Here is a 57,671-nt window from a genome sequence, read left to right as displayed (position 1 = left end):
CGGGTCTGTGCATCGTCCTGATAATCATTCTGAACATTGGCAATTTCCTGTAAAACCAATAATGCTTTAGTCGGATTACTGGTCTGGTAATAACTTTCACCCAATTCGTACTTAGCCTGGTAAAGACCTTCACCTGTCGGGTTCTGAGTTAAATATTTTTCGTAATAAGAGATTGCATTTTTGTAATCTTTTTTATTGAAATACTGCTTACCGGTTGACAAATTGATTTCGTCAATTTCAGAAGCATCAATATTAACTCCGATATTTCTTGCAAAATCGGAATATCCGGATACATCACCGTTTTTAGTAAATATCGGTTTTGCAGCCTGAACGATTTTCTGTGCGTAAGCTGTATTTCTATATTGCTCTCCTAGAGCTTTCAATTCAGAAAGTGCTTTTTCATTTTGGTTCAGATCGATATAATTCTGTGCTCTGTAAATTGCTGCGTTAGCAACAAGATCTCTATCAGAAGAGGATTTAATTACTTTTCCAAAGAAATCATTCGAGCTGGCAAAATCAGACTGAGCTGCATAAGCTACCCCAATTTCATACTGGGCATCATCAATATATTCGGATCCCGGATATTTTGAAATCAATGATTTTAAGTTGGTGATTTTCGCTGCATTATCGTTTTTAAATCCTAATGCCAGTGATTTTTGATACAACGTATAATCCGTAGCATCTTCGTTTTTATCATAAATCGCAATTGCCTGATCGAGATCATTATTAGCATAGTTGATATCTGCCAGACGGAGTTCTGCGTCATTTTTAAATTCAGGCTTCGGGTTTTTTAAATATTCGGTAAAATACTGTTCTGCCTGATCGAATTTTTTAGATTTAAAATAAGCATATCCCAAATCATAAGGCAACTGCTGTTTTTCAGGGAACGTTTCGTTCTGAAGTTTTTCATAACGGGCAATCGCAGACGGATAATTTCCTTTCTGATAATAGACCTGCCCAAGCCAATAAAGAGCCTGGCTGTTAAATTCTTTATTGATATTAAACTCTAAACTTCTCAAGAAATATCTTTCTGCCTCATCAAAATTCCCTTTATTGAATTCTTCAGTTCCCAATAAGTAAGAAACTTCCTGATCTACTTTATCGGTTTCGGGAGTGGAATTCGGTAATTTATCAATTGCATTCAAAGTCTCTTTAAAGTTACCGGAATACAGGTATGACTTTACCAAAAGAGATCTCATCTCTGTATTTTTCGAACCGTTAGGATTCGATGTAATATAATTCTGAATCACAGTAGTCGGGCTCTCAAACGGATTCCCTATATCGTAGCCTAATTTTGCATACTGCTCGTGCGCCAGTTTTTTGACTTCAGCATCGTAATCCATCTGATAGGACGAACGGAATGCCGACAGGGCTTCCTGCTTTTTATCAACTGCCAGATAAGCATTCCCCAACTGATAGTAAGCGTTCTGAGCCAAAGCCGAATTACTGTTGATCAGCTGATTGTAGTAAGAAACGGCTTCGTCATATTTTTTAAGCTGTGCTGCTACAAATCCCATTTCGTAAAGGTCATTTTCAGACGGGTTTTGCTGAACACTCAAATAATCTTTTAAATGAGGATAGGCCGACTCATAATCCTTCTTCATGAAATAACTTTCACCGATGATTTTATGAACCTCAGCTTTATAAGATTCTGATATATCTTCATTCAGTAAAGCATTTCCTTCAGAAATTGCCTTATCATAATCTTTATCATTGTAATACATCTGTACATAATACGGACGTACCAGTTTTGAGAATTTAGGCTGATCTTTAACAGAATCAAAGTATTCAAATGCTTTGTCATTCTGTTTGTCTGAATAATACAGATGGCCCAACATGTAAGCCACATCACCTTTTTCAGATTCGTCCACTGTTTTGTAGGCCTCTTCCAGTGCGTCAATTGCCCCTTTGGAATCTCCCATCATAAATTTAGCATATCCCAGTTTCAGAATATACTGCGTATTTTCTTCACGGGTCAGCTGATACTGATTGACCTTTTTTAAGGTTTCGAGAGCTTTAGGAAAATCTTTTTTAGCCAGATAGTAATCTGCCAAAGGAAGATTGGCCTGTGCAAAATATGCAGAGTTTGGATATTCCTTCATAAAAGCAGTCAGTCCTTCTTCCGCATGATTTTTCTGCAGGATCACTCCAATGACATTATCAAAAAACTGGGCAGCTTCCTTTTTAGAATGTGCCAGGTTCTGATTGTAGAAATACTGACGGGCATATTCGTATTGGGAAGCGTTGTATATTTTGGTCTGATAAAGATTCTGGGCTAAGTTAAACCTGTAGTTTTCCTTTTGGGTAAAGTACTGTGACTGTTGCGCTTCGGAAACACCGAAATAGAAAACAGCAGCCGCTAAAAGTATTTTTTTTGACTTCATTAATATCAAATTTTAAAATGGGAAGATCTTCAAATTTAAGACCATTTATTTTAAATTCCGGATAAGTTTTTATCCACAAATTATCAACGAAAATATCGAAAAGATATTGCATAAACAAGTCTTTTCACACAATGTTAGTTTGTGGATTAATATTTAATACTAATTAACTTTTCAGTAAGAAGTATTAAGAAAATCTTAATTATTTAACAGAAATAATTACATTTGTTTTTTTCAACTTTATATAATTATTGAATGAATCAACTTTTCAGAAGGAAAAACTATTCAGCAACAGATACTTCCACCAATCTTCTTCGGGTTTTAGGAACCTGGGACATCGTTTTTTTCGGAATCGCAGCTATTATCGGAGCAGGAAGTTTCAGCAGTCTCGGTGAGGCTGTCTTCAGAGGAGGACCAGGCGTTATCCTACTCTACCTCATCTGCGGTTTTGCATGTGGTTTTACCGCATTGTGTTATGCAGAATTTGCCAGCAGAATTCCTACAGCCGGATCAGCGTATACCTATGCTTATGCCAGTTTCGGTGAACTTATAGCCTGGATCATCGGCTGGGCACTAATCATGGAGTATTCTTTCGGAAATATCTACGTTGCCTTTTCATGGTCAGATTACTTCACCAGCTTTCTGGGAAGACTGAATATGCATATTCCGGAATATCTTACCTGCAGTTATACGGAAGCAAAAAAAGCTTTTCTGAACGGTTCTGAAAACAAAGAACTCATCAGCGCATGGACCAGCGCTCCTCTGCTGGGAAGTTTAAAATTTATTGTTGATATCCCCGCACTGGTGATTAACGGATTGATTACCTGGCTGTGTTACCGTGGAGTGAAAGAGAGTAAGAATTTCAATAACTCGTTGGTTATCCTGAAGCTTGCCGTTATCGTTCTTGTCATTTTAGTAGGTTATTCATACATCAATACCGACAACTGGACTCCCGTAAGTTTAGAAACCGGAACCCAGTCTTTTATGCCGAACGGTTTTGCAGGCGTAATGAGTGCCGTTTCAGGAGTTTTCTTTGCCTACATAGGTTTTGATGCCCTGAGTGTACTTTCAGAGGAAACAAAAGACCCGCAGAAAACATTACCAAAAGGAATGATTATCTCCCTGGCTCTCTGTACGGTAATCTATATCTGTCTGACTCTGGTTTTAACCGGAATGGTGGACTATAGAAAATTCGATGGCGTCGGAGACCCGTTATCTTTTATATTTGAAAAAACAAATGCCAATGTAGCCTGGATGGAACTTACCGTTTCGTTTGTAGCCATTGTAGCAATAACTACTGTATTGCTCGTATTCCAGATGGGACAGCCAAGAATCTGGTATGCCATGAGCCGTGACGGGCTGATGCCTCAGAAATTTCAGACCGTACACCCTAAATACAAAACACCTTCGTTTGCGACCATTATTACCGGTCTCGTTGTGGGAATTCCTATCATCTTCACTGATAAGAGTTTCATCCTTGATTTTACGAGTATCGGAACTATTTTCGCCTTCGTACTGGTTTGTGCAGGAGTATTGCTTCTTCCGGCAAAAGAAAAGATCAAGGGCAGATTTCACCTTCCTTATATTAACGGTAAAATTATTTTTCCTGTGATTTTCATCGGAGCTCTAATAGGTTTCTATTATTTTCAGCCTGCTTTTTTTGAAAACTTAATGGACTGGAAAGATCCCAAAGAAGGAGAATTCAGAGCTTCTATTTTCTTTTTTATTATTGTCAATCTGATTCTTTGCCTTGTAGCTTTCATTAAAAACCTGTCTCTGATTCCTTTAATCGGACTGAGTTCATGTTTATATCTTCTTACGGGAATGAGTCATGAGAACTGGTTCTGGTTTGGTTTATGGCTGGTGCTGGGACTGATCATCTATTTCTGTTATGGTCACAGACACAGTAAATTAAGAAACACCTGAGATACAGATAATTAAAAATAAAAAAAGGCAAAACTGTAGAATTACAATTTTGCCTTTTTTTATGCTGTCAGATAATTGGCGAAATTATTGATGCGGTTTGGATGAGAACTTTAAATTAGTAATGCCATGTCTGAAAGAATCAAAACATACAGAGAGTTCTATGAGTTTTATCTTGACGAACATCAAAAGACAGGAACACGTATTTTCCATTTTCTGGGGATCCTGTTTGTTTTTGCAGTGATTGCCTTTGTTATTTATTCCGGGAAGGAGAGATTCCTCTGGTATATTCCGATATTCGGATACGGTTTTGCCTGGCTGAGCCATGCATTTATTGAGCGGAATAAACCTGCGACCTTCAGGTATCCATTGTGGTCGCTGATCTCTGATTTTAAACTATTTTTTGAGCTGTTAACCGGAAAGCAGAAATTCAGAATCAAAAAGGAAAAATAAGAATAGCAAACGGATTACTGATCTTTTTTTACTAAATCGAAAAAGGTGTTATTCTCTAAGATTCAAATTCCTGAAAAACGGAGCTATTTCAATTCCTTTAATTTAGAAAAGCACTAATTCGTATATGATCTAATGCTGAAATAAAAGGAAAATTGTCTCAATGTCTCAGCAAACAAATAATTTTATATAATCAAATATCATCAAAAATCTTTTTATGAAAAATATAATAAAACTTATTTTATCTGTGTCTATGCTGTCTGTTTTAGGCCAATGCAAGCCTAAGGCAAATTCGGTCTCAACAACTGCAAATGTGAAAACATTCATCGTTGCTTCACAGACTGTAGACTGCACCGGAGTAGCTCCAATGAAATGTCTGCAGGTGAAAGAAAAACAATCTGACCGCTGGGGAAATTTCTACAGCAATATTGAAGGTTTTACCTATGAACCCGGATTTGAATATATTTTAAAAGTTAAAACAGAAAAAATCACCAACACACCGGCAGATGCTTCTTCCATTAAATATATCTTGCTAAAGCAGGTCTCCAAAATAAAAAAATAAAAAAATCCCTTTCAAAGTTTAATTGAAAGGGATTGGTATTTAAGCTAAAAGCTTTTAATATTCATTGTTCCTGTCCTTTGGAGGATTAGGCTGTTGCTGAGCTTTGGTAAACTCATCCATTTTCTGAGTAGCCGCCATAGAGACAACAAGATCATTCAGCATCGAACTCGCTGCAGTAGGTGAATTTGGAAGTAACACCAGGTTGCTTCTATTGTTTGCTCCAATAGAGTTCAGGGTATCATAATGCTGGGTAACGACTATTAATGCAGAAGCTTCCTGTGCATTGATATTGGCTGCATTCAGCATTTTTACCGATTCTTCAAGACCTTTTGCAATCTCTCTTCTCTGATCGGCAATCCCCTGTCCCTGAAGTTTTTTAGATTCCGCTTCAGCTTTTGCGACTGCAACAATTCTGATCCTCTGTGCCTCAGATTCATATTCTGCAGCTGTTTTTTCACGTTCTGCTGCATTGATCCTGTTCATGGCGTGCTTTACCTGCTCATCCGGGTCAATATCTGTCACCAAAGCTTTGATGATATCATATCCATAGCTTTGCATCGCCTCCTGCAATTCGCTTTTGACAGCAATCGCTATATCATCTTTCCTTACAAAAACATCATCTAATTTCGTTTTCGGGACCTCAGCACGTACAACATCAAATACATAAGAGGTTATTTGGTTTTCAGGATTTTCCAATCGGTAGTAGGCATCTTTTACATTTTCTCTGATCACCTGATACTGTACTGAAACCTTCATTTTAATAAAAACATTATCAAGCGTTTTGGTATCAATAATAACATCCAGCTGCTGAATTCTCAGATTCAGACGCTTTGAAATCTGATCCAGAAAAGGAATTTTCAGATGAAGACCGGCATGGCTTACCTTCAAAAATTTACCTAATCTCTCTACAACCGCAGCAGATTCCTGCTTGACCGTAAAAAAGGAAGCGAATAATGTGATCAGTCCGAAAAAGACCAGAATACCTAAATAAATCATATTGTATAAGTTTATGAGTGAGTGGATAAGATACAATTTTAAAAGTGAAAAATCAAATCTGATTTCTATATTTAACCACAAAGGATCAAAAATAAGGATTTATTAAAATTTACAAAATGTAATCTTAATATTGGTTCACTCATGCAATTAAAAAAAAAGCTAAAATCTTTACACCCTTCAGAGATAAAACAGGATTCACTTAAAAAAACAATACATTACATCGTCATTCCTATGTCGATACCCTTAATTTTCCGGTATAGATCTGTCGCATAATTATCTGTCATCCCAGAAACAAAATCGATCACACCCAGCGTTTTCTGATAATCACTCCCCTCTTCATAGACAAACTGTTTCGGAAGCAGTTTCAGTGCCATTTTATCATATGATTTTCTTTCATCTTTATGCTTCAGGACTGAAGGAATAAAATGATCAAGTAATTCGTACATAACGTTATACCCGGCATTTTCAATTTCTACAACCGCTTTATGGTTGTAAATTTTTTCAATAGAAAAGCTTTCGATATCCTTTAAAGCTTTGTTATCATCCCTGTAAATATCAAGCAGAGCTTTATCTAAATTCCCCGACAGAATCTTATCAAAATTCAGCTTATAAATTTCCAGGGATTTATTGATCAGGGCATTAATTACTTTAGCGCGCAGGTAGGAGATTCTTTCGTTGTCATTGGCAATCGCAGAAAGCTTATCTTTCACTCTTTTGATATCGTCAGTTTCAGATTTGACCAGTTCAAAAAATAGGTTTTCGCATTCAGCGGTGGAGACGATTCCCAATCGGTGAGCATCTTCCATATCAATAATATTGTAACAGATATCATCCGCAGCCTCTACCAGCCATACAAAAGGGTGTCTTTTAAAAATATGCGGTTCTTCACTTTCTGAAATAAGGCTTGTGGCTTTGGCAATTTCCAGGAAAGTTTCTTTTTCATTCTGAAAAAAGCCGAATTTCTTACGATGTAAAATTCCTTTTTTTCTGGCAATGGCTTCACAGGGATATTTGGCAATACTCGCTAAGGTGGCAAAAGTAAGCTGGGCACCACCGAGATCCTTTCCCTGCTGCTGATGCGCCAAAACTCTTATGGCATTGGCATTTCCTTCAAAGTTAACGAGGTCAGCCCATTCTTTTTCTGTATATTTTAATTTAAGATCTTTTTCGTTTTTATCAAAATAACTCGCAATTGCGTCTTCTCCTGAATGTCCGAATGCGGGATTACCCACATCATGGCACAGACAGGCGGCGGCAATGACATTTCCCAAATTAAGCTGATAAAAATTTTCAGAATCTTCTGTAAGATCGTTCTGATGGTTTTCAACAATATATTCACCGATAATACTTCCCAAACTTCTTCCTACCGACGATACCTCAAGAGAATGGGTCAAACGGTTATGTACAAATACACTTCCCGGAAGCGGAAAAACCTGTGTTTTATTCTGCAGTCTCCTGAAAGCCGAGGAAAATATAATTCTGTCAAAATCTCTCTGGAAATCGGTACGTGAAGCTATGGTCTGTGGGTTGTTTCCCGTTCGCTGATTCGTAAAAATCCGGTTTAAATTCATCATTTTCCAAAATTAATTCAAATTTTACTTTTAAAGGAATAATATTTGGATTTTTGTTGAAAACAATACGATGCCGGAAGGACCTACTATTATTCTCATGAAAGAAGATCTTCTAAAGTTTGAAGGTCATAAAGTATTGGAAACTGACGGGAGTTCAGTGCCCGATTCCCCTGATCTCACAGGACAAATTCTTCGTGAAGTCAAAACTTTCGGAAAGCAGACGTACCTTATTTTTGACAAGGTGATTTTTAAGATCCATTTGCTTATGTTTGGTGCTTATAGTCTGTATAAAAGAAAAGATATTGATACGCTTCGGCTGGGATTGACGTTCAAAGACGGAGGAATGTATTTTTATACCTGTTCTGTTAAAATCATTGATGAAAGTTTTCTGCAGAAAATCGATTGGGAAGCAGACATTATGAGCGATAGGTGGAATCCTGAAAAAACAGAAAAGACTTTAAAAGCAGCCCCTAAAATGATGATCTGTGACGCGCTGATGAACCAGGATATATTTTCCGGTGTCGGTAACATTATAAAAAATGAAGCATTGTTCAGAGTCGGGATTCATCCTGAAAGCCTGATTGGAAATATTCCTCCTAAAAAATTGAAAGAAATCATTTCCGAAGCCAGAAATTATGGTTTTGATTTTAAAAAATGGAAGAGAGCGAATGTCCTCAGCAAACATTTCCAGATTTACCATCAGAAAAACTGTCCGATCTGCGGCGCAGAAGTCATTAAAAAAGATACCGGCAAAACTAAGCGAACGAGTTTTTTCTGCGAAAATGATCAGGAACTGTATTAAAATTTAGTGAGATAAATTCTCACACACATTCACAACTTATCACTGCAAATTATTTATTTTTAGCTTACCGATAAGTCTAACATAACTCCCATTTAGATCAGAAATGGGAGTTATTATTTATCACTATGCATCACATTGCAACATATTTGAATTGTCAATTATTAATTTCAAATTACACAATTGTTAACATAATGATAATATTTTACGATTTAAACAATCAATTTAATTAATTTCACGTTAAAATAAAGCAGTTTTAATTTTAATAAATCGTTAAAAATAAGCGCTAAACTACTGATATACATCATAATTAATTCATTTGGAGTTTCATTTTAAAGACGTAATATTGCATTATAAAATTCGCAATAAATATTAATATAATTAAAAATTCAAAAATTATGATCGCAATTATCGGTTTCGCAACATGTGCAGTATTAGTTTCTTCTTACATCGCAACAGTAAAAAGAGAAAATAACTAATTATCTTCTAAAATTAGCAGCCTGTTAAATCATTTTATCAGTTGTTATTTTTATGTTTGCAGTTGATTAACTGCCCGCTCTTTTACTCAGCCGGAGTAAAAGAGCGCAAAAAAACATAATAAACAATGACTTCTGAACTCAGGCAACTTCAAAACTCAGTTTTTTCAAGGCTCAATTTTAAGATGACCTGTATCGGACAAGATCCGGAAAGTACAGAATATCACGGCCATCATTTTCAGGCAGGCCAACTCCGCTTTCAATTCAGAAAAGCGAAGATCACTCCAAAAAAAATCGGACAGTTTGTAACTTTATGGAAGAGAAATCCTGAAAACAACAAAACCGAACCATTTACTGACGAAGATCCTTTCGATTTTTATCTGATTTTCTGTAATGATGAACAGAAATCAGGATTTTTCTTATTTCCCAAACCTGTTTTAATTCAAAAACAAATTCTTACCTCGCTTTCAAAAGATGGTAAAAGAGGTTTCAGGGTATATCCTGTATGGGATTTTCCTGAAAACAGACAAGGGCTGAAAACTCAAGCCTGGCAGAAAGATTTCTTCATCGATTTTTCAGACACTCAGTATTTTGAAAAACTGAAAGCCATTCTCCATTTCTAAATTTTTCTTTTAAAAAAGAAGGTGGATCCCACTAATTGGTTTTTAAAAGAAATCTGCAGATCAGCGGGAAAAGATTAAAAAGCTACGATATACAGGATTAAATAGTAAGGTCTGTTTCATCTGCGATTTTAAAGAATTATCTTTGCTTTTAAAACAGCTTAAATACCGCTCAACAATGAATCTGTACAACCTCATCATTCAGGACAAAGAAGAAGTAACGCTCGATGATGTTTTCCTTGAACCCAAAAATAAAGAGCAGTTTGTACAGCTCATCAAAGAACAGAAGTATGTGAAAGAGCTTCAGGATTGCGGACTTCCGGTCAACAATAAGGTTCTTCTGGAGGGAAGCTCAGGCTGTGGAAAAACCATGACGGCAAAAGCAATTGCGAATGCTTTAGGTAAAAATATCATCATTCTCAACCTCAGCAATATCGTTTCTTCGAGAATCGGTGAAACTTCGCAGAATATCAAAATGATTTTTGACAAAGCTGCAAGGGAACGGTCCGTTCTTTTTCTTGATGAGCTGGATCAGATCGGGAAAGCGCGTGGAAGCGATGATAAAGATGTAGGCGAAATGAGACGACTCGTTAATACCTTGATTCAGCTGATCGATTATTATCCCGAAAATGCCCTTCTGCTCTGTGCTACCAATCATGCAGAAATCATTGATACTGCAATCATCAGACGTTTTCAACTGAAAATAAAATACGAAATGCCATCAACAGAATTTCTGGATCGTTTTTATGACCGCCTTCTTGCAAAATTCCCTGAAGATTTAAGAAATATTGAAAGGAAATACAGCCTGTCTTTTGCAGAAGCCAAAGATTACACCTTTACAGTCGTAAAAGGAAGTCTTATTAAGAAGTTGGAGTCCGTAAAATGAAGTTGATCAATATTTTTTTTGTTTCAACCACGCTGCTTTCCTGTACTGAAAAATATACAGGAGAAGTTAGTTTTAAATCCTGCAAAATAAAATATCATGTGTTGGATGAGAAGGAGGAAGAGGAAAAGTACGGTCAGAATATGGTTGGTAATCAATGGAGATTTGAATCTGCTAAACAACAGTTAGCCATTTGTCTGTGCGAAAAATATCTACAAAATAGGGATGAAGAAATAAAAGAAAAGATTCTGGAAATCTATCGTGATAATTTTGAATATTATTATAGAGATATTAATCACAAACCCATTTATTTTGATTCAATTTTAAAGAACAGAAACGAAATTTTTGACTATAGAATTTTGATCGATTAAATATATCAAATTATTTTTTGATAAAATAAACTCCAGACTCATCATGAAAAACCACATCTCTTATTTTATGAACCATTTCAGTTTATTAGAATATATTGTTATATTTAAGCCTTTAAAATAAACTTAACCTTTTTATTTATAACTGCCGCTTTATTTCGCTTCAGTCTATTATTTTAAAAAAATACAGATCATATACAACCGGCAAACCAATTATAACTTTCCATGAAAACAAAATTATTCCTTTTCCTTTTAATCTCTTCATTACAATATTCCTTTGGACAGTTTAATTCAAATTGCTATCAGCAGAATAATGGACTTTATCAATATTATGCAAAATTAGATAATATACCCGTTGTCAATCCCAGCTTCAACAAATCTGATTTTATCAGTTATGCAGCTCAATACAGCAATATATCATCCGGAAATATGACCCTTCTTAACAGTGATATTGTTAGTGTTTCAAGATCATTTCCAGATATATCGATCGTTTTTTACAGAATGTAGTAAGTATTGATGCGCAGTCTGACCTCTATTCAATTATTTCAAATTCCAATGGATCGATCTCAAAGATTGAATGTAGAAATAATGCTTTTTTGTTAAGCACTCATGACCTCAATCTGAAAAGCTCTGACATTTCTGTTACGGAAAATCCTATCACCAATGCGTCAATATTAAAAATGGATCCAGGAATTAAAAACTTTGAAATCTCAATAACCAGCTCCATCGGCAGAATCATTTATAAAAACAGACATACTTCCAATGAAACCATTTATCCATCCAAGATGATTACTGAGAAAGGAATATATTTCATCACTATATTGAATACCGATAAAGGACAGTTATATACTTTAAAAGTTGTAAAATAAGGAACGTAATTTTTGAAAGAAAACAAGGTGGTTTTATAAGTAATTCCCCTCCTTTGAAGTGACAGATTCTTCTAAGAGTACAAGACGGGGTGATTAAACAGAAGATTAAATTCAAATACCTTAAAGAAATTCCCTTTACTGAGTGGAACGCCTTTGCGACCGAAAAATATTTTTAGGATTGTCAATAAAATTCCTTGCGATCGCAGCGTTAAAAATCCATGTTGAGATTCTTCCAGAATGACAAACGTTGCGTTAATCTTAATATGACTGAAAGTATTGCTAAGATAATAAATCCCGTCAGTTCGAGTGTTTTTCGCAGCGAAGCGGAGAAAAATGTATCGAGAACCCGTGAACTACGGACAGCCTTTGAATCATAGTGTTTAAAAATCAATGTTGAGATTCTTTCAGAATGACAAACGTTGCGTTAATCTTAATATGACTGAAAGTATTGCTACGATAATAGATTCGTTGTCTTTCATTGATAAGTTTATGCCTTTGTTTATCTTAAAAACACAAAGCTGTTCAATAAACTTTGTCTTGCCTTGCGTTAAATTTTTAATAATAAGTGACGGGTATAATCCTTTTTTGCGTATAAAACCACCCCTTCAAAAATTCTTTAATTTTTTTGCCCTTTTGATAAGAGAAATTTCAGACAATAAAAAATCCTTTCAGTCAAGCTGAAAGGATTCTTCTAATAAAATATGAAATTAACTAAGTGTATTCTTGTTTTTTACTGAACCATTATTTTAAAATTACTGTTCAGATCATCTCCGGAAACGTTAAGGATGTAATTTCCCGATACTTTTTTCCCGGCAATATTCACATTAAAAATTCCGTTGCCGTCAACATTTACTTTTTCTTTAACGATAACCTTTCCTGTAAGATCGATAATCGTTGCTGTAAGATTTGATTTTTTATAATCAGGAAGTTTAATGAAAATCTGATCTTTCACAGGATTCGGATATACCGTTCCCACATTTTTGCTTATGCTGAATTCAGCATTGCCCAAAACTGCCTGATTGTAGAGAGCAGATATTTCCGCTGCTGATAAAGCGTAATTGTATAATTTAAGTTCGTCAAATGCACCTTTATAAGGAGCCGGAGTATTGGTATTTGCTGAAAATTCAAGTTCACCGATATTTCCGATAATCAGATCGCTTGCCTCACCAATTCCCGTCACCGCAGTTTCATCCCCTTCAGCACTTAAAATACCATTGGTATAAATTCTCATTTTATGAGCTGTAATATCTCTCTGAATAACAACATGTACCCAATTATTGGTGAAATAATTGGCAATAGGAGACGTAATTTCCTTTTTGGTGATATCATCATCGATCGCATATCTCAGCTGTCCTCCCTTGATTTCTACATTGAACCGTTTTCCGGTGGCCCCTGTCGTTGTATTTTTGGTGAAAGAACCTTTGCATAAAACATAAAGACTGGTTGCAGATGATGACGGGATCATGCTTGCAGGAGCTTTCATCCAGTAAGAAACTGTAAAAGAATGATTATCAAACAGGATCTGCTCCTGATGTGGAATACTCGCAATATATGGTGTATTCGGAGATGTTGCGAGATCAAGGGCAAAATTTTCTTTTCCCGGTACCCGCACGGTTGCATTGTCATAAGCAACATTCAATGTTCCGTTATTGGCATAAGAGGTAACATCGGTAATCTGTTCACCGGACAGTGGCGCTTCTGAAAACGGCCAGTTTCCTACAAGGCTCGGTGTCAGTGCACGGAAGCTCCAGACATCTCCGCTCACGAGACCGAGGGTGTTATTGGCATCAATTCTCCAATAGTAAGTAGTCGCTGTATTTAAATTACTGAGCTGATATGATGGTAACGTACTGTAAGCTACAGTTCCTATACTGTTTAAATTCTGAGGATTCGTTCCAAAATAAACCGTATAGTTGGTTGTATTTGAACTGCCGGTCCATTTGAGAAGCAGGTTTCCGTTCGTCAGCTGTACATTATTAAAACCGTTCGAAGGTGACGGATTTGCGGCTTTCACCGGAGCTGAGGGAACCGGTGGTGTCGTGACCGAAGCAGTAGATGTATATACAGAATAATCTGTACTGTTAGTCGCTTTCACTCTGTAATAATATTGGGTGTTAGGCGTCAGCCCTGTTTCATTATAACTCGTTGCATTGGCAGGCAGCGTTGCCACTATGGTAAAAGTTGTACCATTAGTAGAACGCTCTAATACATAATTGGTTTCATTTGCGGCGTTATCACTCCAGTTCACCGTTAAAGAACTTACTGCCGGAGTTCCGGCTGTAAGTGCGTTAGTGAAATTTACATTCGATGGAGGGATCACAAAATCGGGAGGTGCAGTTGCGGGTAAACTGTTGATATAAACCTCAATATTAAGATACGGCGCATTGGCAGTACTCACTGCCAATGCATCGGAAACATTAGGATTCAGTCCGTGCGCAGTTTCCCACGCATCCGGCATCCCGTCATTATCTGTATCTAAAGGAGCGGGAGCACCGTAGATATGACCTGCACCTCCATTGGTAAATCCGAACTGCGTCGTCAAATCACTCTGTACGTAGACATACGTTGCGGCAGTTCCTTTCGACATCAGATCTGAGATCATTAACTGATCCACCTGATCACGTTTAGGGTATGATGCCCCCACGCCTGCTACAATATTATCGAATGCTGCCTGAGCAGTAACGGTCGTATTTTTCATCGGATAATCATACGGGGTAGTCATGATCGCGTTAACATCACCCACAGGATATCCTGTTAAATTCTGAGGGACCAACGCTCCATCCAGTACTCCGTTTTTGTTATTGTCAAAATAATTTCCTGAACCGTATAAATTAAAATTGGCATTTCCTACACTGAAAGGCGTAGAAACAGCAGTATTTGTATTGGGACCTCCAATGAAATAATTGTTGATGATATTGGCGTACGAAGCGCCGGAAGAATCTCCACCCATGATGTAAGCCTCTCCCGATTGAGTATGCCCATAGGTATTTCCGTAATTCCCCCAGTTGTAAACGACGTTGTTGACAAACTCGTTGATTCCTTTTATCTTGTTATTTCTGGTTTTATTACAGATGTATAAATTCCCGATTAAACTGATCTTTCCACCAGGAGGCGGCTGCATCAATCCTCCGGCGGAATGGTTGTGACGGTGCAGTCCCTGTCCGATAATCGAATTCTGAATCGTGATATTATCCGGACTTGTCCCGTTGTTATCCCAATTGATGGAAAACACTTCGTCTGTACCCCAGGTAAAGGTCATGTGATCCAAAATCATATTGGCTCCGTTGGCGATCCCTGATGCATCCTGATTTTGAGAAGTTCCGCCATAACGGATCCGCATAAATCTCGCAATCGTATTATTGGCTCCCGAAAATGATACTCTCGGTCCCAGAAATAAAATTCCTTCTCCCGGAGCAGTCTGTCCGGCAATAGTAGTATTGGCAGCCACTGCAACGACAGACTGTAAATTAACGATCCCTCCTACTTTAAAAATGACAAACCTACCCGGCTGGCTCACCGCATCACGGAATGAACCAGCTCCGCTGTCATTTAAATTGGTTACCAGGTAAATCTGAGGATTGGCTGCTCCTCTGGCTCCTGTAGTAAATCTGCCGAAACCGGTAGCTTCCGGAAATGCCAAAGTCTGAGCATGAAAATCAATTGCGGATAATGATAATCCACAAAAAAGTAAAGATGTAAGAGCATGCTTAAAGGGTAAAGATTTGCTTTTCATAAATATTAATTTTATGTTAACCAAGCTAAAAACAAACGTAAATATGAGCATCCTGCTCCGTCCTGCTGACGCATTAACTTTCAATCAGTTACCTTGAAAAGGTCGAAATTGTGGAATAAAACACTACCAATGACGGCTTAACTGTACAACCAAAGTCGCCTCGTCAGTTCGAGTGTTTTTCGTAGCGAAGCGAAGAAAAATGTATTGAGAACCTGTGAACCGTGCACAAAATTTGTCTTTAAAACAAAAATTTCTCGATACGGTTTTTACAAAACCTACTCGAAGTGACGTCCTATCTCCACAAACCAAAGCCGGCCTGTCAGTTCGAGCTCCGTCAGTTCGAGTGTTTTTCGTAGCGAAGCGGAGAAAAATGTATCGAGAACCCGTGAACTACTGGCAACCTTTGAATAACCAACTTGTCGATACGATTTTCAAAACTTACTTGAATTGATATATAGAATCGTTGTATTACATAGATAAGTTTACGGCTTTGTTTATCTTAAAAGCATACAGCTTGTAAAAAACTTTGCGACCGTAGCGTTAAAATCCATGTTGAGATTCTTTCAGAATGACAAACATTGTGGTTATTTTAGTAGGTCTGAAAGATGGAATTTTTAACCTCGTATTACATAGATAAGTTTACGGCTTTGTTTATCTTGAAAGCATAAAGCTGGTATAAAAACTTTGTCTTACCTTGCGTTAAATTTCAAATTAGTAAAGCATTCGGCCATTGCTGAGTGAAACGCCTTAACGAACGGAAAACATTTTTAGGATCATAAAAAAAATTGCGACTGTAACGTTAAAAATCCATGTTGAGATTCTTTCAGAATGACAAACGTTGCGTTAATTTTACTATGACTGAAAGTATTGCTACGGAAGCATATCCGTCTTTTCGATTAAAATTCTTCAAGAATTTGTATCAAGAACCCGCAAATCAGGGGTAGTCTCTGAACCATGAACTTCTCGATACGGTTTTTCTAAAACCTACTCGAAGTGACGTCCTATCTCCACAAACCAAAGTCGGCCTGTCAGTTCGAACTCCGTCAGTCCGAGTGTTTTTCGCAGCAAAGCGGAGAAAAATGTATCGAGAACCCGTGAACCACTGACAACCTTTGAATAACCAACTTGTCAATACGATTTTTCAAAACTTACTTGAATTGATATGTGGAATCGTTGTATTACATAGATAAGTTTACGGCTTTGTTTATCTTGAAAGCATAAATCTGGTAAAAAAACTTTGTCTTACCTTGCGTTAAATTTCAAATTAGTAAAGCATTGGGCCATTGCTGAGTGAAACGCCTTAACGAACGGAAAACATTTTCAGGATCATAAAAAAAATTGCGACCGTAGCGTTAAAAATCCATGTTGAGATTCTTTCAGAATGACAAACGTGGTGGTAATTTTACTATGATTGAAAGTATTGTTACGATAATAGACGGTTTGAATCGTTGTCTTTCATTGATAAGTTTACGCCTATGTTTATCTTAAAAGCACAAAGCTGTTAGATAAACTTTGTGTTGCCTTGCATTAAATTTTAAATAATTAAAGAAACATCATTACATTAAAGAAAATAATAACAGCAAAAATCCCTTTCACTACTGAAAGGGATTAATTATTATATCTAAAAAGCTTTGATTACATATAAGCTTCGATCGGCTCACAGGTACAAACCAGGTTTCTGTCTCCGTAAGCTTCATCAACTCTTGAAACAGATGCAAAGAATTTGTGGTCTCTTACCCAATCCAGAGGATAAGCAGCTTTTTCTCTGCTGTAAGGTTTATCCCAGGAATCAGAAATCACCAACTGTTCAGTGTGAGGAGCATTTTTCAGTACGTTGTTGGCTTGGTCAGCTTCACCATTGGCAATCTCATCGATCTCATGCTTGATTGCGATAAGCGCTTCTGCAAAACGGTCGATTTCAGATTTGCTTTCAGATTCCGTAGGCTCGATCATTAATGTTCCTGCTACCGGGAAAGAAACCGTTGGTGCATGGAAACCGTAATCCATTAGCCTTTTTGCAACATCAGCCACTTCAATTCCTAAAGATTTGAACTGACGGAAATCTACGATACACTCGTGCGCTACTCTGCCTTCAGTATTTGAATATAAAATAGGGAAATGTTCCGCTAAAATTTCTTTTAAGTAATTTGCATTTAAGATTGCATGTTCAGTTGCTTTCTTCAAACCTGAAGTTCCCAACATTTTGATATAAGCGTAAGAGATGTTCAAAATTAATCCGGAACCGTAAGGTGCAGCAGAAATTCCTTCAATCGCTTCTTTAGAACCTACTTTAATGTTTGCATTGGTCGGTAAGAAAGGAACTAAGTGCTTCGCAACACAGATTGGGCCCACTCCCGGACCTCCACCTCCGTGAGGAATAGCAAAAGTTTTGTGAAGATTTAAGTGGCAAACGTCTGCTCCGATATTTCCCGGACTGGTATATCCTACCTGAGCGTTCATGTTGGCTCCGTCCATATACACCTGACCGCCGTGATCGTGTACCAGTTGGGTAATTTCTTTAATGTTGGCATCAAAAAATCCGTAAGTCGACGGATAAGTGATCATTACCGCAGATAGATTTTCAGAATTAGCTTCTGCTTTAGCTTTGAAATCTTCATAATCAATTTCTCCGCTTTCAAGGTTCTTAACAACGACGATCTTCATTCCTGCCATAGCAGCAGAAGCTGGATTCGTACCGTGTGCAGACTGAGGAATCAACACGACATTTCTGTGACCTTCGCCTCTTGAAATGTGATATTCTCTGATCACCATCAATCCTGCATATTCTCCCTGTGCACCTGAATTGGGCTGAAGAGAAGTTCCTGCAAAACCAGTGATTTCAGAAAGGTCTTTTTCTAATTCTTTGATCATTTCCTGGTAACCTCCTGCCTGATTTACCGGAACAAAAGGATGAATACTTCCCCACTCTGCCCATGAAAGCGGCAGCATCTGGGTCGCAGCGTTCAGTTTCATCGTACAAGAACCCAAAGAGATCATTGAATGGGTTAATGATAAATCTTTTCTTTCAAGACGTTTGATGTAACGCATCAACTCAGTCTCTGTATGGTATTTGTTGAATACTTCTTCGGTAAGGATTTCATCTTTTCTGAGATTTTCTTCCGGAATGCTGTATCCTTCTTTGATTTCTAATTTGAAAGTCTGCTTATCTTTAAAGTGAGCGAAAGAAGCCATCAGTACATTCAGTTTTTCAAGCGTTGTACTTTCGTTGATGGCAATGCTGACAACCCCTTCCGTGAAATAGTTCAGGTTAAGCTTATGATCAAGCATCATTCTGCATAATCTTGTTTTCTCATCTTCACTCATCACGATTTTTACCGTGTCAAAGATCGGCTCTTCGACAGTCTGATAGCCTAAAGCCTTCAATCCTCCTTTTAAGGCATTAGCTTTAAAGTGGATCTGGTCAGCAATATAATTTAATCCTTTCGGACCGTGATAAACGGCATACATACCTGCCATTACAGCTAAAAGAACCTGAGCGGTACAGATATTTGAAGTAGCTCTTTCTCTTTTTATATGTTGTTCTCTTGTCTGCAACGCCATTCTCAATGCACGTTTGCCGTACATATCCTGGGAAACTCCGATAATTCTTCCCGGAATATCTCTTTTATAATCTTCCTTACAAGAGAAAAATGCTGCGTGAGGACCTCCGTAACCTAATGGAATACCAAATCTCTGTGAAGTACCAACGGCACAGTCAGCACCCATTGATGCAGGAGATTTAAGTTTAACCAAAGCCATAGGATCACAGGCTACAACCACCTGTAAGTCTAATTTTTTGTACTCAACGATATCTTCTGTGTAATCTAAAACGATTCCGTTTTTACCTGGGTACTGTAACAGAACTCCATAATACGATTCGTCAAAAGAATGTGTTTTGTGATCACCTTCTACAATTTCGATCGCAAGGCCTTCTGCTTTTGTTTTTAAAACAGAAACTGTTTGAGGTAAAACAAGATCAGAGATAAAGAACTTGTTAGCTCCTGCTTTCTTCTGGTCTTTTGTTCTGTTGTTGAAGAACATGTGCATTGCTTCTGCAGCTGCTGTAGATTCGTCTAACAGTGAAGCATTGGCGAGATTAAACCCGGTTAAATCACACACCACGGTCTGATAATTAAGCAAAGCTTCTAATCTTCCCTGTGCAATTTCTGCCTGATAAGGAGTATACGCTGTATACCAGCTCGGATTTTCGAAGATATTTCTCTGAATCGCCGATGGCAACAAGGTGTTGTGGTATCCAAAACCAATATAACTTGTGTAATCCGTGTTTTTTGCCGCCAATTCGTTCGAATGACTCAACATCTGATATTCCGAAAGGGGCTCTGAAATGTTCAGGTCATTTTCTAAACGGATCGATGATGGAATGGTTTGAGAAATTAACTCTTCGATACTTGAAACGCCAACTTTTTCCAACATTGCCTGTTTATCGGCTTCGTTTACGGAGATGTGACGGCTCACAAACTGTTCTGTATTCATTTTTATATTAGATTTTGTTTGTAAAAAAAGATTGGTAAAATTACTATTTTTTAAGGGATTTCACAAGAGCGAATAATCATTGGCTAATATGGGTAATTTCTATTTAACTTTTTGTTATCAGTCTAATTCTGAAATCTATTTACAATATTCTATCCAGCTTATTTTGTATCCCCCTTTAATTCATTCAACCTTTAACTGATTTTTAGTCTTAATAGCTAAACAGTTAGGAAATCAGCATCGTAATTATTTAAACAATATGATAATTACAATCATCTATTCTCGTAAACTTAAAGACACAGGGTAGTTGATGCAATGTCTGATTCTAAAAAACAGGTTAAAACTTTAAGTCTTACCCACTATACGAATATTTGACATTGGCCGACTTCAAAATGAAGGTCAGTTTTTGATTACAACGTTTTTACTTGGAGCAGGAAAAAATTTCATTCCCGAAAACAGGGTTTTGAACTTTCTAAATACAGGAATTAATAAAATATATCATCAGTACAGAAAGTTTAGAGTTGGAGCTGAAGAATTATAATAATTTCAAATTTTGCTCATAAAAGCAGAAGCATTCAGGCTGCAGTTTTCCACATCATTAAAATTTTAGGAATTATAAATCTTTATTGTCTTGTCAATGAGTCTTAAAAAACAACATAAATAATTGAAATACAAACGAATAATATTTTATGAAAATATATTAATTATATTTATTCTAAATTAATATATTTGCAGTATGAATATCATCACTCCGTTTAAAGTTCCGCCCCTTACCCCGGTATATTCTTTCAAGAATGAAGAAATGTTCTGCGGTGACAAAAAATCATGCTGCAAAAAATTTAAAAAAGGTAAGCGTTGTAAAAAGTGTCCCGGAAATAAAAAATTAGCGTAGTCAGCTAAAATTAGACACTAAAAAATAAATTGCCAAAGCCAGGATCAGAATTCCCAGAAGTAATCTGAAAATCTTAGGCTGTCCTTTTGGATTTGTGGCAGTTCGGGGTTGCGACTTAAAGAGTTCTTCGGCTCTGTCTCTGAATTTTTCGCCGTCACTCTCAAAAACTTCAGTAATGGTTATCCCCTGAACTGCGGTTTTATGCAGAAGCGAATTGGTTGCATGCAAAAGCAGCTGGAATTTCCCGTCTTTAAACTCTGTGATCTTAAAAATTCTTTCTCCATACGCTTTTTCCAATCCGAATGGCAGGACTTTAACGACATCTGCATTAGAGGTCTGCCAGGTAATAATGATCTCCTCACCTTTTTTTGCATGAATTTTATTGGCTGTAAAAGTCTTTATGGCAGGCGGAACAGTATACCGAAAGCTTTTCTGATGACTTTCTAAATTCTGATCATAGGTAATTCTTCTCCCACGGTCACTTAAAGTTTCGTACGCTTCATGTATTTCTTTAAACCGATCGGCAAAAAATTCATCGTTCTGATTTTTATCCGGATGGTATTTTAACGAAAGTTTCCTGTAGGATTTTTTGATGTCTTCATCCGAAGCATCGTGCGAAATCCCGAGAAAATAGTAGTAGTCTTTCATGTAAGTGAATACAAAAATAAGAATTTTATTTTATTATGGCGGGGCTTCGGGAGCCTCAGCCACCGGGTTTCATTACGAATTATTGTCTACTATATTTATTTATTATATTAAATAAGCAATGCTTATGCGCTTTAAGTTCATTCGAACATAGTGGATGAGATTCTCGAATTGGTGGATAAAGCAGATCTAGTAGCTGAGGCTTTAACTTGGTGGTTGAGGCCCTCGATCGCTGGCTGATGCTCTCGAAGCCACCGGGTTTCAGTAACAATTATTGTCTCACTAACTACATTCATTTAATCTATAGATAAGCACTGCTTATGCGCTTGAAGTTCATTCTAACATAGTGGATGAGATTCTCGAATTGGTGGATAAAGCAGATCTAGTGGCTGAGGCTTTAACTTGGTGGTTGAGGCCCTCGATTGGTGGCTGAGGCTCTCTAAGCCCCAATCTGCAAAAAATCCGGTCCACTAAGCAAAGCTTCGCACACCGGATTTAAACAATTTCAATTTAGTTACTTTCTATTTATGCTTCTGCATAATGTTCTTTTGCATCTTTTCTGCAGCAACCTGAAGTGAACTCTTTCTTGAGTTTACCTTTCAGTTCCTGATATTGCTCTTCGTTCATTTCCCTGATCTTGTCTGCTAATCCGAAAGGAGATTTTTCTTTAATTCCGTATTCATTGAAAATACTTCTTACAAATCGTTTTCTTTCAATTATTTTTTTGGCAGCCACAGCGATTCCCGCAACGGCAAGAGCTCCAAGGGCCCCTTTTAATACTGAATTTTTCATTTCTTAATTTTAAATTTTACTACTTCTTTTTTTATAGAGACGAATTCGTTTTGATTTTTACTTTACTACTTCAAAAATTTTAAAACTATTCGTTGTTTCTGTTAAAGAATCCTGTCGAACATTTCTGTCTCCATACTTCTTTGAATTTCTCTTTTTCCTCATCCGACATACCTTCCATCTGATGTCTCAGGTGTTTCTCTTTCATATCACGCATTCCTCTTCCGAATTTTCCGTTAAAACCTCCGAAAAGAATTTTGCTTAACACCAATATCCCCATCGCCTGCCAGTAATTGATACTTTTAACACCGATAACTTCAGGAAGAATGCAGTTCCAAAGCCACATCACTATGAATGCAACAGCCAGGAAAATCAAGGGTGGACATAAAACTAAAAGTGCCCAGCTTTTTTTATATTTATTATTCATGATACTTTTTTCTAATTATTTAAATCCTCGTACAGTTGTCTCAATCTGTTTCTCAAATGCTTCACTGCATAATTTTTTCGGCTGATGATGGTTTTTATATTTTCTCCCTGTTCATCTGCGATTTGCTGTAAAGTTTTATCATTCAGTTCGTTTTCCATATAGACCAGTTTCTGTTTTTCCGGAAGCTCTTCCAAAGCTTCAAACAGTTTTTTCCAGATTTCATCCTGAAACATTTTCACATCCGGTCCGGCACTGTCATCGAGCAGCAAAATATCTTTAATAGAAAACGTTCCGTCCTCATCTTCGTATACGAAATCTTCAAGGTTTTCAGTTTTCTTTTTTCTGTATTTATCAATAATTTTGTTTGCAGTGACCCTGTATAACCAACCACCAATGTTTACAATTTCTGAGAGATTGGTCAGACTGCTGAACTGATACCACACTTCCTGCAGAATATCTTCCGCATCTTCGGTATTTTTCACTTTCGGACGAATGAAAGACATCAGTTTTCCTCCGTAACTGGATACGGTCTGCGAAATAATGTTTTCTTTTTCCTTCTGTGGCATTGTTATTTTCTCGGCAATCTCCATATTGCTATGACGATTGTACTTTTTGTTTTACTTTAATGAATGTAAAGATTTTTTATGACATCTCCATTTTTCATCTGTTAATCATGTTTTTAAAATATTTTTTTCCAGGAGCCTAATCCGGCTATCCACTATTACTCCTCGCTCCTCCGCTTTCCTGTCAGCTGATGTGAGGTAGCCGTTTCTATTCGGGCTAAAAAACGATCATGTTTCAACTTTCTTTGACAAATGATCTCCCTTTATTGATAGAACACAGTATGCTCCCAAATCTTTCAGAGAATCTTGTCTTCATTAAACAAAGAAACGGAAAGCATTTTACTTTCCGTTTTTGATTATAAAAACTAACGGTCTTATCTGTTAAAATTTTCAGCGAAAAAACCTAACATGTATTTATACAGTTCAAGCCGATTCGGTTCTTTACCAAATCCGTGCCCCTCGTCATATTTTACCATGTAAGGAACTTCAAACCCTTTACTTCTTAAAGCTTTCACGATCTGGTCTGATTCATTAATGTTAACCCTCGGATCATTGGCGCCCTGTACAACAAATAATGGCTTTTTGATTTTATCAATCTGAAAAACAGGTGAAACTTCTTTTGCAATTTTTGCTTCTTCAGGATTATCCAGATCGTACCAGATCTGTTTTACCATTTCTTTATAGGGTTTCCAATATTCAGGAAATGAATCGAAGAAGGTAAAAATATTTGAAACACCTACATAGTCAACCCCGCATGAGTATAAATCCGGTGTCTTTATTAATCCCATCAAAGTAGCGTAGCCTCCGTGGCTTCCTCCATAAATAGCAATTTTATCTTTATCAACCCATCCCTGAGCAATCGCATATTTTACACCATCTTCCACATCATCCATCGCTTTTCTTCCAATTTGCTTGTAGCCTGAATTTTGAAATTCTTTGCCATAACCGCCCGAAATCCTAAAATTAACCTGCAAAGTGGCATACCCACGGCTCGCAAATAATTGAGTTTCCGGATTGAATCCCCAATCATCTCGTATTCCCTGCGGACCTCCATGAGGATTTACGATCAAGGGAACTTTCTGACCGTCCTCAACGGCTTTCGGCAAGGTGATATACCCATGAATTGTCAGCCCGTCTCTGCTTTTAAATTCGATAGGTCTCATTTCTGCCATATCTTCTTCTTTCAACTGAGACATAAGATCGACAAGAAGTTTTAGTTTTTCAGATCTGGTATCATACTCATAATATTTTCCATATAATTTATCACTGTCAACCACCACCAAAAGCTTAGAATCGTTATCATCAGAAGAAACGACATAAAACTGCTTGTCACCAAATTCAGATTTTAATTTTTCATCAACCCCCTTATAAAACTGACTTACAGGAATAACTTCATTTTTGATTCCGTTATAACTGATATAGTCGAGTTCATAATTCCTGTTTTTACCGGCAATACTAACAGAATTAACATCAAATGTCGGATGAGAATATATTTCTTTGATGACAGCATTTTTCTTTAAATCATAGAGAACAATCCTTGATTTGTCACTATCAAGATTTGTCACAACATAGGCCTCATCTTTGTTTTCTGAATGATCGTTGAATCTCATAATACTGAAAGTATCTTTCCAGTCAGTGGATTTGAGAAGGTCAAATTTACCGGACTTTGGATTCTTATAATAGGTTTTTGTGGTCAATCCGTTTTCCAAAACAGTATATCCTCTCAAATTTCCCTCTTTATCAAAAAGATAACCGTCTATCGGATTTTTAGGGTCCGTATTTTCATACAGCTGGACCATATTCCCGGTGACAAAATTAATTTTAAAAGGCTCAAAAATCTGTTTATTATTTTTATTCATGGTCACTACCACAAAGTCAGTATCTTTGATGATCTGTACCAATCCGATGGTAACGCCTTCAAAAGGGGTAAGATCTTTAAGATTTTTACCGTCAATATCCGCAGCGTACAGATGGAGATTTTCATTTCCGCTTCTGTCCTGAGTATAAAAAAGACGTTTTTTATTAAGCCAGCCATAGCTTCTGATCAGATCATCTTTTTCTTCAAGGGCTTTGATGGCTTTACCTGTTGCCAGATCTTTTACGTAAACATGATTTTTGCTGTCTCTGTCTTTTTCCTTATAAGAAAGGTATTTTCCGTCAGGTGAAATCTTAAACTGTGATGCTTTAGGTCTTGCAAAATAGTCTTCAACCCTGTATTTAAAATTCCCTTTATCATAAGAAATCAGTTTTTCCAGAGTTGCTTTAGATGAAACCAATGAGGGATCACCCGGTAATTTTGTTGTGGAAGTCTGTGCATTCATCATCATCGAATATAAGATAACCTGAGCAGAAGTCAAAATTTTAAATTTAATATTCATAGCTTATTGAGATTTGGTTTAAAAATTATTGATCAAACATGCTCTTTCACCGCTGAAGCATTTCAAATGACTTCTATCTGAAATCCAAAAACAGGATTGCTGTCATCAATAAAAACAACTTTTCTCTGTAAAACAATTTAAAACAAGGAAATATTACACGGTTAACGTAAAATTATTTAAAAAAAACGGAAAGTATGGTTACTTTCCGTTTCGTTATCTTGCTGTAATTTATATTCTTCAGGCCAGATGGATTCCAAAATACCAGGTCCATGCAATTAAAATAATCTGCATAGGAATTCTTTCCCTGAACAGATAAGTCATACCAGGACCGGAATAATCTCCTTTGAAAATATTAACGTTCTTTCGGGATGAATTGATATTGGCTGCAAAAACCAAAATATAGAAAATAATCAAAAGTATGGCAGTGAGTTCACGGAGAGACGGAATCATCAGACCTACACCTGCTGCAATTTCCAAAATCCCTGTGAAATATACCCAAAACATTTTTGCCGGAATAAAATCAGGCATCATCAGAACCATACCCTTCTGAAATTTAAAATGGGAAAAACCGGTAAAAATAATGAACACTGCCATTCCGAGATTGCCGGCAAATAGCAGATCCCAGCTTCCATGGATTAGTCTGAATCCTGCCAATGCAAGAATAAATGTTATAAAAAGAATGCTTAATAATTTCATTTCTGTTTTGAATGGATAATGATAATGTTGACAAAGCTATCACAAAATATAAAGCTGTTCTATAATCTTTGGGAAAATCGTTATTTGACACGTATTAATTAGCCTCAGAAAGATTTTTCACAATCTCAAGACCTTTTGTAAAGCCGTTATTCATATTTTCCTCCCAGTTTTTCTCTGTCTGAACCTCTGCATGAAGTTTTGTCCGTCCTTCATAATCTATCAGAATATATTTTTCAAAACAGCCGCTCCACTGCTTAATTTCCATACTTTCAGTATCTTCATTTCCGTCTTTGTCAACCATTCCGAGATGTTTAAAAATGATCTGATCAGGTTCTTCAATGCTGTCAATGGTAGAAACCATTCCCTCTCCTTCTGAGTTTAGAAAGTAGGTTTTTCCGTTTTCTTTCCAGTCTGATCTCATATGTGATCCTCCCTGGTTAAAAAATTTCGTCCATTCATTGTAGGTTTCACTTCCCCAAAGGATATCCCATACTTTTTGTTTAGGAGCATCGATGATGATTTCGTATGATAAGGTTTCCATATTTTTAATTTTTATGATTTAATTTTAAAAACAAATAACACTTCTTGAATCAGCAGGATTTAAAAGCATCAATGTAATCTGTGATATTTATTTGTTCTTACTTATAATTGATTTTCTGATAAATGTTTTACATTCTGCAGCGCTTCAGGGAATTTCTCTTCAAAAAAACCTTTAAATTCATCTGAAGTTTTAATTCTTGCTATGAGTCTGGTTCCATCTTCTGTTTCTTCCAAAATATAGGATTCTGTTGCATCACCCCAATCCTGTGGAACTTCAATCCCGTCAAAAATTTCTCCTAAATGAAGAAAGACCATCTCTCTGTTAGGATCATTCTTAAGTACTTTGCTATACATTCCGTTGTTTTCAGGATCATAAAATTTTACGATGCTTTCTTCCTCCCAGGTTCCAATGTAAAATGAGCCTTTTGTAAAGGCGGAAGTCCATTGTCTGTAACTGGTATCACTCCAGAGAACCGTCCAGACTTTTTCCGGAGCAGCATCAATTTCTATTGTATATTCTAAATTCTCCATATTATTTTAATTTAAATTTGGTTCATATAAATGGATATACCCTATCCGCCGACGAAGTCACCGCCGTTGACGTGAATAATTTCGCCGGTTATAAAACTTGAGTCTTCCGATGCCAGAAAAACATAAGCCGGAGCCACTTCCGAAGGCTGCCCTGCACGCTTCAAAGGAGTGTCTTTACCAAAGGAGGCAATATCGTCAAAGGTTTCTTTTACCAAAGGAGTCCAGACCGGACCCGGAGCCACTCCGTTTACTAAAATTTTATTTTCTGCAAGGTTCACTGAAAGCGAACGTATAAATGTTGCAATTGCACCTTTTGTAGCGGAATAATCAATCAGATGATTACTTCCTCGATAGGCGGTTACGGATGTTGTACAGATGATTCTTCCCCCTTTCTTTATTAATGACAGACAGTCTCTGGTAAAAGAAATCATTGAAATGATATTAACATTGAAAGTCTTGCTGATCTGATCATCAGAGATGTTATCGATTTCAGTTTCGGGGAACTGGATTCCCGCATTATTGACTAAGATATCCAATGTCTTCCATTGCTTTTTAAATCGTTCTATACACTTTTTCCTGAAGGCTTTTTTAGAAATATCCCCTTTCATCAAAATGCACTGCCGACCTTCTTTCTCAACCATTTTCAAAGTCTCTTTCGCATCTTTATCATTCTCCTGGTAGATAACGGCGACGTCAGCACCTTCCCTGGCAAAATGAACCGCCACAGCCTGTCCTATACCACTGTCTCCACCGGAGATAACCGCTTTTTTACCTAAAAGTTTTTTACTTCCCACGTAGTTTTTCCTGATGATCTCAGGATACATACCCTCTTTAGGAACTTTTGACAATGATGCTGACCTGTTCTGCGTTTTCATAAGCAAATCTTTTTTCACTCATAACAACAAACAACAAGCCGAAGAGAAAAGCATGATTATGGAAATGACCTTTGATAAATAATTTCTGCACTGAAAAATATCGTCAGTAGGTTGATATTAAATTCAGCATCCTGTTAAGATTGGAAGGCATTCTCTAAATCCCGTATAACGATTTTCTGCATTTTCATCATGGTCTGTACTACCTTTTGAGCTTTGATCTGATCAGGATGAGTCATTAATTCGATTAACCGCTTCGGAACAACCTGCCAGCTCATTCCATATTTATCTTTCAGCCAGCCGCAGTGACTCTCTTTTCCTCCTTCTGAGGTCAGAGAATTCCATAAATGATCTGTTTCTTCCTGGCTATCAGTCATCACAACCATAGAAATACCTTCATTAAAGTCAAATGCATGATCATAGGAATTATCCATGCAGTAGAAAGAGTACGTGTCAATTTTAAAATGGGCATGCTGCACGTTGGCAGGAACTTCATGATTCTTATTCCCGAAGCCGTCACCATATTTTAGAATGCCTTCAATTTTTGAATCCGGAAAAATATGGGTGTAAAATTCCATCGCTTCAGAGGCCTTTCCATTGTTCTGATGGATAAACATCAATGTAGGAACAATCGTCTGCTCACTTTGTTTTTCACCTAAATATAACTGCCAGGTCGTTCCGAACTGATCGCGCAGCCAACCGTATTTTTTACTCCATGGATAGGAGTCAAGATCCATCAAAACCATTCCGTTTTCGATTAACTGATCCCAGTATTGCTGAACCTCGTTTTCAGTTTCACACAAGACGGTAAAAGAGACCGAAGCATTTTTTTGAAACTGCGGACCTCCGTTTAGAAGCATCATTTTCTGACCGAAAAGTTCGATATTTAAGACTACCGGAGTATCTGCGGTAATCGTTCCGTTAAATATCTTACAGTAAAAATCAGCTGCCTGTTTAGCATCTTCATTATGCCAGAGACAGGGAAAAATATCGTTGTTCATTAAATGTATTTTTTTTATTAAACGGAAATTAGGTTATTTTTTCACCATTGCGGTGAAAGTTTTATTCTTTTAATTATTGTTTAAAAGAAAAGTGATTTTCAAGCATGTGAATTTTTAATTTTTCCAGCATTTTTTTTCCAAAACCGTCAAGCTGCATGACCTCGTTTTCAGAATAATCTGTCAGTTTTTCCAGACAATCTATTTTCTCTCTGTGCAGGCTCATTCTTGCAGTTACGGTAATAATCCCTTTTAAAAAATCGTTCACAACAGCATGCTCTTCAGCAGAAACAGGTTTTAGAAACGCCGCCATTATTACTAAATTAATCATTTCACAAAATGATTTTAATGATTTTCCACATATTTATGGAAGTTGTTGAGAATGGCGTACCAGCCGTCTCTCTGCATATCTGCAGAATTCTGCTTTTCCGGATCAAATTTTTCTATGACCTTCGTTGTAGTCTGGTCTTTTTTTTCAAAAACTACTTCAACGTTTCTACCATCTTCAAGATGGTACTTCAGTCTTTCACCAGGAATAATTTCATCATAAATTCCTTCAAAATCAAAACCGAAGCTTCCGTCTTTGGCTTCCATCCTGCTTTTGATCTTCCCACCGACCGTAAGATTATTTTCAGCATGAGTGCAGTGCCAGCTTTCATGGGCAAAATTCCATTGGGTAATGTGTTCAGGTGAATTGAAATAATCCCACACCTTCTCTACCGGTGCCAGGATTGTAATATCTATTGTAATTGAATCCATTATTTTTATTTTTAAATGTTAAGAGGGGGATAGATTAATCAGATCTTTTATACTTGCTCATTAAAATCTATCCCTGATCCATGTTCATTAAAGATAAAACTATTTGGTATATTCTTCATTATAGTTGATCATCCAATGAACACCATATCTGTCCTGAAAGCTTCCGTAGTAGTCACCCCAGAACTGATCTTCCAAAGGCATTTCAATGTTTCCACCTTCTGAGAGTCCTTTAAATAGTTTTTCAGCATCCTCTCTGGAATCCGGGAAAACAGAAACGTAATTGTTATTTCCCACCGTTAATGTCTGTCCGAATGACGGAATGATATCAGATGCCATCAAAAGATCTCCTCCTACCGGAAGCGCAATATGCATGACCCTGTTCTTTTCTTCTTCTGATAAGTTTTCTGTCCCGGGCGCATTCCCCATTTTATGGATCTCTCCAACGAATTCTCCGCCAAAAACGGATTTATAAAATGTGAAAGCTTCTTCAGCGGTACCGTCAAAATTGAGGTATGGATTTAATTTTGCCATGATTTTTGTGTTAGTTAGTTAGTTAGTTAGTTAGTTAGTTAGTTAGTTAGTTAGTTAGTTAGTTAGTTAGTTAGTAGAAATTAATCTATTATCTATTATCTATTATCTATTATCTATTATCTATTATCTATTATCTATTATCTATTATCTATTATCTATTACCTATTATCTATTATCTATTATCTATTATCTATTATCTATTATCTATTATCTATTATCTATTACCTATTATCTTTAAATTTTCAATACTTCATATTCTCATCAAAGTCATATTTCATTCCTTCATAGCCGAGAATTCTGCGCATTAATCCGATTTGTCCGGAAAGATAATCTTCACGGCCGATACACATTCCGACAAAATTTAGAATGTTTTCAGGGAAAAATTCGATATTCATTCCCATTGGGAAATCTTTATTTAAATCTTCATCAGAAACATCAAGTAATTTTTGATAAACCAAAGGTGAAATTTTATGAAAACTGTCTTTCAGCTGTTGTAAAGTAGGATAATCCAGATGCTCATCCAGAGCTTTCCCCTGAAAGAAAAAATCTTTATATTCGAATTCAGGGGTCAGTCCAAGTGCATTTCCCAATGCATAACGCATATCCAGAAAATTCCCTGTCATCCAGATGATATGATTCGTCCTGCTTTCGATTCTTTTCAATGCATCTGCTTCCGAAATTCCGTCAAGAACCATTAGAAAGTTCTGACTATGGCCTCGAAAAGCCGGAATAATGATGTCTAATTTTTTTGATTTTGGTGTGTCCATACTGTTTGATTTTTATTTAAGAGATCTCATCAACTGATACAAATCATTTTTATCCTGCGGATTACGCAGATTTTAATTGTGAAAATTATGTGAAACTTTGTGGTTTTTTTGTAATCTTACTCTGCCGGCATTTGTGACATATCCGCGAAAGTTACATTCCAACCATGTCCGTTAATGTCCCAAAAAGAATTCTGATACATCCATCCGTAGTCCTGAGCTTCTTCATGTTGTGTAGCACCGCTTTTAACAGCCGCATTGACAATATGATCGACCTCTTCCCGACTGTTTAAGCCAATTGCAACTAAAACCTGTGTTGTATCTCCTTTCGGAACGGGTCTTTCGGAAAAAGTCTGAAAGTATTCTTCAGTTAAAAACATGACAAATGTATGATCATTTAAAACGACACAGACTGCTTTTTCATCTGAAAACTGTTCGTTAATCGTAAATCCTACATTAGTCCAGAATTCTTTTGTTTTCTGAACATCTTTTACGGGAAGGTTGACATAGATCTGATTGATTTTCATTTTGTAATTTTTAAGGTTGAACTTTTAACCAAAATTACCAAGTCTTTATGAAAATCAACTTGCCATAAGACAAGATTTAATTTTTCTTTGGATGAGAAACCAGTTCTTTACGGATTCTGCTCAATGAAGTATCTGTAACACCCAGATACGATGCGATCTGCTTTAAGGGAGCATACTGCACAATCTGCGGTTTTTGTTCTAAAAGATTGACGTAACGTTTAGTCGCAGAAATCGTAAACATTTCAACCGAACGCTGTTTAGATGTGAAAAGCTCCTGAGACATCCAGGCTCTGCCCCACTCTCTGAGATTCGGGATCCTGTGAAACAATTCCTGAAAAACTTCAAAATCTAACTTCATGCATTCGCAGTCTGTAATACAGACGATATTTTCCTGAGTGGGAATCCGCTGAAAAAGTGATGAAACATCAATAATAATTTCTTGTTCAACAAAAAAATGGGTGGTTACATCATTTCCGTTAAAATCATTGACAAATGAGCGGGCAAGACCTTTCTCTAAAATATAATATTCATTGGCTGTTTTTCCTTCTTCAAGGATGAGGTCACCCTTATGAAAAGTCACTTTTTCGTGTGCCTGAAAGATTTCTGAAAGCTCCTCTTCAAAAAAAAACGGAAAATCTGAATAGACCTCAAAGACTTTACTTGCCATGACATGAATGTTTTGGTTAACATTTTAAAATTAAAATTTTTATTGGAATTGTAACTAAAATATTACCGGTTCTTTTATCTTTAAGTAAACAACCAATCGCAAAGCTTCATGACAACACTGGAAACTCAAACTGAAAATGAAAACTTACTCCTTAAATCCCTAAAAACAGTAAGATTACATTTCGTTTTTTATTCAGATTTAATAGGTTCTCGGACAGCAGGAATTCGTTATGAGATTTATTATAATTTACTTAACGTCTATGTTTTCTGAATCAATATTAAAACAGGGAAAGCTGGATGGGTTTTGAATGAGCAGGTTTTTCTGCATCACCAAAAACAGTTTTTCCTCCGAAACGCCAGGAATTCTGACGCTCCTCTTCAATAACCTGATTGATATCAAAATCCGGAGTGAAATTCTTCTCTGCTTCTGCAATGATACTGTGAAGTTTATTGACCGACTGTAATTTATCAGAATTCCCCAGTTTAGACCTTTCAATCCCTTTCTGCAGAATAGTGATGGTTTCATCATAAACATTGACCGGTACGGGAAACGGATGTCCGTCTTTGCCTCCGTGTGCAAAAGAAAACCTGGCAGGGTCCCTGAATCTTGATGGTGCTCCGTGAATAACTTCACTTACCAAAGCCAGGCTTTGTAAGGTCCTTGGCCCAACCCCTTTTAGCAGCAGTAATTCTTCAAAATTTTCAGGCGGGTTTTCTCTTGTCATATACAAAAGTGTTCCCAGTTTTTTGAGATCAACATCAGAAGCTCTTACATCATGATGAGCGGGCAGAATCAGATTGGCAAAATCCTGCATGATCTTTTCTGAGTTTGTATGTGAAATTTCTAAAATTCCCTTTCTGCTTTCATGCGCTTCACAGGCGGTCAAGTTCAGAATCTGCCCCTGATTAATGCCCTGAATCCCTTTATGAGGTTCGTCAACAAATGATTCCATATTTTCAGAATGCCAGTGGTAACGGCGCGCCGTTCCGTCAGCATCATTCATTCCCTGCTGCACGACAGCCCAGTTTCCTTCATCTGACACAATAAAGTTGTGAAGATACAGTTGATAACCATCCTGAATGGCAGTATTATCAACCTTTGCAGACAGTTTACTGGCACGTACCAGTTCATCCCCGTTCATCCCTGTTTTGTCAGCAATGGCGAGCAGTTCGTTAGGCGTTTCTTTAGAGAACCTTCCCTTTCCTCCACAGATGTAAATTCCGAGTTCTTTGGAATTTGGATTGATACTGTGCTTAAGAGCTCCCATGACCGAAGTGGTGATTCCCGATGAATGCCAGTCCATTCCCATGATCGCACCAAAACTCTGAAACCAGAATGGGTCTGCCAATCTCCGCAGAACCTCATTTTTACCGTAGTCTGCTAATAATACTTCAATTACAGAACGCCCGAGCACAGCCATCCTTTCGTATAGCCATGGAGGTACTTTTCCGTAGTGTAGGGGTAATGTTGCGGTTCCGGATCGTTTCATAAAGTTTTAAAAGTTTAAGCAAAATTAAAGCCTTATGAATAATTTTCACAAGGCTTTGTTATCATTTATTTCAAATCTTATTTCAGAGCAGCGATGGCAGCAGAATAATCCGGCTCGTCAGCAATTTCGGAAACCTGTTCTGTATATACTACCTTATTGTTTTCGTCAGTTACAATTACAGCACGGCTCAGAAGACCCTTCATTGGAGAATCTGTAATTGTCACTTCATAATCGTCACCAAAACTTCCCCTGAAATCTGAGAGAGTCTCTACATTATCCAATCCCTCGGCAGCGCAGAATCTTGTCAATGCAAACGGAAGGTCTTTAGAAACATTGATTACAACAGTATTTTCTAAATTGTTGGCTTCTTCATTAAACTTTCTTGCCGAAGACGCACAGGTGGGAGTATCAATACTTGGGAAGATATTAAATACTTTTTTCTTTCCCTCAAAGCTTTCAAGAGTCTTTACATTCAAACCTGAATCCACCAAAGCAAAATCTCTGATGCTGAACCCTACTTCAGGAAGTTTTCCTAATGTATTTACCTCATTTCCTTTTAATGTGATCACTGACATAATTTAATTTTTTAAAGTTTGATCAAATTTATTCAAATTTCAGATGATTTTGTCTGTAATAAAGGTTAAATAATTCTTAAAGTGAAAATTAAAAAACTTATCATCTGAATCATATTCTCAGTAGAAAAATTAATTTATATTCGCATCCATAAAAATAAATAACTATGAGGAGAAAAATTACTCTGTTATTATTTGCTGTACCGTTTTTCGGATTTGCCCAATCTGTGATTGGAAATGTCAATTCCGGAGCTGTTTCTGCAGATAATTTCATACATTCTGTCGGAGAAATCTATGTGATCCCGACTGATCCTGATCAAAACAATTCGGGAACGATGGGAATGCTTTATCAAACTGTACTACAGGTTTTAGGAGTAAGTGAACTGGAAAAAGAGACTGTGAAAATCTATCCAAATCCAACTGCTGATTTCGTTTATGTAAAATTAAATTCAAAATCAAAAATTGACGAGGTTGAAATCTTTGATCTTGCAGGGAGACTTGTTTTAAAGACAAAATTACAATCAGACCAACTGGATTTGAGATCTTTAAACCAAGGTGTTTATATGATCACTTTCAAAAATCCTGACCTTAAACCTATCAAAATCATTAAAAAACCTTAAACTATTTAAACATGAAAAAAATATACGCTACTATAGGACTATTTTTAGCAACATTATTGAGTGCACAAGTTCCGCAAGCTTTTAGTTATCAGACAATCGCATTCAATGCAACAGGAGCTCCGATTGCAAACGGCAATATTGCTTTGAAAATAAGCATTTTGGAAAACTCTGCTACCGGAACAGTTTTATATACAGAAACTCATACAAAAACAACCAACTCGAAAGGTTTGGTCAATCTAAATATCGGACAGGGAACGCCTACAACTGGAAGCTTTGGAGCGATCAACTGGGGAACAAACACAAAATTTGTAAAAGTGGAAATGGATCCTGCAGGTGGAAGCAATTATACTAATGTAGGAGTGAATCAATTGATGAGTGTACCTTATTCTCAAATTAGTAAAACTGTTGTGACAGGAGCTGGACAAGGAATTACTCTCACTTCTCCAAATGGAACACCTTATACTTTGGGTGTAAATGATGCGGGAACTTTAAGTTTGCCTACAAGCTCTAGTTCAAATTCAGCCATTCCTGCAAACTTGTATTTTTACGGGTCATACAATAATTTTAATACAACCTCTGCAGAACTATTAAGGAATTATAACGGAAGTGAAAAAATAGGTTACAAATATTTGCCGGCAAATACGCAGTTTAAATTTGTTGCTGCACAAAATACTTCTGCACAGGTGTATGGATCAACCAGTCAAAATACATTAGTTGCCAATGGAACTAACTTCAATATTTCTTCTAATGGTTTTTACAGAATCAATGTTCTTAATTTTGGAACCTCTGTTAATGTTTATATGGGAAATATTAGTCCATCAATTGTTTTGATCTCTAATAGTAACATACCAACAACACCTCAAGCCTCTGCTATAACTTATAACACTGCTACTAATAAATTCTCTGTCAATATAACAGGTGCAGCTTCTACTAATTTCTCTGGCTTTTACATAAAATTACCTAGTGCTGGAAGTAATTCTTACGAGGAAATTTTAGGTGACAATTTAAATGATGCCAATTTTGATGTAAATGGTGCAAATATTATGATTCCTAACCTGACAACAACTCCTAAAAACTTCAAAGTTGAGTTCAATATTAACTTTGATGCGACAGGAACTTATACAATTACACAAATATAAATTTAAAGAGGCAAAAGCCTCTTTTTTTATGCAAAGACTCCAAATAAAACAATGATATTTACTAAATTTGTGAAACTAAAACTTAAATAATAAATAACAGTATAATGTCAGAAAAATCAAAAATCTATTACACTCTTACAGATGAGGCTCCCATGTTGGCAACACATTCGTTTTTACCTATCGTAAAAGCGTTTACAAAACCGGCAAATATTGAGATCGCAGTTCCGGATATTTCTTTGGCAGGAAGAATTTTAGCCAACTTCCCTGAGTTTCTGAAAGATGACCAGAAAACTGATGACGCTTTAGCTCAATTGGGTGAACTTGCCACACAACCTGATGCGAACATTATCAAATTACCTAATATATCGGCTTCTGCTCCTCAGTTAGATGCTGCTATTGCTGAATTGCAATCTAAAGGTTTTGCCGTTCCCAATTATCCTGCTGAACCGAAAAATGATGATGAAAAAGCGATCAAGGCTAAGTATGCCAAAGTATTGGGAAGTGCTGTAAATCCAGTGTTAAGAGAAGGGAATTCTGACAGACGTGCTCCAAAAGCCGTTAAAAACTACGCAAAAGCAAATCCTCACAGAATGGGAGACTGGGCTTCTGACAGTAAAACTGATGTTGCTCATATGAACACCGGAGATTTCTACGGAACAGAAACTTCGACGACTCTTGACAATGCTACAAAATATAAAATCGTTTTTAAAGGAAATGACGGTGAAGAAACTTTATTAAAAGATTTCGCAGGTCTGCAGGCAGGTGAAGTAATTGATTCTTCCGTAATGAATTTAAATTCTCTGAAATCTTTCGTACAGGAAGCAATCGAAGAAGCTAAAAACAAAAATGTACTTCTTTCTGCTCACCTGAAAGCTACGATGATGAAAATCTCTGACCCCATCGTATTCGGTGCGATCGTTGAGACTTTCTTTAAAGATGTTTTCACAAAATATGCTGAAGTTTTCAATTCTTTAGATGTAAATCCAAATAACGGTCTTGCAGATCTTTTTGATAAAATCAAAGGAAATGCTCAGGAAGCTGATATCAAAGCAGATATTGAAACTGCTTTGGCAAACGGACCAAGAGTGGCCATGGTAAATTCTGACAAAGGAATTACCAACTTCCACGTTCCTTCTGACATCATTGTCGACGCATCGATGGCTGCTTTGGTAAGAGGCGGCGGAAAAATGTGGAACAAAGAAGGAAAAGAAGAAGACACTGTATGTATCATTCCGGATCGTTCTTATGCAGGTTTTTATCAGGCTGTGATTGACGATATGAGAACCAATGGAAAACTGGATCCTACCACTATGGGTTCTGTTCCCAATGTAGGTCTGATGGCTCAGAAAGCTGAAGAATACGGATCTCACGACAAAACTTTCCAGGCTGCCGCTGAAGGGACCATTGAAGTTCAGGATGAAGCAGGAAGCGTTCTTCTTTCTCAAAAAGTTGAAAAAGGAGATATTTTCAGAATGTGTCAGACCAAAGACGCCCCTATTCAGGACTGGGTAAAATTAGCCGTTAACAGAGCAAGACTTTCTGATACGCCTGCCATTTTCTGGTTAGATCAGGGAAGAGCACACGACAGGGAAATGATCAAAAAAGTTGAAAAATACTTAGCTGATCATGATACCAACGGACTTGATATCAAAATTCTTGATGTGAAAGACGCGATGACCGAAACACTGAAAAGAGCAAGAGAAGGAAAAGATACCATTTCTGTTTCAGGAAATGTTTTAAGAGATTATTTAACAGACCTTTTCCCAATTCTTGAGCTTGGAACTTCTGCTAAAATGCTTTCAATCGTTCCTTTGATGAACGGTGGCGGTTTATTTGAAACAGGTGCGGGAGGTTCTGCTCCGAAACACGTTGAACAGTTCCTGGAAGAAGGTTATTTAAGATGGGATTCTTTAGGTGAATTCTTAGCCTTACAGGCTTCTTTGGAACATTTGGCACAGACTCAGGGGAATACAAAATCTCAGGTTCTGGCTGATGCACTTGATGAAGCAAATGCTAAATTTTTAGCTACCGATAAATCTCCTGCAAGAAAAGTAGGACAGATCGACAACAGAGGTTCTCACTTCTATCTGGCAATGTACTGGGCTGAAGCTTTGGCAAACCAAACAGCTGATGCTGAATTGGCAGAACAATTTGGCCCGGTTGCAGAAGCAATGCAGGAAAACGAAGAAGTAATTAATTCTGAATTGATCGGTGCTCAGGGAAAACCACAGAATATTGACGGTTATTACAAATCAGATACGTATAAAACATACGAAGCGATGAGGCCAAGCACTGTTTTAAATGAAATTATTGACGGAATTTAATTTCCTGACTACTTATTATAAATGAAAAGCTCCTTTTTTGAGGAGCTTTTTTTGATTTGTAATCAGGCATACAAAAAATATTTTTCCGATTTTAACCAAATATATAAATTGAAAACGGGTTTCGGTCCGTTTATTTCTTCAGGTAAGTATTGATACTTGATAAAATACGGTTGTCCTATTTCCCCTTGGTTGACGAATTACTGATAGAAGTTACTTCATAAAAACCTCAGGTATCCATTCATAGCCGGCAGATTTCTTTTTTGTAAAACCCAGTCCAGGCCATGGCAAATGATAGGCGAAAGCCTTTGTTTTTGTTTCAGCCAACTGCTGAAGGAGTTTCTTACGGGACTGTACGGCAACATCAAGATCTGTATCCCCAAAATATCCCCACTCCGGGTGTGGAAAAAGAATAATGTCAGAATGAATCAGATCTGCAATATACATCAGTTTTTCATTTCCTGATGTAATCTTCATTACAGTCAAACCGGGAGTGTGCCCGGGAGCCAGTTCGAAAGTGAAATGATCATACAGCGTTGTATTGAAGTCATAAAAATTCAGTTTTGGCTGTATGGATTTCAAAACATTCTGAATCGAAGGAATGATCTGATTAAGCATCTCCGGCAGAGCCTTCAATATACTGTTACTGAAATCTTTTAATGTAGCATTCATCCAAAAATCGTGTTCTTTTTTTGAAATAAAAATATTGGCGTTGGGAAAGACTGCCTTATTTTCTTTATCGATGACTCCGCCGATATGATCCGGATGGGCATGAGAGATAAAAATATCTGTAATATCCTTGGGAAAAAAGCCGGCTTTCTCCATGCTTTTCAGTAAAAACCCTGTGATATGATCTGCAAAAATTCCCATTCCCGAATCCAGTAAGATCAATTTATTTTTCGTCTTGACGAGAAGAATATTCATTGCCAGATCAATGTACTCATCAGAACGGAAGTTATCTTTCAGAATATTTTTCAGCTCAGAAATATTTCCTCTTGGCGCAAACTGATCTAAATTTTTCTCGTGAAGATATCCGTCTGTGAGAATAAAAAGATCAAGCTCACCTAATTTTACTTTTTTAAATCCTGAAAGATCGTTCTCAAGTTTTAATTCTTTCTTTGCCGTATTTGCAAACGCATTGGAAAACGGAACAATACTTAGAGTTCCTGCCAACAGCCCGTTTTTTAAAAGTTCTCTCCGGTTCATATTAAATATGTGCTTTTCTTAATTTGGTAATGCTTAAAATAATCAGACCTAAGATCCCCAGGATAAAATATCCTTCTGCAACTTCAAGCTGAATTTCAGGTTTGATGACAGCGACAATTCCGTAACTGATGGCTGATGTAATAATGAACGCTACTCCACCGGTCAAACCTCCTGCAACACCTGCTGAATCCGGAAACCGTCCGATACAGTAGGCGAAATAATTATTAAATATAAAACCTGCAGTGACGTGAATGACAAATGCAAAAGCAACCAGGCTGTAAACAGTATTCAGAAAGTATGAGCAGAAAATCATTAAACCAATCAAAAAGATCTGAATAAAATTAGCATAGCGGATCTTGGGAAGGAATGCTTTCTTTATTAAAGCTTTACCTAAGAAGCCACCGGTCATCCATGCAAAACCTAAGATTAATGAGACATAGCCTGCAATTACTTCAGAATAACCCATTTTGTGCTCGATAATAAATGCTCCGCACAGGTTAAAGAAAATCACCACCGCATAACTTACCCCACACATCAGCATACCGTAGAAGAAATCTTTGGTTCTGAACATGGTATCATATTCTTTAAGCATTGCATTCAGGTAAAAAGGTTTTTTAAGCTTTAAAGTTTCCCCGGAAAACAGCAACTCCAGAATCAGTAAAATCAGGCTGTAACCTGCCAAAACATAGAAATTGGACTGCCAGCCAAACAGTTTCTGCAGATATCCGCCGATGAAAGGTGCAATGATAGGTCCTACAGACCAGACAATTGTCATGATGCTCAGGTAATGTTTACGCTTTTCACCTTCATATACATCTACAAAAAATGCCCGTTTTGAGACGACTGCAAATCCGGACAGGATACCCTGTAATACACGCATAGCATAAATAACAAAAATATCTTTCGTTAGTGCTGTGATCAGAAAGCTGACTACAAACAGTGCCAGGGAAATCGCAGAAACCCTGAACCTGCCAAATGAATCAACAACACTTCCTGCAAAAAACTGGGTCACTCCGTAACTGATTAAAAATATAGAAAGTGTGAGCTGAATGCTGCTCTCGGGCTGATGAAGTTCTGTTGCCATACCTGGCATTGAAGGCAGATAGATATCTGTGGCAAGGCCGGACATCGGAATCACTGCAAACGCCAATATTGTAGCAATGAATTTATTTTTTTCTTTGAGCGTTTTCATTCAGAATAAAATACTAGGTTCAGTGGATAAAAGGAGTAACAAAAGTCGGTGTTTTTTGTCGAAAAAACGTATAAATACTCAGATTGAAATATTGAAAAAAGCTATGGTAATAAATGATTACTATCAATTTAATTATTTATTTGAATCAAATCAAAATGATTTGCTTAATAACTTGAGACCTATCTTTTTATCCAGGCTAAAGTTAACAGAGTCTATTCTCAGCTGACTCCTTAATTTAAACGATTATAAATTACCTCATCTTGAGCTTAAAAAATCCTTCATCAAAAATTTAATTTGTAATTTTAAGATAGAGTTTTATCTCATAAAATCAGAAATCATGGAAAATGTAAAGTTTAAAATATCACCTTATCAGGATGAATTACAGATGTTTCTGAATGATGAAAAAGTAGGTTACATGTCGATTGCCGTTGATGGAAGGCTTTTGAATGTGCACTACACAAAAATTGATGAGAATCTTGAAGGACACGGATACGCAAAATTACTTCTGGACGAACTTGTACGATTTGCAGAAGAGAAAGACCTGATGATTGATCCGGAGTGTGATTTTGTCAGGAAACAGCTGGAAAACCATCCTAAAAGATACAGAGGAATCTGGCACGACTAGTTAATCTTTCCACCACTCCTGAAATTGAATCTCATTTTTATTCAGATCCAGGACTTCACCGATTCTGGGAGTGAGAACAGACAGTTGTTTTTCTTTTCCTAAAGCCGTAAGTTTCTGCAAAGGCTCGTTCCACGGATGTAGTGCCAAAGCAAATTTGCCTGAATGTACGGGAATAATATTTCTTGCCTGAATATCGAGACTTGCCTGTACTACATCATCCGGTAAGGCATGAATATATTTCCATGCTGCATTGTACTGCCCGTTTTCTAAAATGGCAAAATCAAAAGGTCCATACTGATCACCGATCATCTTAAAATGAGTGTCATAACCGCTGTCACCGCCGAGGAAAAGTTTTTTTGTTGGAGTTTTCAGTACATATGAGGTCCACAGGGTATTGTTCCTGTGGAATTTTCTGCCTGAGAAATGCCTTGCGGGAGTAAAAGTGATTCTGATATCGTTTTTGAGTTCAAGAGTGGTTCCCCATTCTTCTTCCAACAGCTGATTCTCACTGTAGCCCCAGCGTTCAAAGTGAGCACCTACGCCCAAGGGCATGATCACTTTATCTACTTTTGACTGTATAGCCATGACGGTAGGATAATCCAGATGGTCATAGTGGTCATGCGTAATAACCAGGTAATCAAGATGAGGAATATCCTCAGGCTTAAACACATCGGAACCCTGAAAAGCTTTATTAAAAAATTTAAAAGGAGAACCGTAACTGCTCAAAACCGGATCTATTAAAAACGAAACCCCATTGGTCTGAATGAAATATGATGAATGTCCCATCCAGATAAAGACATCCTGATCTTTCGGAATACTTTTTAAATCAGTATGAACGGCAGGTATGCGGTGATGCGGTTTTATCAACGGATCTTTTTTGGCAAAGAGAAAATCATACATCACTTTCGGCATGCTGTATCCCTCTGCAAGCGAAGGAGTGAGACTGAGGTTCTGAAACTGCCTGTTTTTATAATGTTCTGACATGAGCATTCTTTCAAGACGTTTTCCTTTTGGTTCTGCTCCAAAAACTTTTTGGGAGGTTACGGCAACTGTTAATGCGGCGATCAGTACCATGATGATGATTAAATAGATCATTTTTTATAATAATATAAGCTTCAAATGTATAACTTTCCGCACGTAATACCGTGCCCGGATTCTATTATGACGGATCAGAATAAATTTTACTTTTTTTTGAGATAATGATCTGAAACTTTTTAAATTTAATCTTCGAAAAACTGAAAAAAAAATTGAAAAACTTTTTAATACTGCTCTTCGCTGCATTTCTTAGTTCCTGCACATCTATTAAAAGGGATAACCAACATACAAAGTCGACGGTTTCTCCTGAAAAGCTGCACGAGGATATTGATTTTGCCTACGGGAAACTTCAGGAAATGCACCCAAAACTAAACTTGTATATCTCTAAGGAAAAACTTGATTTCAAGTTTGACAGCCTCAAAAAAACAATCAGCCGTCCTCTTACGCCGGTACAGTTTTATTTTAAGATCCAGCCGGTCATCTCAAAAATAAAGGAAGGACATTTATCGTTAAAGATCCCTGCAAAAAAATTCAGCAGAAAGGAAATTAAAATTCTAAAAAATAAAAAAGGCCTTTTCGGACGTTTTGAATATTATGTCTCGGACAATCGTTTATACATCACAGAAAATAAAGATTCTGTAGAACAAATAAAACCCGGAACTGAAATTCTCAGTATCAATGAAATCCCTGTTTCTGACTATCTGAAGAAATACCGTGACCTAATCAGCAGTGACGGTTATAATACAACTTTTCAGAACTACTATCTGAAAGATGTATTTTTTAATTTCTATGTTGCAGAGAAAGGAATCATGGACAGCGCAAAAGTAGAAACACTTTATGAGGGAGAAAGAAAAACCGTACATCTGAAAAGAGAATCCAAGAACAGACAGGACCTTGAAAAAGATAAAGCAGAGAAAAAGCGGACTGATGAAAAAAAGGTTAATGACTATGTAGCTTCGACAAGCTCATATAATAGAAATTTTAAATTTTCAGATAAGGACAGCACTGTTGCGTACATGAAAATCCAGAGTTTTTCAAGAACATTTTCTGACCGCTTTTACAGGGAATCTTTTGCAAAAATAAAAAAGGCAAAAAGTTCTTATCTGATAATCGATATCAGAAATAATTACGGCGGATCACTCTATGAAATCAATAATCTCTACTCCTATCTCGCCCGGGAACCTTTTGTCCTGATCAAACCCTCACAGCTGGCTTCAAAAGCTACCCCCTTAAAAACCAATTATTTCAGGAAATCAGGTCCTTTACAATTTACGGTTAAAAGCCTTCTTTATCCTGGATATTTTTTCTCACAGGCTTTCAGTTCCTATAAAGGAAAAGACGGAGCAGCCTATTATAAAATGAAGGAAAACAAATCTACCAGACCAAAGAAAGATGCATTTGCAGGTAAAGTGTATCTGCTCATCAACGGTGGGAGTTTTTCTGCTTCCTCTATCATTTCATCCAAATTAAAATATGACAAAAGGGTCGTCCTGGTCGGTGAGGAAACCGGTGGTGCCAATGACGGTACAGTAGCCGGATTTTATTCTTATCAGAAACTTCCCAATTCTAAAATAGATCTTCCCATCGGATTACTGCTTATTCAGCCGAATATTAATTTTACCGGTACTCAGCGGGGAGTGATTCCTGATGTCGAAGTTAAACAGACTATGCAGGATCTCCTTGAGCAAAAGGACGTGCAGCTTGATTGGATAAAAGCAGATATTGAAAAGGACAGGAGAAATAAGATGCAAAATTAGTATATGAAGATCATCATTAAAAGTTTTAAAGTAATAATGGCGATTCTGATCACCTGGTTTTTGATTCATACGGCATACATTATATCGGACGGCCTTATTGATAAAGGCTTTACAGCAGATATTGCCGTCATTTTGGGAAGCAAAGTGAATGAAGACGGAACATTATCAGCAAGACTCAAAAAACGCCTGGAAACAGGAATTGAGCTTTACAAAAGTCATCGGGTAAAAAAAATCCTTGTCAGCGGAGGATTGGGAAGAGAAGGATTTTACGAAGGTTCTGAAATGAAAAAGTTTCTGATCACAAAGGGAATTCCGGATTCGTTAATCCTGCTTGATAATAAAGGGAATAATACAAGATTAACCGTAGAGAATACTTTAAAATTACAGAAAAAATATGTTTTTAAAAGCATCATTACTGTTTCCCAATATTTCCATGTGACCCGAACTAAAAAGCTTTTCCGGGACAATGGTATCTCCAGTGTAAGCAGCGTAAGTCCTGCATATTTTGAATGGCGGGATATTTATTCTGTTATAAGAGAATTTCCGGCTTACTATCTCCAGTAATAAAAATGGCTACGGCAAAATTTCGAATGCCGTAACCGTTTCAGAAAATATCAACGCTATTTTTTAAGTTCAGTCAAAAGGCTTTCAATCTGCTTTACATATTTTCCGTAAAAAAATCCATACCAGTATTTTCCGAGCAGGAAAAGGCCAAATAGTCCGACAGCAAGCATAGAGATAATCGTTGTGGCAATATGCAGGTCACTTAACGGTATACGGTGTGGAATAAATTCTACGACAATAATCAGTTCACACACCAGGAATGGGACAAATGACAGCATAAATGAAAGGTAATACTGTTTGTTGAGATCAAACTGATACATCAGATCTTTCAGCGAGTCGTAGGTTTTCATTACCGGGCTGCTGATATCTTTATACAGTTTAAAAAACTTACTGAAGAAAAAAGATACAACGATGACCATTGAGAAAAGCAGTACTGTCAGGTAAAATTTAAATTTAAAGGGAGCTTCGGGAACAGGAATCCACACAATCGCAAAGCCAAAAAGCAAAACTCCTACTGTTGACCAGAATTCCATTCTCATATTTCTCCTGATTTTTTCAAGGGGAAGATTAATCTTATTATTCTGTTCAATGTTGATTTCCGGTGTTTTTTCTGAAATATCCTCGTTCCATGTGTTTTTTAAATCATCTATATTCATAATATTTGTTTTTCTGTATTGAAATTCCGCGTTTAGAATTAAGAGTTTAGTAAATCTTTATATTCTGTACCCGTTTCTACTTAGTGCTTAAAATATCTTTCAGCTTATTCTTGGCGCGATTCATCTTGACCCGAACATTTCCTTCAGAGATTCCCATCTGCTCAGCAATTTCTTTTCCGGAGAAATCTTCGAGATAATAGAAGATAAATGCTTTATCAATAGGATTCAGCTGACTGATTGCTTTGTACATGGATGAAAGTTGTTCCTCCTTTGTCTGATCATATTCATCCTGCACAATTTTAAAATCCGTAAAGTCCTCATTTCCTATAAAACTTCTTTTCTTTTCGGATTTTAAAAATATGATCGCAGTATTGAGAGCAATCCTGTACAGCCAGGTGGAAAATTCACTTTCTCCCCTGAACCCCTTGTACGCTTTCCAGACCTGATAGGTTATTTCCTGAAAAAGATCCTCACGGTCATCTTTGTCATCCATGTACATCTTGGAAATCTTGAAAACGATTCCTTTATGTTTTTCGATTTTATGTAAAAATTCCTTTTCTGATGAGGTCATGGTTTTCGGCTCTATGGAGTTAGTAGTATTTAGAAATAAATGTTACAGTTTTTATCTTTAAACATTAATTTATTTTTGTGAACCGGCACTGTGTTTTCTTTTTCAAAGATTTTTTAAAAAAATAAGCTTACCTTCTTTACTGTAAAGTAATGATTTAAGTGCGGAAAACTTTTAATAAATACAGGAATTATGCTATTGTTTATTGCTCAGAATACTCCTTCTTTACTGCGCTCATCTCTCTTTCTGCTCTGTGAGGTATAATTCCAGCAAGCGAGATTTCGAAAAAAACAGATACCACATCTTTGACGAATTTCATTTTTATGGCTCACAATTTGTTTAAAAAAAATCACATATTAATATTAAAAATTCGATATTATGCCTTACATCACTAAAGAAAATGAAAAAAACTATCAGGTTTATTACGAAGATTTCGGTACAGGACAGCCGATCATTTTAATTCACGGCTGGCCGTTAAGCGGAAAGTCATGGGAAGCACAGGTTCCGGTTCTTTTAGACTTAGGTTACCGTGTGATTTCTTACGACAGAAGAGGTTTTGGTAAATCATCTCCTACAGCAGAAGGATATGACTATGATACATTAACTGCTGATCTTCACGAACTGATTTCCCAACTTGACCTTAAAAATGTGATCCTTTTCGGATTTTCAATGGGTGGCGGAGAAGTTGTCCGTTATCTGACCAATTACGGATCAGAAAATGTTGATAAGATTGCCTTAATTTCTTCAATCATTCCTTTGGTAAAACAAAAAGATGACAATCCGGATGGTGTGCCTCAGGAAGACCTGAACGAGATCATGGAAAACCTGAAAAAAGACAGGGTTACTTTTCTGGAAACATTCCACAAAAACTTCTATAATTACGGCTTACTTTCTCAGACTGTCAGCCAGGCACAACTGGATTATGACTGGAGCATTGCATCATGTGCTTCTCCTATTGCAACGATCAAATGTGCTGAAAGCTGGGCTAATACAGATTTTCGTCCTGAATTAGGAAATGTCAAGGTAAAAACACTGATTGTACACGGTGATGATGATAAAGTTGTTCCGATCGAAACAGCCGGGAAACAGGCTGCACAGGGCATCGCCGATAACGATTTTATTGTGATTGAAGGTGCTCCTCATGGATTGAATGTAACCCACGCAGATAAATTAAATCATGTTTTAGTTCAGTTTTTAACGGCTAACTAATCTATTACAGATAAATTAAAACGGGCTGTCAAGTAGTTGACAGCCCGTTTTGTATTCAATACCTTTTTAATTCCGGATATGATTACGGATAAACTGACTACAATATCCATTCACCGGCCTAATTTAGATTTGAAAATTCCTCTTACATTGAATGATATGATTTAATTTAAAGCATTATTAATATTATTACCAATGCAACAAAAAACACATCCCGGACGCAGTATAAAACTGTTCAGGGAAATGCCCGGCATTAAACAGGAATCCTCAACTTCTGATTTGAGAACAGACCGGAACCGGAATAGATTATCAGTACCTGAAAAAGAAGAAATTATTGACGATTCATTAATAGAGGAAAAAACGGAAGAGTCAGAAATTCCTGCAGAATCTTTCAGCAACTTTAATGAAAAGCCTGCGATTAATATTGTCTCAAATACCTTTACCAGTAAAGATTCGTCTACCCTGCACGCTGTGAACGTAAAATGTACTTTTTATCCTATTGATCAGATTATCCGAATGCATGATGAAACCTCTTCACTCTACGAACGGCTGTTGAAAGAAAAAGATGATCTCCTTCGAAAATCAGATCAGTCCGAAGTCAGTAAAGAATGATTTTCGAAGCTGAATTTTTATATGAATTAAACCAGTTAAAGATAGATTACACTGAGAAACCTGTTTTAAAACAGGTTTTTATCTTTATGTCACTTATTTTTCATTAATTATCAAACGTAAAATCTACCTTAAAGTACTGTTTACCGTTTTCTCCGATATAGACATCCTGCGATTTGTGAAGATCATAATTATTAACTTTAGCTTTGAAAATATCAAAGTTTTTTCCATCGATCATCAGGCTTTTTGCAGGATCAAATGAGGAAAATTTATTCTCAATCGTCTTTCCTGAACTGATCATAAAGTAGTGGGTCACATTTTTTTCGGAAGCAAAATTTTTTTCCTTATATCCTATATAATTTTTCACCACATACAGTCTTTCGTATTCTTTTTCGGGGAAAATAACTTTTTCATCCTGATCAATCACATATTCTTTGGTATCATTCTTCACGATAATATAGTATTTTGACGTGCCGGGATTCCAGGTAACATTTCGATATTCCTTTTCTCCATTACTGATGAGAAAGGTTGTTGTTCTTGGCAGAAATACTGCTGTTGGCATACATTTTCCGTTCATGTTCTCCGAACAGATTGTATAATATGTACTGTTTGCAGCTACCACCTGGTATGCTCCTTTTTTACTATATTTTTTTTTAAACATTTCCAGGACTTTTTCATTGTTAAAATGATCAGAATACTGATCTGAACCGGATGTTGTTACAGGACCATAAGAGTTAGGTATGTTATCTAACTTTCTTTTCTTTACCAATTGGTAATTTTTAGAATAATAGTGCAGTTCATTTTCTGAAAAATAAACAGTGTATCCATCTGCATTTTCAGTAACAGGTGCAATAGAAATAAAAGGAATAACTGTTTTCAGATCTTTATTCAGCAACCCATATTTTCCGTCTTTTTTAATCGGATAACCATTGGTTTCGGAAGAGAAAAAACGGGTGTCATCGTATACCGGTTCCAATACAACTTTTCCTTCGGTGTCACAGAGTCCGTATTTTCCGTTATTATTATAAGGAATCAAATTCTGGGCTTGAAGAGCAAAGCCCAACAGAACCGTAAAACAGCTGACAGAAAATTTCATGATTTTAATTTTGGCGTTGTATAAAAGTAATCTATTTTCGGAAGATCGACAAAATAATTTAATACTACAGGCTTTAAGCTGCTGCTTTAGATATATCGGAAGCCTAAATCATCTATATACCTCAACCTGTTCTTAATCAGATTTGGATTTTTACATCTTATTTATTTATCTTTAATACTTAATAATCTGCTTTACTTTAAGCATTAAAAATAATCACAAATGGAACAAAAAATACATCAGGGACGCAATCTCAAAAGATTCAGAGAAATGCTTGGCATCAAGCAGGAGGCTCTTGCTTATGATCTCGGTGAAGACTGGAATCAAAAGAAGGTTTCTCTCCTTGAGCAGAAGGACACGATCGAAGAACCTTTATTGAGAAGGTTATCAGAAGTATTAAAAATTCCTGTTGAGGCTTTTCAGAATTTTAATGAAGAGCTGGCGGTGAGTTTTATTTTAAACACTTCTACGAACAGCGACAATGCAGTAGGGATATCGTACAATTACTATCCGACATTCAATCCTATTGATAAATTAGTACAGCTGTATGATGAAAAAATTGCTCTGTATGAGCGTTTGCTGAAAGAAAAAGATGATCTTATTCTCAGATTTGAACAGTTTGCGCATAATAAATAGATTTATCTGATTTTATCAGATTAATTACACTCATCAATATACCATCTTTCTGCTCTGCAAAATTATCTCCTTCATCGAAGGAGATTTATTTTAAAATCTACTTGTAGGATTGGTAAAATCTGATGGTGGATTATTTTTGAGAAATTTGAACCTCATTTTTGTCATGATTTTATTTATATTTGAAAAATGATGAGAGGCAAAACGCTCAATTTAATAATCCAATAATAAACTTACCCATTCAAAAATACATGATCCCATGAAAGAGGAAAATTTAAACAAACTGAATTCTTTGTTTTCCAATTTAAGAACGGAAGAACAGAAGCTGAAGGAGAGTCAGGAAAAGAAGAAAAGTGAAGAAGATCTGTTTATTGAAGGTTTTAAAACACTGTGTAAAAACCTGATTGATCCCAAAATGCAGGAGTTCAGAAAAATGCTGAGACAAAACGGATACGGCTGTAAAATTTCCATGAACGAAGAAAGTAAAAACGGAACGGGAATCAACGCCCAGACCAACATCAAACTCCAGATTGCAAGAAATGTAGATTCTAATTTTTATACCAACAATAAGTTTCCGCATATCATGTTCACTGCCGACAAAAACTATAAAAAAATCGGGATCCATCTTGACACCATTTTTCAGAACGGAACGGGAACCACAGCGATGAAAGAACAGACTTATACTCTGGAGACCCTTGATGAAGAAAGTATAGAAAAGGAAATCGTAGAGTCTGTTGAAAAGATATTGATGAATACATAAAATGATAAAAACCTGCTGCAGAGCAGGTTTTTATCATTGATCAGATTTCAGATCAGTAGCAATCTAAAACAGATAATCCGTACTCAAAAAGTTTGAATCATGATCTCTTACGATCGTATTCAGAAGGTTTTTATTGGATTCCGTTGACTTCGCGGCAACCAAAGACCTGATTGAGAAAGAACGGAGCGCATCAAATACAGACAGCGTACCTTCCGCAGAGTCTTTTCTTCCTGTAAAAGGAAAAACATCAGGACCCCGCTGTGCCTGGCAGTTGATATTCACACGGCTCACGAGATTGACAAAAGGATCGATCAGTTTTGAAACTTCCAGGGCATCTTCACTGAAAATGCTCACCTGCATTCCATGAGATGCATTGACCTGGTACTCTATCGGCTCCTCAATCGTTTCAAACGGCACCACGGGAATAATCGGACCGAACTGCTCTTCATGATACAGCTTCATCTCACTGTTCACCGGATAAACAACAGCAGGGAAAACAAATGATTCTTCATTATAACCGCCGTTTTCATTCAGAACTTCTGCACCTTTAGACAGCGCGTCTTCAATACATTCTTTAAGATAGGAAGGTTTATTTACTTCAGGAAGCGGTGTGATCTTCACCTCTTTTTCCCATGGCAGACCGGGTTTTAATTCAGAAACTGCTTTGTTTAGTTTAGCTGTAAATTCTTCTGCAACGTCTTTCTGTACAAAAATCAATTTCAGGGCGGTACATCTTTGCCCGTTAAAAGAGAGTGCTCCGAGAATAATTTCGCTTACTGCAATATCGAGATTGGCATTTTTGGTTACAATAGCAGCATTTTTAGCATCTAAACTCAAAATAGCTCTCAGCCTGTTGACTTTCGGGTGCAGTTTCTTCAATCCGTTAGCTACTTTACTGGAACCGATAAATGCAAGGACATTCACTTTTCCGCTTTCCATAATCGGAGTGATAATTTCTGAACCTTTACCGTATAAAGTATTGACCGTTCCTTTAGGAAAAGCTTCCTTAAATGCATTCAGAAGAGGATAATGTGCCAGGACTCCATGTTTGGGAAGTTTGAAGATGATGGTATTCCCCATGATCAGAGCAGGAATCAGGGTTGTGAAAATTTCGTTCAGAGGATAATTAAACGGCCCCATACTCAAAACTACGCCCAGAGGAGCTCTTCTGATCTGTGCGATCGTTCCTTCTGCCTGCTGGAAACGGGAAGACTCACGATCAAGATCTTTTAATGCGTCAATGGTCTGGTTGATATAGTCTACGGTACGGTCGAATTCTTTGGTAGAATCAGGCAGCGTTTTTCCGATTTCCCACATCAGTAACCTGATGATCAGGTCACGTTCCTTGATCATGAGATAGACAAACTTCTGCATACATTTGATACGGCCTTCGACAGACATGGTCGGCCACTCGCCGAGACCATTATCATAAGCTTTTACCGAAGCATCCAGAACATCCATTGCTTCTGCCCGTCCGATATTGGGAATACTTCCCAAAAGTTTTCTTTCCAGACCGTTTTTGGTACGGATGCACACCGGAGAATAAATTTCGGTGACTTCTCCGCTCCACTCTACAAGTTCGCCGTTTAATAGATAAACCCGCTGATGAATTTCCTGAACCTGATATTCTTCGGGTATTTCGCTTTCATTTTTAAAAATTTCCCTAAATGATTCTGTATTTGCTGAACTCATAAATTTTACTTTAATTAATAATTTGAATTTGAAGTTTAAAAGAATAAAGTTAGAGCTAAAGATTGAATTCCGGAACAGCGGTTTCATTGATTTGCTCTATTTAAAAGCTTTTTGAATAAAATTTAATACAGAAGTTAACGCATCAACCGGAAGAATTGCTCGCGTTCTGTTATATCATGAAGTCTGTTAATACTTCATTAGGATGAGAACATAGACGGTGCTTAAAAATTTTCAAATAATAATCGGAGAGACAAAGAGAAAAAGAATAATTTTGTTTAAATAAAATTTATGTTCTCAAAATTATTTTTCAGTGCAGCAGTGTGTTTTTCCATATTTTCTTTCGCTCAAAATTCTAAGTCATCAAATACTGTTTTGATGGGCGGAAAACCGGTCCATACGTATGCGAAATTGCCGTCAGTAAATAAGCAGGCTCCAAAATTCACCCTTACAGATGTTACGATGAAGGATCAGACTCTGGATTCATACAAAGGAAAGTATGTTATTCTGAATATTTTCCCGAGTGTTGACACCGGTGTCTGTTCGGCCTCCGTACATCATTTCAACGAAGATGCTGCCAACATCCCCAATACGGTTGTTCTCTGTATTTCAAAAGATTTACCTTTTGCCCAAAAGAGATTCTGCGGTGCAGAAGGCATAAAAAATGTGGTCATGCTTTCTGACTTCCGTTCTGATTTCGGGAGAACCTATGGAGTGGAACTCACAGACTCTGTCATGAAAGGACTTTTAAGCAGAGCAGTTGTTGTCATCGATCCTTCCGGGAAGATTGTCTATGAAGAGCAGGTGGATGATATTTCACATGAACCCAATTATGAAGCTGCAATCAAGGCAGTGAAGAATTGAGTTTTTCTTTTCTAAATTATTATAAACCTTTGATCTCATCGAAGGTTTTTTCATTTTCACGGCATTGTTAATGGTTTAGAAACTATAACAAGAATTAGAAAATATGACCTCTATTTAAGTAATAAAAAAATTCTCTTTCTAAAAATAAAAACCATTAATCCTGAAAACAATAAAGCAAAAATAGAAACTGTCGTTTCGATTAAATGAGTTCTTCGGACTGGTTTCGTTTGGTATTTAAATTCTTTTATGACCTTTCTTTCTATATTAAAAATTGTTTCAGAAGAGGTCAAATTCATTCTTTCACTTAAAATTTCATCCTTAAAGCCATAGTTTTCCGCAAGCTTATAATTTTCCATAGCTTCATCTTTATCGTCAGCGAGGTAAGACACATTCGCTAAATCAAAAAGGAGCTGAGCTATAATTTTATCTTTTTGCTTTACAAATGAAATCCTTTCATTAAGTTGATAATAGAGTTGATCTCTTAAGGCATCCAACTGTTTTTTTGTCAGATCAGATTTGGGAAACTTATCAGTTCCAAAATCCTTTCCTATTAAAAATTGAGACGTAATATATCTTTCGCCATATATCTTAGCTTTTAAAATATTAATATGGATCCACTCGGAATGAAAATGTGAGTTATGATTAATTTTCACCGCTTTTTCAATCCATTTTAGAGCTTCTTGATTGCTTCCTATTAATTCATAAGCTGTTCCGATATTGGAAGCTGTAGAATATCTGCCAGGTACAATACTTTCAATTTTTTTATACAAATCGATTGCTTCGCCATACTTTCCTAATATAATCAAAACAAAACCCTGATCTGAAAGATAATCCAAATCTTGAGTTTCATCATATCCGTCCTTCAGCGATACTAAAATTTTATTCAAAGATTCTTTATCTCTAAAAGAATGTCCATATGGGACATATCCTTCATAATCTTCATACAGGATAATGCCGTTAGCTAATTTTAGTGTTTCACCATTGAGGCAGGCATATAATCTCACTGATAAGAATAAAGCTAATACTAAACTTAAAATATTTTTCATTGTCAGCGAGTCTCGATTATCTCCCTATTTCAATTGATATAATAAAAAAACTTTGTCTTTAGATGTAAAAAAGTCCTTATTATTCTTGTAAAGATTTGTAGTTTTCTTCCGGATTCTGGAAGTTCTGGAGAATTCTGATAATTTTCAAAATATCGTTTTCAATGATATAGATAAGTGTATTGTGCTTAGTAACCAAAATTTTATGATACTCTGTATTTTCATATTTTTGAAAGGTTACATGACCTTTAGAAAGTATTTCTGTAATTTCATCCAGTTTTGTCAGAAAATCATCAAAAATCTGAACATTCCAATTTTCGAGAAGATATTCTTCAATACTCCTCAAATCCGAGAGTGATTCATCAGAGAATTTTATTTTCATTTTTGTACTTTTCTATACGTAATCTCATTTCTCCCATCACATCCCTGTAGTCGTGGACCCGTCCGTTTTTGAAATCTTCTTCAGAACGTTTCAGTGACTCAAGAATTTCTTCTTTTGTTTCATTGCGCCATTGTTTAGGTTCAATGGTTTTTGAAATGACCAGAAGTTCTTCAGGAGTAAATCTTTTTTCTTTTAATTTTTTAAAAAAAGTTGGTTTTTTAATTCCTGATTTTTCAATAATATAAGACATTTTGAAGGGAGAATTTTTCAGAATCTCATCAATACTGTTCTGAATTTCGATATATTTTTCTATTTCAGCTATCATAATTTTATATTTTTTGATATCAATATATGAGACAAATATAATAAAATTCTTAAAATGATCACCTGAGAAGATTTGGAATTATTTTTTTTAAACGCAACGAACGCAAAGTTTTGCCTATACGTTTGAAAGCATTTCCGTTAAAAAATGCACTCCGTTCAGCAACCACAGTATGCAGAATTGGCTGGGTGAATCGCATTTGCTATCAAAAAACAAAGCATATTTTAATAAAAACACAGCGGTTATTGCATTTAAAACTTTTCCGTAACTATAATCTACAAATGAAAATATCTCGGATCAGGATATTGAAATTCAAAATCCAAATCTTTAATTAATTTCTCAGGAGAAATTGTCCTTCCCACAGTCGTTCTTTCGCCGTCATAAGGCAGATCTCTTTGCGCATTGATCACTTCCTCTTTATTCGGATGAATTGGAGCTACAACATTGTACACTTTAGATTCAGACTGCTTATCCAGCATTTTTTCGATGACCGAACAGATATCTGCGTAATGAATATGATTCACCAACTGATCTAAATCTGAAATATTATAATTTTTTAAAAGCCTCTGATCTCCCATCAATCCCGCCAATCTCAGGATATTGGTTTGATGCAGCTGCTGCAGAATGAAACTTTCGCTTTCGACCTCAACAGCCGGCTGATCTTCTTCTATAAATTCTTTATCTGTTTGTGGATAAACTCCGGTTGAACTCGTAAAAAACACCTGTCCTTTATAATCTCCAATGAATCTTAAAAGGTTTTCACGTCTTTCCGTCATGGAGATCTTCGCCCCTCTGATCCCTGAGAACGGAACACTGATGATGATTGCATCCAGATCCGCAGCAACTTCCCATTGTTTCATATCTGAATTCAATTCATCAGCAAAGCTTATTAAAGTGGTATGATATCCTTTAGAATTCAGATCTTCTACTTTGGAAGATGTTGTGGTTGTTGCAAAAATTTCATATTGATCCGATACTCTTTCTGCGATGTGATTTCCAAGCCAGCCACAGCCGATGATTCCTAGTTTTTTCATATTTTATATTTTCCTTTTTTTGTTGGTTCGATTCAAATCCGTATTTCAAAAATATCATTTTATTTCCACAAAACTTATCATCGGTCGGGATCTCATCATGATTTTAAAGAATTGTGTAGAAAATTAGGGTTTAAATCCGCTAAAAATAACAAACGTTTTGATGATGTTTTCTGTTTATGCAAACAGCTTTGAGCAGAGTCTGTCATCCCGTAGGGATCTCAATAAAGCATTAGAGAGAAGTATAAATAAATTCGGGTTTAGATCCTTTCAGGATGAGAAAATAATGGTTATTCTTATTATAACAACAGTCCAACATATGAATAATACGTCAGTTCGAGTGTTTTTCGTAGCGAAGCGGAGAAAAATGTATCAAGAACCAGTGAACTGAGAAACAAAATCTGTCTGTCAAACAAAAAGTTCTCGATACGGTTTTCTTCAAAAACCTACTCGAACTGACGTGGTGTCGCTGTTACGCTTAACTATACTTTCATTTCTCCATGGTTTGTCATCCCGTAGGGATCCCACTGTAGTATCAGAATAACTAAAGCGGTCGAGATCCAGTCCTAAAGTTTTGAAAACACTGTACAGATCTTTCGCCGACTGAGAATTGGGTGCAGTCTGAAGTTTTCGGTAACCGTCCAGAAAAGCTTTAAGACTGGTGTAAGCGACATCTCTTTCATGGTCTGCCGTGGCGACGTCTTTTCCTTTTCCGCTGTAGATTTGCTTGGTGTAAACTGTATCGTATTCGGTGTAGGAAGTCTGCAAAGTTGCGGTAAGAGGATGGTTGGAAATCACAAATCACAGGATATTTTCCTGACTGAATGTTGGTGATAATTCTTTGAGCTAAAGTCGCAAGGTCTTTAATGCTCAGCTTAGTGAATGCAATTTTCATATGTTTGCGTTTTTAGTCCACCGGAAGTTACAAACAAGATTATCTTAAAAATGGAGGTTTGCTTTAAAGAGGTTGTAGGGCTTTGCGGATGTAAAGATTCATTATTTGGACAATTTGATTGTGAATCATTACTTTTCCATTAATATAAATTCAAATTTGAGGCGTTAATTAATTTTGTTTTAATGCGATTATAAAAATTTTTATAAAAAATTAGAATTTTTGAAATTTAAGACGTATAAATATTTAGTATATTCACACTATACATTAAATATAAATCATTAATGAAAGAGAATATAAAAAGAAAAATAGACTTTTCAATTGGTACACTTCCAGATATTGACACTCCGGCATATAAAAAAATTAGTGATTCAATCAAAAATAATTATGAAAAAAATCCTGAAGTAAAAGAATATGTTGATAAGAAATTTGATCAAACTTTAAAAACTTGGGAACTACAGAGAGCAAATGGTATTGGTTTATATGCTGATAAAGAATTACGATATTATCTACATGAGTTTAACAATCGTACTTTCGAATTTGGGATTCATAAAATGCCTTTAATGTTTAATATTATGGAAGCTTTTTTTGATCTTGATAAAGATTTAAATTATTGGAGGCTTTTAGACGAAGAAGATTTTTCAATTTCATTTTTTGACTTTATTGATTATTATACATCAAATGATTTTATTCAAAATGAAG

The 57,671-nt window shown here is 36.5% G+C and carries 56 protein-coding genes (2 of these 56 only partly in view); 21 read left to right on the top strand and 35 right to left on the bottom strand.

The genetic code is table 11. From position 1 onward, the window contains the following. Positions 1-2,384: the 5' portion of a tetratricopeptide repeat protein gene (locus AC2A07_RS05520; RefSeq protein ID WP_484049584.1), read on the bottom strand. 580 nt of this gene lie to the left of the window's left edge; 2,384 of the gene's 2,964 nt are visible here — the first part of the coding sequence; it begins with the start codon at positions 2,382-2,384; its stop codon lies beyond the left edge, outside the window. Positions 2,385-2,636: 252 nt separating this feature from the next. Here AC2A07_RS05520 and AC2A07_RS05515 point away from each other — a divergent pair, with 252 nt between their 5' ends. The 3 genes from AC2A07_RS05515 to AC2A07_RS05505 all read left to right on the top strand — a co-directional run bounded on the left by AC2A07_RS05515 (position 2,637) and on the right by AC2A07_RS05505 (position 5,316). Next, positions 2,637-4,307, top strand: coding sequence for an APC family permease (locus AC2A07_RS05515; protein ID WP_484049583.1), 1,671 nt, complete (start codon positions 2,637-2,639; stop codon positions 4,305-4,307). A gap of 126 nt (positions 4,308-4,433) precedes the next feature. Then, positions 4,434-4,757, top strand: coding sequence for an Mpo1-like protein (locus AC2A07_RS05510; protein WP_484049582.1), 324 nt, complete (start codon positions 4,434-4,436; stop codon positions 4,755-4,757). A gap of 214 nt (positions 4,758-4,971) precedes the next feature. After that, on the top strand, positions 4,972-5,316 hold the full coding sequence (locus AC2A07_RS05505; RefSeq protein ID WP_484049581.1) for a DUF4377 domain-containing protein: 345 nt from the start codon (positions 4,972-4,974) through the stop codon (positions 5,314-5,316). 54 nt (positions 5,317-5,370) lie between these two features. Here AC2A07_RS05505 and AC2A07_RS05500 read toward each other — a convergent pair whose 3' ends face one another. Further along, positions 5,371-6,312 (bottom strand): SPFH domain-containing protein, encoded by a 942-nt coding sequence (locus AC2A07_RS05500; RefSeq protein ID WP_484049580.1) that lies wholly within the window; start codon positions 6,310-6,312, stop codon positions 5,371-5,373. A gap of 215 nt (positions 6,313-6,527) precedes the next feature. Continuing rightward, positions 6,528-7,883, bottom strand: coding sequence for a dGTP triphosphohydrolase (gene dgt, locus AC2A07_RS05495; RefSeq protein WP_484049628.1), 1,356 nt, complete (start codon positions 7,881-7,883; stop codon positions 6,528-6,530). 70 nt (positions 7,884-7,953) lie between these two features. Here dgt and AC2A07_RS05490 point away from each other — a divergent pair, with 70 nt between their 5' ends. From AC2A07_RS05490 to AC2A07_RS05465, 6 genes are all read left to right on the top strand, one after another. Beyond that, the gene (locus AC2A07_RS05490) at positions 7,954-8,685 is read left to right on the top strand and encodes an endonuclease (protein WP_484049579.1); all 732 of its coding nucleotides are present in this window, start codon (positions 7,954-7,956) and stop codon (positions 8,683-8,685) included. A 601-nt stretch (positions 8,686-9,286) separates the two neighbouring features. Next, positions 9,287-9,781: a MepB family protein gene (locus AC2A07_RS05485; protein ID WP_484049578.1), complete on the top strand. Its 495-nt coding sequence runs from the start codon at positions 9,287-9,289 to the stop codon at positions 9,779-9,781. Between the two features lie 175 nt (positions 9,782-9,956). Continuing rightward, positions 9,957-10,664, top strand: coding sequence for an AAA family ATPase (locus AC2A07_RS05480; RefSeq protein ID WP_484049577.1), 708 nt, complete (start codon positions 9,957-9,959; stop codon positions 10,662-10,664). Further along, positions 10,661-11,032, top strand: coding sequence for a hypothetical protein (locus AC2A07_RS05475; protein ID WP_484049576.1), 372 nt, complete (start codon positions 10,661-10,663; stop codon positions 11,030-11,032). The genes AC2A07_RS05480 and AC2A07_RS05475 overlap by 4 nt, the downstream gene beginning before the upstream one ends. 222 nt (positions 11,033-11,254) lie before the next feature. After that, positions 11,255-11,536, top strand: coding sequence for a hypothetical protein (locus AC2A07_RS05470; RefSeq protein WP_484049575.1), 282 nt, complete (start codon positions 11,255-11,257; stop codon positions 11,534-11,536). A gap of 89 nt (positions 11,537-11,625) precedes the next feature. Beyond that, positions 11,626-11,898, top strand: coding sequence for a T9SS type A sorting domain-containing protein (locus AC2A07_RS05465; RefSeq protein ID WP_484049574.1), 273 nt, complete (start codon positions 11,626-11,628; stop codon positions 11,896-11,898). 730 nt (positions 11,899-12,628) lie between these two features. Here AC2A07_RS05465 and AC2A07_RS05460 read toward each other — a convergent pair. From AC2A07_RS05460 to tpx (AC2A07_RS05365), 20 genes are all read right to left on the bottom strand, one after another. Then, positions 12,629-15,631, bottom strand: coding sequence for a LamG-like jellyroll fold domain-containing protein (locus tag AC2A07_RS05460; RefSeq protein ID WP_484049573.1), 3,003 nt, complete (start codon positions 15,629-15,631; stop codon positions 12,629-12,631). A 1,635-nt stretch (positions 15,632-17,266) separates the two neighbouring features. Continuing rightward, the gene (gene gcvP, locus AC2A07_RS05455; protein ID WP_484049572.1) at positions 17,267-20,125 is read right to left on the bottom strand and encodes an aminomethyl-transferring glycine dehydrogenase; all 2,859 of its coding nucleotides are present in this window, start codon (positions 20,123-20,125) and stop codon (positions 17,267-17,269) included. 889 nt (positions 20,126-21,014) lie between these two features. Then, on the bottom strand, positions 21,015-21,662 hold the full coding sequence (locus AC2A07_RS05450; protein WP_484049571.1) for a J domain-containing protein: 648 nt from the start codon (positions 21,660-21,662) through the stop codon (positions 21,015-21,017). A gap of 522 nt (positions 21,663-22,184) precedes the next feature. Then, entirely contained in the window at positions 22,185-22,451 is a 267-nt protein-coding gene (locus AC2A07_RS05445) for a hypothetical protein (protein WP_314492509.1), read from the bottom strand. Positions 22,452-22,536: 85 nt separating this feature from the next. Then, on the bottom strand, positions 22,537-22,875 hold the full coding sequence (locus AC2A07_RS05440) for a hypothetical protein (RefSeq protein WP_314492507.1): 339 nt from the start codon (positions 22,873-22,875) through the stop codon (positions 22,537-22,539). Positions 22,876-22,886: 11 nt separating this feature from the next. Continuing rightward, positions 22,887-23,465, bottom strand: a complete 579-nt coding sequence (locus AC2A07_RS05435) for an RNA polymerase sigma factor (protein ID WP_484049570.1) — start codon at positions 23,463-23,465, stop codon at positions 22,887-22,889. A gap of 347 nt (positions 23,466-23,812) precedes the next feature. Next, positions 23,813-25,816 (bottom strand): alpha/beta hydrolase family protein, encoded by a 2,004-nt coding sequence (locus tag AC2A07_RS05430; protein ID WP_484049569.1) that lies wholly within the window; start codon positions 25,814-25,816, stop codon positions 23,813-23,815. Positions 25,817-26,053: 237 nt separating this feature from the next. After that, positions 26,054-26,512, bottom strand: coding sequence for a DoxX family protein (locus AC2A07_RS05425; protein ID WP_484049568.1), 459 nt, complete (start codon positions 26,510-26,512; stop codon positions 26,054-26,056). Positions 26,513-26,606: 94 nt separating this feature from the next. Continuing rightward, positions 26,607-27,053, bottom strand: coding sequence for an SRPBCC domain-containing protein (locus tag AC2A07_RS05420; RefSeq protein ID WP_484049567.1), 447 nt, complete (start codon positions 27,051-27,053; stop codon positions 26,607-26,609). A 101-nt stretch (positions 27,054-27,154) separates the two neighbouring features. Further along, positions 27,155-27,583 carry an SRPBCC domain-containing protein gene (locus AC2A07_RS05415; RefSeq protein ID WP_484049566.1) on the bottom strand — a complete coding sequence of 143 codons (429 nt, stop codon included), beginning with the start codon at positions 27,581-27,583 and terminating at the stop codon, positions 27,155-27,157. Positions 27,584-27,624: 41 nt separating this feature from the next. Continuing rightward, on the bottom strand, positions 27,625-28,458 hold the full coding sequence (locus AC2A07_RS05410) for an SDR family oxidoreductase (RefSeq protein WP_484049565.1): 834 nt from the start codon (positions 28,456-28,458) through the stop codon (positions 27,625-27,627). Between the two features lie 134 nt (positions 28,459-28,592). After that, positions 28,593-29,456 (bottom strand): VOC family protein, encoded by an 864-nt coding sequence (locus AC2A07_RS05405; RefSeq protein ID WP_314492488.1) that lies wholly within the window; start codon positions 29,454-29,456, stop codon positions 28,593-28,595. Positions 29,457-29,529: 73 nt separating this feature from the next. Further along, positions 29,530-29,784, bottom strand: a complete 255-nt coding sequence (locus tag AC2A07_RS05400) for a helix-hairpin-helix domain-containing protein (RefSeq protein ID WP_484049564.1) — start codon at positions 29,782-29,784, stop codon at positions 29,530-29,532. Positions 29,785-29,798: 14 nt separating this feature from the next. Further along, positions 29,799-30,212 carry an SRPBCC domain-containing protein gene (locus tag AC2A07_RS05395; protein ID WP_314492483.1) on the bottom strand — a complete coding sequence of 138 codons (414 nt, stop codon included), beginning with the start codon at positions 30,210-30,212 and terminating at the stop codon, positions 29,799-29,801. Positions 30,213-30,311: 99 nt separating this feature from the next. Then, positions 30,312-30,743 carry a VOC family protein gene (locus AC2A07_RS05390; protein ID WP_484049563.1) on the bottom strand — a complete coding sequence of 144 codons (432 nt, stop codon included), beginning with the start codon at positions 30,741-30,743 and terminating at the stop codon, positions 30,312-30,314. 242 nt (positions 30,744-30,985) lie between these two features. Next, positions 30,986-31,510 carry a DinB family protein gene (locus tag AC2A07_RS05385; protein WP_484049562.1) on the bottom strand — a complete coding sequence of 175 codons (525 nt, stop codon included), beginning with the start codon at positions 31,508-31,510 and terminating at the stop codon, positions 30,986-30,988. A gap of 116 nt (positions 31,511-31,626) precedes the next feature. Further along, entirely contained in the window at positions 31,627-32,034 is a 408-nt protein-coding gene (locus AC2A07_RS05380) for a VOC family protein (protein ID WP_484049561.1), read from the bottom strand. A 76-nt stretch (positions 32,035-32,110) separates the two neighbouring features. Next, a complete protein-coding gene (locus AC2A07_RS05375; protein ID WP_484049560.1) occupies positions 32,111-32,701 on the bottom strand; it encodes a Crp/Fnr family transcriptional regulator in 591 nt (196 codons plus the stop codon). A 277-nt stretch (positions 32,702-32,978) separates the two neighbouring features. Then, positions 32,979-34,190 (bottom strand): DUF763 domain-containing protein, encoded by a 1,212-nt coding sequence (locus tag AC2A07_RS05370; RefSeq protein WP_484049559.1) that lies wholly within the window; start codon positions 34,188-34,190, stop codon positions 32,979-32,981. 77 nt (positions 34,191-34,267) lie between these two features. Further along, a complete protein-coding gene (tpx, locus tag AC2A07_RS05365; protein WP_314492466.1) occupies positions 34,268-34,765 on the bottom strand; it encodes a thiol peroxidase in 498 nt (165 codons plus the stop codon). Positions 34,766-34,929: 164 nt separating this feature from the next. On the opposite strand from tpx (AC2A07_RS05365), the gene AC2A07_RS05360 reads away from it, so the two are divergent. The 3 genes from AC2A07_RS05360 to AC2A07_RS05350 all read left to right on the top strand — a co-directional run bounded on the left by AC2A07_RS05360 (position 34,930) and on the right by AC2A07_RS05350 (position 38,845). Next, on the top strand, positions 34,930-35,382 hold the full coding sequence (locus tag AC2A07_RS05360; RefSeq protein WP_484049558.1) for a T9SS type A sorting domain-containing protein: 453 nt from the start codon (positions 34,930-34,932) through the stop codon (positions 35,380-35,382). A gap of 11 nt (positions 35,383-35,393) precedes the next feature. Next, on the top strand, positions 35,394-36,521 hold the full coding sequence (locus tag AC2A07_RS05355) for a cadherin repeat domain-containing protein (protein WP_484049557.1): 1,128 nt from the start codon (positions 35,394-35,396) through the stop codon (positions 36,519-36,521). Between the two features lie 104 nt (positions 36,522-36,625). Continuing rightward, on the top strand, positions 36,626-38,845 hold the full coding sequence (locus tag AC2A07_RS05350) for an NADP-dependent isocitrate dehydrogenase (protein ID WP_484049556.1): 2,220 nt from the start codon (positions 36,626-36,628) through the stop codon (positions 38,843-38,845). Between the two features lie 210 nt (positions 38,846-39,055). On the opposite strand, the gene AC2A07_RS05345 is transcribed toward AC2A07_RS05350, so the two are convergent. Both AC2A07_RS05345 and AC2A07_RS05340 read right to left on the bottom strand, forming a co-directional pair. Next, positions 39,056-40,048: an MBL fold metallo-hydrolase gene (locus AC2A07_RS05345; RefSeq protein WP_484049555.1), complete on the bottom strand. Its 993-nt coding sequence runs from the start codon at positions 40,046-40,048 to the stop codon at positions 39,056-39,058. Between the two features lies 1 nt (position 40,049). Then, positions 40,050-41,240: an MFS transporter gene (locus AC2A07_RS05340; RefSeq protein WP_484049554.1), complete on the bottom strand. Its 1,191-nt coding sequence runs from the start codon at positions 41,238-41,240 to the stop codon at positions 40,050-40,052. Between the two features lie 337 nt (positions 41,241-41,577). Between AC2A07_RS05340 and AC2A07_RS05335 the strand changes: the two genes are divergently transcribed. Next, positions 41,578-41,865, top strand: coding sequence for a GNAT family N-acetyltransferase (locus AC2A07_RS05335; RefSeq protein WP_314492455.1), 288 nt, complete (start codon positions 41,578-41,580; stop codon positions 41,863-41,865). Here AC2A07_RS05335 and AC2A07_RS05330 read toward each other — a convergent pair whose 3' ends face one another. Further along, entirely contained in the window at positions 41,866-42,960 is a 1,095-nt protein-coding gene (locus AC2A07_RS05330) for an MBL fold metallo-hydrolase (protein ID WP_484049553.1), read from the bottom strand. It abuts the gene before it with no gap. 152 nt (positions 42,961-43,112) lie between these two features. Here AC2A07_RS05330 and AC2A07_RS05325 point away from each other — a divergent pair, with 152 nt between their 5' ends. Both AC2A07_RS05325 and AC2A07_RS05320 read left to right on the top strand, forming a co-directional pair. After that, positions 43,113-44,657 carry a S41 family peptidase gene (locus tag AC2A07_RS05325; protein WP_484049552.1) on the top strand — a complete coding sequence of 515 codons (1,545 nt, stop codon included), beginning with the start codon at positions 43,113-43,115 and terminating at the stop codon, positions 44,655-44,657. A 3-nt stretch (positions 44,658-44,660) separates the two neighbouring features. Continuing rightward, entirely contained in the window at positions 44,661-45,221 is a 561-nt protein-coding gene (locus AC2A07_RS05320) for a YdcF family protein (protein WP_484049551.1), read from the top strand. A gap of 56 nt (positions 45,222-45,277) precedes the next feature. On the opposite strand, the gene AC2A07_RS05315 is transcribed toward AC2A07_RS05320, so the two are convergent. After that, positions 45,278-45,877, bottom strand: a complete 600-nt coding sequence (locus AC2A07_RS05315) for a hypothetical protein (protein ID WP_484049550.1) — start codon at positions 45,875-45,877, stop codon at positions 45,278-45,280. A gap of 76 nt (positions 45,878-45,953) precedes the next feature. Continuing rightward, the gene (locus AC2A07_RS05310) at positions 45,954-46,448 is read right to left on the bottom strand and encodes an RNA polymerase sigma factor (RefSeq protein WP_484049549.1); all 495 of its coding nucleotides are present in this window, start codon (positions 46,446-46,448) and stop codon (positions 45,954-45,956) included. Positions 46,449-46,823: 375 nt separating this feature from the next. Here AC2A07_RS05310 and AC2A07_RS05305 point away from each other — a divergent pair, with 375 nt between their 5' ends. After that, positions 46,824-47,654, top strand: coding sequence for an alpha/beta fold hydrolase (locus AC2A07_RS05305; RefSeq protein ID WP_484049548.1), 831 nt, complete (start codon positions 46,824-46,826; stop codon positions 47,652-47,654). A 192-nt stretch (positions 47,655-47,846) separates the two neighbouring features. Continuing rightward, complete coding sequence (locus AC2A07_RS05300; protein WP_484049547.1) at positions 47,847-48,263, top strand: XRE family transcriptional regulator; 417 nt, start codon at positions 47,847-47,849, stop codon at positions 48,261-48,263. A gap of 103 nt (positions 48,264-48,366) precedes the next feature. On the opposite strand, the gene AC2A07_RS05295 is transcribed toward AC2A07_RS05300, so the two are convergent. Further along, positions 48,367-49,356, bottom strand: coding sequence for a WG repeat-containing protein (locus AC2A07_RS05295; RefSeq protein ID WP_484049546.1), 990 nt, complete (start codon positions 49,354-49,356; stop codon positions 48,367-48,369). A gap of 219 nt (positions 49,357-49,575) precedes the next feature. On the opposite strand from AC2A07_RS05295, the gene AC2A07_RS05290 reads away from it, so the two are divergent. Both AC2A07_RS05290 and AC2A07_RS05285 read left to right on the top strand, forming a co-directional pair. After that, the gene (locus AC2A07_RS05290; protein WP_484049545.1) at positions 49,576-49,989 is read left to right on the top strand and encodes an XRE family transcriptional regulator; all 414 of its coding nucleotides are present in this window, start codon (positions 49,576-49,578) and stop codon (positions 49,987-49,989) included. A gap of 256 nt (positions 49,990-50,245) precedes the next feature. Further along, positions 50,246-50,746: a hypothetical protein gene (locus AC2A07_RS05285; RefSeq protein WP_484049544.1), complete on the top strand. Its 501-nt coding sequence runs from the start codon at positions 50,246-50,248 to the stop codon at positions 50,744-50,746. A gap of 63 nt (positions 50,747-50,809) precedes the next feature. Here the strand turns inward: AC2A07_RS05285 and AC2A07_RS05280 are convergent, their stop codons facing one another. Further along, positions 50,810-52,438 (bottom strand): NADP-dependent glyceraldehyde-3-phosphate dehydrogenase, encoded by a 1,629-nt coding sequence (locus tag AC2A07_RS05280; protein ID WP_484049543.1) that lies wholly within the window; start codon positions 52,436-52,438, stop codon positions 50,810-50,812. Positions 52,439-52,726: 288 nt separating this feature from the next. Here AC2A07_RS05280 and tpx (AC2A07_RS05275) point away from each other — a divergent pair, with 288 nt between their 5' ends. Beyond that, entirely contained in the window at positions 52,727-53,299 is a 573-nt protein-coding gene (gene tpx, locus AC2A07_RS05275) for a thiol peroxidase (protein ID WP_314492421.1), read from the top strand. Positions 53,300-53,409: 110 nt separating this feature from the next. Here the strand turns inward: tpx (AC2A07_RS05275) and AC2A07_RS05270 are convergent, their stop codons facing one another. The 5 genes from AC2A07_RS05270 to AC2A07_RS05250 form a co-directional block, all read right to left on the bottom strand. Continuing rightward, entirely contained in the window at positions 53,410-54,345 is a 936-nt protein-coding gene (locus tag AC2A07_RS05270; protein ID WP_484049542.1) for a tetratricopeptide repeat protein, read from the bottom strand. Positions 54,346-54,424: 79 nt separating this feature from the next. After that, positions 54,425-54,724 (bottom strand): type II toxin-antitoxin system RelE/ParE family toxin, encoded by a 300-nt coding sequence (locus AC2A07_RS05265; protein ID WP_484049541.1) that lies wholly within the window; start codon positions 54,722-54,724, stop codon positions 54,425-54,427. Beyond that, the gene (locus AC2A07_RS05260; RefSeq protein WP_314492414.1) at positions 54,705-55,049 is read right to left on the bottom strand and encodes a hypothetical protein; all 345 of its coding nucleotides are present in this window, start codon (positions 55,047-55,049) and stop codon (positions 54,705-54,707) included. The genes AC2A07_RS05265 and AC2A07_RS05260 overlap by 20 nt, the downstream gene beginning before the upstream one ends. 272 nt (positions 55,050-55,321) lie before the next feature. After that, positions 55,322-56,080: a Rossmann-fold NAD(P)-binding domain-containing protein gene (locus AC2A07_RS05255; protein WP_484049540.1), complete on the bottom strand. Its 759-nt coding sequence runs from the start codon at positions 56,078-56,080 to the stop codon at positions 55,322-55,324. A gap of 435 nt (positions 56,081-56,515) precedes the next feature. Beyond that, positions 56,516-56,875: a hypothetical protein gene (locus tag AC2A07_RS05250; protein ID WP_484049539.1), complete on the bottom strand. Its 360-nt coding sequence runs from the start codon at positions 56,873-56,875 to the stop codon at positions 56,516-56,518. A gap of 378 nt (positions 56,876-57,253) precedes the next feature. Here AC2A07_RS05250 and AC2A07_RS05245 point away from each other — a divergent pair, with 378 nt between their 5' ends. Then, on the top strand, positions 57,254-57,671 hold the 5' portion of the coding sequence (locus AC2A07_RS05245) for a GIY-YIG nuclease family protein (RefSeq protein WP_484049538.1). It continues 1,205 nt past the right edge of the window; only the first 418 of its 1,623 coding nucleotides appear in the window; it begins with the start codon at positions 57,254-57,256; the stop codon falls past the right edge of the window.

The organism is Chryseobacterium sp. HNCC26DJ238 (genome assembly GCF_057180465.1).
Note: the sequence above shows the minus strand (reverse complement) of the source record. Positions and strands in the feature narration are given on the sequence as shown.

Coding starts and splice junctions, on each gene's coding strand:
- AC2A07_RS05385 (WP_484049562.1), bottom strand. CDS start 31,510: ATGGACACACCAAAATCAAAAAAATTAGACATCATTATTCCGGCTTTT.
- AC2A07_RS05360 (WP_484049558.1), top strand. CDS start 34,930: ATGAGGAGAAAAATTACTCTGTTATTATTTGCTGTACCGTTTTTCGGA.
- AC2A07_RS05345 (WP_484049555.1), bottom strand. CDS start 40,048: ATGAACCGGAGAGAACTTTTAAAAAACGGGCTGTTGGCAGGAACTCTA.
- AC2A07_RS05390 (WP_484049563.1), bottom strand. CDS start 30,743: ATGGCAAAATTAAATCCATACCTCAATTTTGACGGTACCGCTGAAGAA.
- AC2A07_RS05340 (WP_484049554.1), bottom strand. CDS start 41,240: ATGAAAACGCTCAAAGAAAAAAATAAATTCATTGCTACAATATTGGCG.
- AC2A07_RS05380 (WP_484049561.1), bottom strand. CDS start 32,034: ATGAAAATCAATCAGATCTATGTCAACCTTCCCGTAAAAGATGTTCAG.
- AC2A07_RS05305 (WP_484049548.1), top strand. CDS start 46,824: ATGCCTTACATCACTAAAGAAAATGAAAAAAACTATCAGGTTTATTAC.
- AC2A07_RS05410 (WP_484049565.1), bottom strand. CDS start 28,458: ATGAAAACGCAGAACAGGTCAGCATCATTGTCAAAAGTTCCTAAAGAG.
- AC2A07_RS05335 (WP_314492455.1), top strand. CDS start 41,578: ATGGAAAATGTAAAGTTTAAAATATCACCTTATCAGGATGAATTACAG.
- AC2A07_RS05420 (WP_484049567.1), bottom strand. CDS start 27,053: ATGGAAACCTTATCATACGAAATCATCATCGATGCTCCTAAACAAAAA.
- AC2A07_RS05405 (WP_314492488.1), bottom strand. CDS start 29,456: ATGAACAACGATATTTTTCCCTGTCTCTGGCATAATGAAGATGCTAAA.
- AC2A07_RS05295 (WP_484049546.1), bottom strand. CDS start 49,356: ATGAAATTTTCTGTCAGCTGTTTTACGGTTCTGTTGGGCTTTGCTCTT.
- tpx (WP_314492421.1), top strand. CDS start 52,727: ATGTTCTCAAAATTATTTTTCAGTGCAGCAGTGTGTTTTTCCATATTT.
- AC2A07_RS05395 (WP_314492483.1), bottom strand. CDS start 30,212: ATGGATTCAATTACAATAGATATTACAATCCTGGCACCGGTAGAGAAG.
- AC2A07_RS05435 (WP_484049570.1), bottom strand. CDS start 23,465: ATGGAGATTGCCGAGAAAATAACAATGCCACAGAAGGAAAAAGAAAAC.
- AC2A07_RS05450 (WP_484049571.1), bottom strand. CDS start 21,662: ATGAAAGACTACTACTATTTTCTCGGGATTTCGCACGATGCTTCGGAT.
- AC2A07_RS05330 (WP_484049553.1), bottom strand. CDS start 42,960: ATGATCTATTTAATCATCATCATGGTACTGATCGCCGCATTAACAGTT.
- AC2A07_RS05430 (WP_484049569.1), bottom strand. CDS start 25,816: ATGAATATTAAATTTAAAATTTTGACTTCTGCTCAGGTTATCTTATAT.
- AC2A07_RS05415 (WP_484049566.1), bottom strand. CDS start 27,583: ATGGAGAATTTAGAATATACAATAGAAATTGATGCTGCTCCGGAAAAA.
- AC2A07_RS05500 (WP_484049580.1), bottom strand. CDS start 6,312: ATGATTTATTTAGGTATTCTGGTCTTTTTCGGACTGATCACATTATTC.
- AC2A07_RS05320 (WP_484049551.1), top strand. CDS start 44,661: ATGAAGATCATCATTAAAAGTTTTAAAGTAATAATGGCGATTCTGATC.
- AC2A07_RS05490 (WP_484049579.1), top strand. CDS start 7,954: ATGCCGGAAGGACCTACTATTATTCTCATGAAAGAAGATCTTCTAAAG.
- AC2A07_RS05515 (WP_484049583.1), top strand. CDS start 2,637: ATGAATCAACTTTTCAGAAGGAAAAACTATTCAGCAACAGATACTTCC.
- AC2A07_RS05505 (WP_484049581.1), top strand. CDS start 4,972: ATGAAAAATATAATAAAACTTATTTTATCTGTGTCTATGCTGTCTGTT.
- AC2A07_RS05355 (WP_484049557.1), top strand. CDS start 35,394: ATGAAAAAAATATACGCTACTATAGGACTATTTTTAGCAACATTATTG.
- AC2A07_RS05255 (WP_484049540.1), bottom strand. CDS start 56,080: ATGAAAAAACTAGGAATCATCGGCTGTGGCTGGCTTGGAAATCACATC.
- AC2A07_RS05280 (WP_484049543.1), bottom strand. CDS start 52,438: ATGAGTTCAGCAAATACAGAATCATTTAGGGAAATTTTTAAAAATGAA.
- AC2A07_RS05260 (WP_314492414.1), bottom strand. CDS start 55,049: ATGATAGCTGAAATAGAAAAATATATCGAAATTCAGAACAGTATTGAT.
- AC2A07_RS05460 (WP_484049573.1), bottom strand. CDS start 15,631: ATGAAAAGCAAATCTTTACCCTTTAAGCATGCTCTTACATCTTTACTT.
- AC2A07_RS05265 (WP_484049541.1), bottom strand. CDS start 54,724: ATGAAAATAAAATTCTCTGATGAATCACTCTCGGATTTGAGGAGTATT.
- AC2A07_RS05370 (WP_484049559.1), bottom strand. CDS start 34,190: ATGAAACGATCCGGAACCGCAACATTACCCCTACACTACGGAAAAGTA.
- AC2A07_RS05375 (WP_484049560.1), bottom strand. CDS start 32,701: ATGGCAAGTAAAGTCTTTGAGGTCTATTCAGATTTTCCGTTTTTTTTT.
- AC2A07_RS05475 (WP_484049576.1), top strand. CDS start 10,661: ATGAAGTTGATCAATATTTTTTTTGTTTCAACCACGCTGCTTTCCTGT.
- AC2A07_RS05440 (WP_314492507.1), bottom strand. CDS start 22,875: ATGAATAATAAATATAAAAAAAGCTGGGCACTTTTAGTTTTATGTCCA.
- AC2A07_RS05270 (WP_484049542.1), bottom strand. CDS start 54,345: ATGAAAAATATTTTAAGTTTAGTATTAGCTTTATTCTTATCAGTGAGA.
- gcvP (WP_484049572.1), bottom strand. CDS start 20,125: ATGAATACAGAACAGTTTGTGAGCCGTCACATCTCCGTAAACGAAGCC.
- dgt (WP_484049628.1), bottom strand. CDS start 7,883: ATGAATTTAAACCGGATTTTTACGAATCAGCGAACGGGAAACAACCCA.
- tpx (WP_314492466.1), bottom strand. CDS start 34,765: ATGTCAGTGATCACATTAAAAGGAAATGAGGTAAATACATTAGGAAAA.
- AC2A07_RS05290 (WP_484049545.1), top strand. CDS start 49,576: ATGGAACAAAAAATACATCAGGGACGCAATCTCAAAAGATTCAGAGAA.
- AC2A07_RS05350 (WP_484049556.1), top strand. CDS start 36,626: ATGTCAGAAAAATCAAAAATCTATTACACTCTTACAGATGAGGCTCCC.
- AC2A07_RS05400 (WP_484049564.1), bottom strand. CDS start 29,784: ATGATTAATTTAGTAATAATGGCGGCGTTTCTAAAACCTGTTTCTGCT.
- AC2A07_RS05510 (WP_484049582.1), top strand. CDS start 4,434: ATGTCTGAAAGAATCAAAACATACAGAGAGTTCTATGAGTTTTATCTT.
- AC2A07_RS05470 (WP_484049575.1), top strand. CDS start 11,255: ATGAAAACAAAATTATTCCTTTTCCTTTTAATCTCTTCATTACAATAT.
- AC2A07_RS05485 (WP_484049578.1), top strand. CDS start 9,287: ATGACTTCTGAACTCAGGCAACTTCAAAACTCAGTTTTTTCAAGGCTC.
- AC2A07_RS05300 (WP_484049547.1), top strand. CDS start 47,847: ATGCAACAAAAAACACATCCCGGACGCAGTATAAAACTGTTCAGGGAA.
- AC2A07_RS05315 (WP_484049550.1), bottom strand. CDS start 45,877: ATGAATATAGATGATTTAAAAAACACATGGAACGAGGATATTTCAGAA.
- AC2A07_RS05310 (WP_484049549.1), bottom strand. CDS start 46,448: ATGACCTCATCAGAAAAGGAATTTTTACATAAAATCGAAAAACATAAA.
- AC2A07_RS05480 (WP_484049577.1), top strand. CDS start 9,957: ATGAATCTGTACAACCTCATCATTCAGGACAAAGAAGAAGTAACGCTC.
- AC2A07_RS05445 (WP_314492509.1), bottom strand. CDS start 22,451: ATGAAAAATTCAGTATTAAAAGGGGCCCTTGGAGCTCTTGCCGTTGCG.
- AC2A07_RS05285 (WP_484049544.1), top strand. CDS start 50,246: ATGAAAGAGGAAAATTTAAACAAACTGAATTCTTTGTTTTCCAATTTA.
- AC2A07_RS05425 (WP_484049568.1), bottom strand. CDS start 26,512: ATGAAATTATTAAGCATTCTTTTTATAACATTTATTCTTGCATTGGCA.